Origin of the sequence: Sphingomonas immobilis, from assembly GCF_030580995.1 — a bacterium.
Taxonomy (GTDB): Bacteria; Pseudomonadota; Alphaproteobacteria; order Sphingomonadales; family Sphingomonadaceae; genus Sphingomonas; species Sphingomonas immobilis.
The window spans coordinates 1-56484 of the sequence record NZ_JAUQSZ010000015.1 but is presented as its reverse complement, the minus strand read 5'-3'; the positions used below and the strand labels follow the sequence as shown (position 1 = coordinate 56484).

General features: G+C 67.3%; 55 protein-coding genes and 1 tRNA gene (1 of these 56 only partly in view). 41 read left to right on the top strand and 15 right to left on the bottom strand.

Features of this window, described 5'->3' with window-relative positions:
• From edd to Q5H94_RS18510, 6 genes are all read right to left on the bottom strand, one after another.
• Positions 1-851: the start of a phosphogluconate dehydratase gene (gene edd / locus Q5H94_RS18535; protein ID WP_304562737.1), read on the bottom strand. The gene continues 964 nt to the left of window position 1, outside the view; the window shows 851 of its 1815 coding nt (coding positions 1-851); it begins with the start codon at positions 849-851; its stop codon lies beyond the left edge, outside the window.
• A 24-nt stretch (positions 852-875) separates the two neighbouring features.
• Positions 876-1586, bottom strand: coding sequence for a 6-phosphogluconolactonase (gene pgl / locus Q5H94_RS18530; RefSeq protein ID WP_304562736.1), 711 nt, complete (start codon positions 1584-1586; stop codon positions 876-878).
• A 179-nt stretch (positions 1587-1765) separates the two neighbouring features.
• Complete coding sequence (gene zwf, locus Q5H94_RS18525; protein WP_304562735.1) at positions 1766-3235, bottom strand: glucose-6-phosphate dehydrogenase; 1470 nt, start codon at positions 3233-3235, stop codon at positions 1766-1768.
• A 39-nt stretch (positions 3236-3274) separates the two neighbouring features.
• Positions 3275-4204, bottom strand: coding sequence for an N-acetyl-gamma-glutamyl-phosphate reductase (argC, locus tag Q5H94_RS18520; RefSeq protein WP_304562734.1), 930 nt, complete (start codon positions 4202-4204; stop codon positions 3275-3277).
• Positions 4201-4461, bottom strand: a complete 261-nt coding sequence (locus Q5H94_RS18515; protein ID WP_304562733.1) for an SH3 domain-containing protein — start codon at positions 4459-4461, stop codon at positions 4201-4203. The genes argC and Q5H94_RS18515 overlap by 4 nt, the downstream gene beginning before the upstream one ends.
• Positions 4462-4513: 52 nt before the next feature.
• Entirely contained in the window at positions 4514-4834 is a 321-nt protein-coding gene (locus Q5H94_RS18510) for a MarR family transcriptional regulator (RefSeq protein ID WP_304562732.1), read from the bottom strand.
• 240 nt (positions 4835-5074) lie between these two features.
• Here Q5H94_RS18510 and secG point away from each other — a divergent pair, with 240 nt between their 5' ends.
• Both secG and Q5H94_RS18500 read left to right on the top strand, forming a co-directional pair.
• Positions 5075-5482, top strand: a complete 408-nt coding sequence (secG, locus tag Q5H94_RS18505) for a preprotein translocase subunit SecG (RefSeq protein ID WP_304562731.1) — start codon at positions 5075-5077, stop codon at positions 5480-5482.
• Positions 5483-5569: 87 nt separating this feature from the next.
• A complete protein-coding gene (locus Q5H94_RS18500; protein WP_304562730.1) occupies positions 5570-7204 on the top strand; it encodes a CTP synthase in 1635 nt (544 codons plus the stop codon).
• A 369-nt stretch (positions 7205-7573) separates the two neighbouring features.
• Here Q5H94_RS18500 and Q5H94_RS18495 read toward each other — a convergent pair whose 3' ends face one another.
• Positions 7574-8959, bottom strand: coding sequence for an RNB domain-containing ribonuclease (locus tag Q5H94_RS18495; RefSeq protein WP_304562729.1), 1386 nt, complete (start codon positions 8957-8959; stop codon positions 7574-7576).
• A gap of 109 nt (positions 8960-9068) precedes the next feature.
• Between Q5H94_RS18495 and Q5H94_RS18490 the strand changes: the two genes are divergently transcribed.
• From Q5H94_RS18490 to Q5H94_RS18465, 6 genes are all read left to right on the top strand, one after another.
• Positions 9069-9809: a hypothetical protein gene (locus Q5H94_RS18490; protein ID WP_304562728.1), complete on the top strand. Its 741-nt coding sequence runs from the start codon at positions 9069-9071 to the stop codon at positions 9807-9809.
• Positions 9810-9957: 148 nt separating this feature from the next.
• Entirely contained in the window at positions 9958-12408 is a 2451-nt protein-coding gene (locus Q5H94_RS18485; RefSeq protein ID WP_304562727.1) for a TonB-dependent receptor, read from the top strand.
• Between the two features lie 430 nt (positions 12409-12838).
• The gene (locus tag Q5H94_RS18480) at positions 12839-14083 is read left to right on the top strand and encodes a lipoprotein-releasing ABC transporter permease subunit (RefSeq protein ID WP_304562726.1); all 1245 of its coding nucleotides are present in this window, start codon (positions 12839-12841) and stop codon (positions 14081-14083) included.
• Entirely contained in the window at positions 14076-14750 is a 675-nt protein-coding gene (locus Q5H94_RS18475; protein WP_304562725.1) for an ABC transporter ATP-binding protein, read from the top strand. The genes Q5H94_RS18480 and Q5H94_RS18475 overlap by 8 nt, the downstream gene beginning before the upstream one ends.
• Complete coding sequence (locus Q5H94_RS18470; RefSeq protein ID WP_304562724.1) at positions 14747-15337, top strand: GNAT family N-acetyltransferase; 591 nt, start codon at positions 14747-14749, stop codon at positions 15335-15337. Before Q5H94_RS18475 ends, Q5H94_RS18470 begins: the two co-directional genes overlap by 4 nt.
• Positions 15334-15813, top strand: coding sequence for a glutathione peroxidase (locus Q5H94_RS18465; protein ID WP_304562723.1), 480 nt, complete (start codon positions 15334-15336; stop codon positions 15811-15813). The genes Q5H94_RS18470 and Q5H94_RS18465 overlap by 4 nt, the downstream gene beginning before the upstream one ends.
• Here the strand turns inward: Q5H94_RS18465 and Q5H94_RS18460 are convergent.
• Complete coding sequence (locus tag Q5H94_RS18460) at positions 15810-17279, bottom strand: sensor domain-containing diguanylate cyclase (RefSeq protein WP_304562722.1); 1470 nt, start codon at positions 17277-17279, stop codon at positions 15810-15812. The genes Q5H94_RS18465 and Q5H94_RS18460 overlap by 4 nt on opposite strands.
• Positions 17280-17648: 369 nt before the next feature.
• Here Q5H94_RS18460 and dnaE point away from each other — a divergent pair, with 369 nt between their 5' ends.
• The 5 genes from dnaE to Q5H94_RS18435 all read left to right on the top strand — a co-directional run bounded on the left by dnaE (position 17649) and on the right by Q5H94_RS18435 (position 24684).
• Positions 17649-21254 (top strand): DNA polymerase III subunit alpha, encoded by a 3606-nt coding sequence (dnaE, locus tag Q5H94_RS18455; RefSeq protein WP_304562721.1) that lies wholly within the window; start codon positions 17649-17651, stop codon positions 21252-21254.
• Positions 21251-21796: a hypothetical protein gene (locus Q5H94_RS18450; RefSeq protein WP_304562720.1), complete on the top strand. Its 546-nt coding sequence runs from the start codon at positions 21251-21253 to the stop codon at positions 21794-21796. Before dnaE ends, Q5H94_RS18450 begins: the two co-directional genes overlap by 4 nt.
• Positions 21797-21882: 86 nt before the next feature.
• Positions 21883-22371, top strand: coding sequence for a PilZ domain-containing protein (locus tag Q5H94_RS18445; RefSeq protein ID WP_304562719.1), 489 nt, complete (start codon positions 21883-21885; stop codon positions 22369-22371).
• A 25-nt stretch (positions 22372-22396) separates the two neighbouring features.
• Entirely contained in the window at positions 22397-23374 is a 978-nt protein-coding gene (locus Q5H94_RS18440; protein ID WP_304562718.1) for a CHASE4 domain-containing protein, read from the top strand.
• A 95-nt stretch (positions 23375-23469) separates the two neighbouring features.
• Positions 23470-24684: a GGDEF domain-containing protein gene (locus Q5H94_RS18435; RefSeq protein WP_304562717.1), complete on the top strand. Its 1215-nt coding sequence runs from the start codon at positions 23470-23472 to the stop codon at positions 24682-24684.
• 4 nt (positions 24685-24688) lie between these two features.
• On the opposite strand, the gene Q5H94_RS18430 is transcribed toward Q5H94_RS18435, so the two are convergent.
• On the bottom strand, positions 24689-25765 hold the full coding sequence (locus Q5H94_RS18430; RefSeq protein ID WP_304562716.1) for a PA0069 family radical SAM protein: 1077 nt from the start codon (positions 25763-25765) through the stop codon (positions 24689-24691).
• Between the two features lie 52 nt (positions 25766-25817).
• On the opposite strand from Q5H94_RS18430, the gene Q5H94_RS18425 reads away from it, so the two are divergent.
• The 10 genes from Q5H94_RS18425 to Q5H94_RS18380 all read left to right on the top strand — a co-directional run bounded on the left by Q5H94_RS18425 (position 25818) and on the right by Q5H94_RS18380 (position 31947).
• Positions 25818-26162 (top strand): VOC family protein, encoded by a 345-nt coding sequence (locus Q5H94_RS18425; RefSeq protein WP_304562715.1) that lies wholly within the window; start codon positions 25818-25820, stop codon positions 26160-26162.
• A 99-nt stretch (positions 26163-26261) separates the two neighbouring features.
• The gene (locus Q5H94_RS18420) at positions 26262-26717 is read left to right on the top strand and encodes a hypothetical protein (RefSeq protein WP_304562714.1); all 456 of its coding nucleotides are present in this window, start codon (positions 26262-26264) and stop codon (positions 26715-26717) included.
• 43 nt (positions 26718-26760) lie between these two features.
• Positions 26761-27483, top strand: a complete 723-nt coding sequence (gene ccmC, locus Q5H94_RS18415) for a heme ABC transporter permease CcmC (protein ID WP_304562713.1) — start codon at positions 26761-26763, stop codon at positions 27481-27483.
• Positions 27480-27587: a heme exporter protein CcmD gene (gene ccmD / locus Q5H94_RS18410; protein ID WP_304562712.1), complete on the top strand. Its 108-nt coding sequence runs from the start codon at positions 27480-27482 to the stop codon at positions 27585-27587. The genes ccmC and ccmD overlap by 4 nt, the downstream gene beginning before the upstream one ends.
• Before the next feature lie 10 nt (positions 27588-27597).
• The gene (ccmE, locus tag Q5H94_RS18405) at positions 27598-28032 is read left to right on the top strand and encodes a cytochrome c maturation protein CcmE (RefSeq protein WP_304562711.1); all 435 of its coding nucleotides are present in this window, start codon (positions 27598-27600) and stop codon (positions 28030-28032) included.
• 136 nt (positions 28033-28168) lie between these two features.
• Positions 28169-30121 (top strand): heme lyase CcmF/NrfE family subunit, encoded by a 1953-nt coding sequence (locus Q5H94_RS18400; RefSeq protein WP_304562710.1) that lies wholly within the window; start codon positions 28169-28171, stop codon positions 30119-30121.
• Positions 30118-30630 carry a redoxin family protein gene (locus Q5H94_RS18395; RefSeq protein ID WP_304562709.1) on the top strand — a complete coding sequence of 171 codons (513 nt, stop codon included), beginning with the start codon at positions 30118-30120 and terminating at the stop codon, positions 30628-30630. Before Q5H94_RS18400 ends, Q5H94_RS18395 begins: the two co-directional genes overlap by 4 nt.
• Positions 30627-31034 carry a cytochrome c-type biogenesis protein gene (locus Q5H94_RS18390; protein ID WP_304562708.1) on the top strand — a complete coding sequence of 136 codons (408 nt, stop codon included), beginning with the start codon at positions 30627-30629 and terminating at the stop codon, positions 31032-31034. The genes Q5H94_RS18395 and Q5H94_RS18390 overlap by 4 nt, the downstream gene beginning before the upstream one ends.
• Positions 30992-31663, top strand: a complete 672-nt coding sequence (locus Q5H94_RS18385; RefSeq protein WP_304562707.1) for a tetratricopeptide repeat protein — start codon at positions 30992-30994, stop codon at positions 31661-31663. Before Q5H94_RS18390 ends, Q5H94_RS18385 begins: the two co-directional genes overlap by 43 nt.
• A 14-nt stretch (positions 31664-31677) precedes the next feature.
• Positions 31678-31947, top strand: coding sequence for a hypothetical protein (locus tag Q5H94_RS18380; protein WP_304562706.1), 270 nt, complete (start codon positions 31678-31680; stop codon positions 31945-31947).
• On the opposite strand, the gene ald is transcribed toward Q5H94_RS18380, so the two are convergent.
• A complete protein-coding gene (gene ald, locus Q5H94_RS18375) occupies positions 31944-33050 on the bottom strand; it encodes an alanine dehydrogenase (protein WP_304562705.1) in 1107 nt (368 codons plus the stop codon). The genes Q5H94_RS18380 and ald overlap by 4 nt on opposite strands.
• 182 nt (positions 33051-33232) lie before the next feature.
• Between ald and Q5H94_RS18370 the strand changes: the two genes are divergently transcribed.
• The 5 genes from Q5H94_RS18370 to trxB all read left to right on the top strand — a co-directional run bounded on the left by Q5H94_RS18370 (position 33233) and on the right by trxB (position 37318).
• Positions 33233-35155: a potassium transporter Kup gene (locus Q5H94_RS18370; RefSeq protein WP_431312195.1), complete on the top strand. Its 1923-nt coding sequence runs from the start codon at positions 33233-33235 to the stop codon at positions 35153-35155.
• Positions 35156-35221: 66 nt separating this feature from the next.
• Positions 35222-35728, top strand: a complete 507-nt coding sequence (locus Q5H94_RS18365; RefSeq protein ID WP_304562704.1) for a 2'-5' RNA ligase family protein — start codon at positions 35222-35224, stop codon at positions 35726-35728.
• 58 nt (positions 35729-35786) lie between these two features.
• Positions 35787-35863: transfer RNA gene (locus Q5H94_RS18360), tRNA-Met, on the top strand.
• A 173-nt stretch (positions 35864-36036) separates the two neighbouring features.
• Positions 36037-36204: a Flp family type IVb pilin gene (locus tag Q5H94_RS18355; protein WP_304562703.1), complete on the top strand. Its 168-nt coding sequence runs from the start codon at positions 36037-36039 to the stop codon at positions 36202-36204.
• Between the two features lie 148 nt (positions 36205-36352).
• Positions 36353-37318 carry a thioredoxin-disulfide reductase gene (gene trxB / locus Q5H94_RS18350; RefSeq protein WP_304562702.1) on the top strand — a complete coding sequence of 322 codons (966 nt, stop codon included), beginning with the start codon at positions 36353-36355 and terminating at the stop codon, positions 37316-37318.
• A 32-nt stretch (positions 37319-37350) separates the two neighbouring features.
• On the opposite strand, the gene Q5H94_RS18345 is transcribed toward trxB, so the two are convergent.
• Genes Q5H94_RS18345 through Q5H94_RS18335 form a run of 3 tightly spaced genes read right to left on the bottom strand, consistent with a single transcriptional unit; the run spans position 37351 to position 39060 of the window.
• The gene (locus Q5H94_RS18345) at positions 37351-38118 is read right to left on the bottom strand and encodes a hydrolase 1, exosortase A system-associated (protein ID WP_304562701.1); all 768 of its coding nucleotides are present in this window, start codon (positions 38116-38118) and stop codon (positions 37351-37353) included.
• A complete protein-coding gene (locus Q5H94_RS18340; protein ID WP_304562700.1) occupies positions 38106-38777 on the bottom strand; it encodes a hypothetical protein in 672 nt (223 codons plus the stop codon). Before Q5H94_RS18340 ends, Q5H94_RS18345 begins: the two co-directional genes overlap by 13 nt.
• A 10-nt stretch (positions 38778-38787) precedes the next feature.
• Complete coding sequence (locus Q5H94_RS18335; RefSeq protein WP_304562699.1) at positions 38788-39060, bottom strand: acyl carrier protein; 273 nt, start codon at positions 39058-39060, stop codon at positions 38788-38790.
• 100 nt (positions 39061-39160) lie between these two features.
• On the opposite strand from Q5H94_RS18335, the gene Q5H94_RS18330 reads away from it, so the two are divergent.
• From Q5H94_RS18330 to Q5H94_RS18275, 12 genes are all read left to right on the top strand, one after another.
• The gene (locus tag Q5H94_RS18330; protein ID WP_304562698.1) at positions 39161-40657 is read left to right on the top strand and encodes an acyl-CoA ligase (AMP-forming), exosortase A system-associated; all 1497 of its coding nucleotides are present in this window, start codon (positions 39161-39163) and stop codon (positions 40655-40657) included.
• Entirely contained in the window at positions 40654-41880 is a 1227-nt protein-coding gene (locus tag Q5H94_RS18325; RefSeq protein ID WP_304562697.1) for a pyridoxal-dependent decarboxylase, exosortase A system-associated, read from the top strand. The genes Q5H94_RS18330 and Q5H94_RS18325 overlap by 4 nt, the downstream gene beginning before the upstream one ends.
• Before the next feature lie 96 nt (positions 41881-41976).
• Positions 41977-42621: an XrtA/PEP-CTERM system exopolysaccharide export protein gene (locus Q5H94_RS18320; RefSeq protein WP_304562696.1), complete on the top strand. Its 645-nt coding sequence runs from the start codon at positions 41977-41979 to the stop codon at positions 42619-42621.
• 14 nt (positions 42622-42635) lie between these two features.
• Positions 42636-44147 carry an XrtA system polysaccharide chain length determinant gene (locus Q5H94_RS18315; RefSeq protein ID WP_304562695.1) on the top strand — a complete coding sequence of 504 codons (1512 nt, stop codon included), beginning with the start codon at positions 42636-42638 and terminating at the stop codon, positions 44145-44147.
• The gene (locus tag Q5H94_RS18310) at positions 44144-45100 is read left to right on the top strand and encodes a P-loop NTPase family protein (protein ID WP_304562694.1); all 957 of its coding nucleotides are present in this window, start codon (positions 44144-44146) and stop codon (positions 45098-45100) included. The genes Q5H94_RS18315 and Q5H94_RS18310 overlap by 4 nt, the downstream gene beginning before the upstream one ends.
• Positions 45097-46695 (top strand): hypothetical protein, encoded by a 1599-nt coding sequence (locus tag Q5H94_RS18305; RefSeq protein WP_304562693.1) that lies wholly within the window; start codon positions 45097-45099, stop codon positions 46693-46695. The genes Q5H94_RS18310 and Q5H94_RS18305 overlap by 4 nt, the downstream gene beginning before the upstream one ends.
• Positions 46696-46712: 17 nt before the next feature.
• The gene (locus tag Q5H94_RS18300) at positions 46713-48260 is read left to right on the top strand and encodes an ExeA family protein (RefSeq protein ID WP_304562692.1); all 1548 of its coding nucleotides are present in this window, start codon (positions 46713-46715) and stop codon (positions 48258-48260) included.
• 11 nt (positions 48261-48271) lie between these two features.
• Positions 48272-49099, top strand: coding sequence for an XrtA system polysaccharide deacetylase (locus Q5H94_RS18295; protein WP_304562691.1), 828 nt, complete (start codon positions 48272-48274; stop codon positions 49097-49099).
• A complete protein-coding gene (locus Q5H94_RS18290) occupies positions 49096-50160 on the top strand; it encodes a FemAB family XrtA/PEP-CTERM system-associated protein (protein WP_304562690.1) in 1065 nt (354 codons plus the stop codon). Before Q5H94_RS18295 ends, Q5H94_RS18290 begins: the two co-directional genes overlap by 4 nt.
• On the top strand, positions 50160-51359 hold the full coding sequence (locus Q5H94_RS18285; RefSeq protein WP_304562689.1) for a TIGR03087 family PEP-CTERM/XrtA system glycosyltransferase: 1200 nt from the start codon (positions 50160-50162) through the stop codon (positions 51357-51359). Before Q5H94_RS18290 ends, Q5H94_RS18285 begins: the two co-directional genes overlap by 1 nt.
• Positions 51360-51397: 38 nt before the next feature.
• Positions 51398-52891 (top strand): exosortase A, encoded by a 1494-nt coding sequence (gene xrtA, locus Q5H94_RS18280; RefSeq protein ID WP_304562797.1) that lies wholly within the window; start codon positions 51398-51400, stop codon positions 52889-52891.
• Positions 52891-54783 (top strand): XrtA/PEP-CTERM system amidotransferase, encoded by a 1893-nt coding sequence (locus tag Q5H94_RS18275; protein ID WP_304562688.1) that lies wholly within the window; start codon positions 52891-52893, stop codon positions 54781-54783. Before xrtA ends, Q5H94_RS18275 begins: the two co-directional genes overlap by 1 nt.
• Positions 54784-54785: 2 nt before the next feature.
• On the opposite strand, the gene Q5H94_RS18270 is transcribed toward Q5H94_RS18275, so the two are convergent.
• Entirely contained in the window at positions 54786-55184 is a 399-nt protein-coding gene (locus tag Q5H94_RS18270; RefSeq protein WP_304562687.1) for a hypothetical protein, read from the bottom strand.
• A 179-nt stretch (positions 55185-55363) separates the two neighbouring features.
• Positions 55364-55648, bottom strand: coding sequence for a glycine zipper 2TM domain-containing protein (locus Q5H94_RS18265; RefSeq protein WP_304562686.1), 285 nt, complete (start codon positions 55646-55648; stop codon positions 55364-55366).
• A gap of 161 nt (positions 55649-55809) precedes the next feature.
• Here Q5H94_RS18265 and Q5H94_RS18260 point away from each other — a divergent pair.
• A partial coding sequence (locus Q5H94_RS18260) for a CBS domain-containing protein (protein ID WP_304562685.1) occupies positions 55810-56484 on the top strand: 675 nt, incomplete at its 3' end.

Here is a 56484-nt window from a genome sequence, read left to right as displayed (position 1 = left end):
TCGACGCAATGCCCGATCGGCCGGTAATCGTTGCCATGCCATCCGATCGCGGCGAGCCGGTGCGTGGCGGCGCGCGTGAGTTCCTGCCGCAGCTTCGTGCCCGGATTGACGAAGGCCGCGCCGGGGATGTGAAGGCCCATCACCTCCATCATCATCTGGTTCGAATTCGCCGTGCCGTAGAAGGTGCAGGTGCCTTTCGAATGATAGGCCGCGACCTCGGCGTCGAGCAGTTCGGGGCGGCCGACCTTGCCTTCCGCAAAGGCCTCGCGCACCGCCGCCTTCTGCTTGTTGGGGATGCCCGACGGCATCGGCCCGCCGGGAATGAGGATCATCGGCAGATGGCCGAAGCGCAGCGCGCCCATCAACAGGCCGGGCACGATCTTGTCGCAGATGCCGAGCAGCGCCGCCCCTTCGAACATGCCGTGGCTGAGCGCGATCGCGGTCGAGAGCGCGATCGTGTCGCGACTGAACAGCGACAGCTCCATGCCGGCATAGCCCTGCGTCACGCCGTCGCACATCGCCGGCACGCCGCCCGCGACCTGCGCGGTCGCCCCCGCCTCGCGCGCCCACACCTTCATCAGCTCCGGGTAGCGATAGTAGACGGCGTGGGCGGAGAGCATGTCGTTATAGGCGGTGACGATGCCGATGTTCATCGCCTTGCCGCCGCGCATGACGTCGCGGTCCTCCTCGGTCCCCGCATAGCCGTGCGCGAGGTTGGCGCAGCCGAGCGACGGGCGCTCGATATGCTGCGCCCGCTCGCGCTCGATGAGCGCGAGATAGGCGTCGCGCGTCGGCTTCGACCGGGTGACGATCCGGTCGGTGACAGCGGCGATCGTGGGATGGAGGGTCATGCCCGGCCTTCTATCGCCGGGGCGTTACGGTGCCCAGTGAATATCCGCCGGAAGCTCGGCCTCCGCCAGCACGCGGCCGATCGGATATTTCGACGACGGGCCCTGCTTGATCGCGTCCTCGATCACCTTGCGCTTGTCCTTGCCGGTCACCGCGATCATCAGCGCGCGCGCGGTGGTGATGGCGGCGAGGCTGAGCGTGACGCGCGGCACCGGCGCGTCCTTCGGCATCGGCTCCGGCATCACGCCGAGCGCGCGGCGTTCCTTGGGACCGTTCAGCGCCTCGTCGAAATCGGGACCGGGGAAGATCGAGGCGGTGTGGCCGTCCGCACCGACGCCGAGCAGGCAGAGGTCGAGCGGCCAGTGCAGATCCTGCATCAGCGCGTCGGCGGAGCGGCCGGCTGCCTTGTAGTCGGGCGTCGCGGTCGGCACGATCGGCATCACGCGCGCGCCCTTGGGCAGGAACGCCTTGGCGAGCGCGGTCACGTTCGACAGCGGATCGCCGAGCGGGACGATACGCTCGTCGCCGGGGATGATCGTGACGCGCTTCCAGTCGATCTTGGCGGCGGCGAGCTTCTCGTAGATCGGCAACGGCGTCTTGCCGCCGGCGAGCGCGATGACGGCACCGCCGCGCGCGTCGATCGCGCTTTCGATGATGAAGCCGATATCGCCCGCGACCGCCGCCGCCATCTCGGCCGCGTCGTCATATTCCCACCATTCGACCGTTTCGTCGTCCATGTTCTCTCTTCCTTCTTACCCCCTCCCGCTTTCGCGGGAGGGGCAGGGGAGGGTTTTCTTCTTCTATGCGCGGACAGAAGAAAGAAGACCCTCACCGACTGCGACTAGGCCCGCCTGAAGAAGGCGGCCCGAGTCTCCGTAGCCTCTCCCGCGAAGGCGGGAGAGGGCAAATTCAGCCCCTAATCATCCTGCCACGTCACGCCGTCGCGCTCGGTCAGGGCGATTGCGGCGCTGGGGCCCCAACTGCCCGAGGCGTAGGTCTTCGGCTTCATGTCGTTGGCGGTCCAGCCTTCGCGGATCGCGTCGATCCAGCTCCACTGTGCCTCCACCTCGTCGCGGCGCACGAACAAGGTCTGGTCACCTTCGATCAGATCGAGCAGCAGGCGTTCGTAGGCGATGCGGCGCGGGCGGCCGGCGAAGGCCGCGTCGAGGCTGAGGTTCAGCGGAAGCTCGCGCAGGCGCACGCCGTCGCGGTCGAGCCCCGGCTCCTTCGCCATGACGAGGATCTGGATATATTCCTCGGGCTGCAGGCGGATCACCAGCACGTTGGGCTGGAGCAGTCCGCCGCGGTTCGAGAACATCGAATGCGGCACGGGCTTGAACTGGATCGCGATCTCGCTGCGGCGCACCGCCATGCGCTTGCCGGTGCGCAGGTAGAAGGGCACGCCCTGCCAGCGCCAGTTATCGACATGCGCCTTGATCGCGACGAACGTCTCGGTGGTGGAAGGCTTGCCGAGCTCGTCGGTGTAGCTCTTGACGATCTGCCCGCCGACCGCGCCCGCGCCGTACTGGCCGGTAACGGTGTCGCGGGAGGCGTCGGCGGGGGCGATCGGGCGCAGCGAGCGGAATACCTTGGACTTCTCGTCGCGGATCGCATTGCCGTCGAAGCGCGCGGGCGGCTCCATCGCGATCAGCGCGAGCAACTGGAGCATGTGATTGGCGACCATGTCGCGCAGCGCGCCTGCCGTCTCGTAATAGCCGGCGCGATCCTCCAGCCCGACCGTTTCGGAGATGGTGATCTGCACGTTGTCGATGCCGCGCGCGTTCCACACCGGCTCGAAGAACGAATTGCCGAAGCGCAGCGCGAGGATGTTCTGCACCGTCTCCTTGCCGAGATAATGGTCGATGCGGAACGTGCGGTCCTCGGTGAAGGCGGTCGCGACGGTGTCGTTGATCTCGCGGCTGGAGGCGAGATCGTAGCCGAGCGGCTTTTCTAGGCCGATCCGCACCGTATCGCCGGCGAGACCGGCCGATGCGAGGCCCTTGATGACGGGCTCGAACAGCGAGGGTGCCGTCGACAGGAAGATGGCGAGACCGCCCGAAACGTCGCCGACCTTTTCCGACAGCTGCTTGTAATGCGCCTGGTCGGTCGCATCCAGGCTCTGATACTGAACGCGCGCGAGGAATGTCTTGGTCTTTTCCTCGTCCTTGCGATCTTCCGGCAGGAACTCGTCGAGCGCCGCCTTCGCGAACTTGCGATAACTCGCGTCGCTATGCTCGGAACGCGCGGTGCCGGTGATGGTCAGCGCATCGGGCAGCAGGCCGTCGGCGTGCAGGCCGTAGAGCGAAGGCAGCAGCATACGCTGCGCCAGATCGCCGGTCGCGCCGAAGAGGAGGAGTTTCGCGACGGGACTGCGCGTGCCTGGCATTGAAAATCTCCTTCGCGCGTCCGGGCGGGCGCCGGTGCCTTAAAGCGTGAGACCGGCCGCCGGGTCCAGCCCCGCCATGATATTGAGGTTCTGGACGGCCGCGCCCGCCGCGCCCTTGCCGAGATTGTCCAACGTGGCGATCAGCCGCGCCTGCCCGCTCTCGGCATTGCCGCAGACGCGCAGCGTCAGGCGATCGGTGCCGGCATCATCCTCGATATGGACGGTGGCGACATCGCCGTCGGCGATGCGGACGATCTTCGAATCACGGTACGCATCGCGCAGCGCGGCCTCGCACGCGGCGAGCGTGGGGCGGCGCGGGAAGGCGTAAAGCGGCAGCGGCACCTCGACCAGCATACCGCGATAGGTGTTCACCACCGTGGGCATGAAGATCGGCACGTGTTCGATCCGGGCGTGTTTCTGCATCTCGCCGAGATGCTTGTGCGCGAGGCCGAGCGCGTAGGCCCGCGCGGCGGGAGCGGGCGTGCCGCCCTCATATTCGGCGATCATCGCCTTGCCGCCGCCGGAATAGCCCGACAGCGCGTTGACGGTGAGCGGCCAGTCGATCGGGATGAGCCCGGCACGCACGAGCGGGCGGACGAGTGCCAGGAAGCCGGTCGGGTAGCAGCCGGGGTTGCTGACGCGCGCGGCGGCGGCGATCGCCTCGCTCGCGCCGGGGTCGAGTTCCGGGAAGCCGTAGGTCCAGCCATCCGCGGTGCGGTGCGCGGTCGATGCGTCGATGACGCGCGTGTGGCTGTTGTCGATCAGCGCGACCGCCTCGCGCGCGGCATCGTCGGGCAGGCAGAGGATGACGAAATCGGCGCTGTTGAGCGCTTCGGCACGTGCCTGCGCGTCCTTGCGGCGGGATTCGTCGAGCGTGATCAGCGTGATGTCGCTGCGACCCGCGAGCCGGTCGCGGATTTCGAGGCCGGTGGTGCCGACCGCGCCGTCGATAAAGACAGTGTTGCTCATGACGTGGCCTTCGTCAGCGCGCTTTCGGCAATATAGCCGACCAAGCCGCAGCCGGGGGCTACGCCCCAGGCATGATCGCCCGCGAATTCGAGCACCTCGAACACGTCGCCGGGTGCCAGAGTCGCTAGAATCGCCGAGTCGGCCTCGCGCGCATGGCGCAGATCCTCCGCGATCCGCAAAGTTCTGGGGACGGGGGCTGCATAGTGCGGCGCGAAGACACGATCGGCGAGACGGACGTCGGCAAGATCGCGACGCACGGCATTATGTAACGGATCGATCGCGACCGAATGTCCCGAGAGCGCAAAGCTCCTACGCGGAGGCCCGCCTGGCGGCAGGTTGCTTTGTATCGCCGATAAACTGGCCGAACTCTTCAAGAAAAACCGCCCCTTCGGAAGTCTGCGCGACAAAGATGTTCCGCTTGTCGGTATCGTCGCGTTGCCGGCGCAGATAGCCGAGGGAACCGAGCCTGTTCAAGGCGCGCGTCACGACGGGCTTCGAAACATTGAGAACGCGGGCGAGGCCGCGCACCGTATGCGGCCCGGGCGTGAGGTATACGAACAGGAGCAGCGCCATCTGGCGGTTGGTGAGATCGGGTTCGCCCGAGCGGACGTAATCGACCAGAGCCGTCATCCAGTTGTCGAGCGATCGGTTGAATATTGAAGCCACAGCCATCTCTTCCGCAAAGAAAAAGAACGTTTCCCGAAAGACGGGAATATTGGGGGACTAACGTTCCGGGGCGCGTGTGGTTTCAGTGCGGGGCCGAAATGTTCGGCGCAGGGGCTGGGGCCGGGCGTGCTGCGCGGTTGATCGGCGGGCATCACGCGCCTATGTGCCGCGCTCAATCGTGTTTCGCTAAGGTCGCCCCGTTTCATGCTGTTCCAGTTCCTCCTCGTCGTCCACGCGATCATCGCCGCCATGCTGGTGGGGGTGATCCTGATGCAGAAATCGGAAGGCGGCGGGCTCGGCATGGGCGGCAGCCCGTCGGGGCTGATGTCGGCGCGCGGCGCGGCGGATTTCCTGACGCGGTCGACGTCGGTGCTGGCGGCGTTGTTCATCGGCCTGTCGATCGGCCTCGCGTTCCTGGCGGCGCAGGGCCACAGCACGAAGATCGACACGTCGCTGGCGCGTGGCGCGTCATCCGCTCCGGCCGCGCAGCCCGTGCCGCAGCAGGCTCCCGCAGATGGCGGGGCGCCGTTCTCGTCGGCGGCGCAGCAGGCGCTGAAGGGCGACAATGCCGCCGCCCCGGCCGACAACGGTGCGGTGCCGCTCGCCAAGTAAGCGGGCGCAACCTTCCGCAATTTTTATCGACTCGCCGGATTCGCGCGCTTGTCGCGCGGTGGCGTTTGACGTTAGGCCTTTTTTCCCATGGCGCGGTTTATCTTCATCACCGGCGGCGTGGTCTCCTCGCTCGGCAAGGGTCTCATGGCGGCGAGCCTCGCGGCTCTGCTGCAGGCGCGCGGCTACCGCGTGCGCATCCGCAAGTTCGATCCGTATCTGAACGTCGATCCGGGCACGATGTCGCCGTACCAGCACGGTGAGGTCTACGTCACCGACGACGGCGCGGAGACCGATCTCGATCTCGGCCATTACGAGCGCTTCACCGGCGTCTCCTCGCGCCAGAGCGACAACGTCACCTCGGGCCGCATCTACCAGCAGATCATCACGCGCGAGCGGCGCGGCGACTATCTCGGCGCGACGGTGCAGGTCATCCCGCACGTCACCGACGCGATCAAGGAATTCGCGCAGGCCGAGACCGACGATCTCGATTTCGTGCTGTGCGAGATCGGCGGGACGGTCGGCGATATCGAGTCGCTGCCGTTCATCGAGGCGATTCGGCAGATTCGTAACGATCTCGGCCGTGGCAATTCGGTCAGCATCCATGTCACCTTGGTGCCGTACATCGCCGCGGCGGGCGAGCTGAAGACCAAGCCGACGCAGCATTCCGTGCGCGAGCTGGCGGCGCTAGGCGTGCAGCCCGACGTGCTGGTCTGCCGCTGCGAGCAGCCGCTGCCGCCGAGCGAGCGCGCCAAGATCGCCTTGTTCTGCAACGTGCCCAAGGAAGCGGTCATCCCCGCGCTCGACGCGAAGAGCATCTACGCGGTGCCGGTGCAGTATCACGAGGAGGGCCTCGACGACGCCGTCCTCAACGCCTTCGGGATATTGCCGGGCCGCGCGCCGGACCTGTCGCGCTGGACCGACATCATGGACCGGCTCGCCAACCCGGAGGGTGAGGTCACGATCGGCGTGGTCGGCAAGTACGTCGGCCTGCCGGATGCCTACAAGTCGCTCAACGAGGCGCTGGTCCACGGCGGCATCGCCAACCGCGTGAAGGTCAACATCCAGTGGATCGACGCCGAGCTGTTCGAGCAGCCCGACAGCGATATCGCGGCACGGCTGGAGCCGATGCACGCGATCCTCGTCCCCGGCGCGTTCGGGGAGCGCGGCGCGGAGGGCAAGATCGCCTCGGTCCGCTTCGCGCGCGAGCGGCGGGTGCCGTATTTCGGCATCTGCTTCGGGATGCAGATGGCCTGCGTCGAAGGTGCGCGCGATCTCGCCGGGATTGCGGATGCGAGCTCGACCGAGTTCGGGCCGACCGACGAGCCGGTGATCGGCATGATCACCGAATGGATGACCGCGGACGGCATCGAGAAGCGCGAGGCCGGCGGCGACCTCGGCGGCACGATGCGGCTCGGGGCGTATGACGCCAAGCTCGATGGCAACAGCGTCGTCTCGACGATCTACGGCGGCGAGGCGATCTCCGAGCGGCATCGCCACCGCTACGAGGTGAACACCGCGTACCGCGACGTGCTGGAAAAGGGCGGGCTGGTATTCAGCGGCATGTCGCCCGACGGCATGCTGCCCGAGATCGTCGAGCGGCCCGACCATCCGTGGTTCGTCGGCGTGCAGTTCCACCCGGAATTGAAGTCGAAGCCGTTCGATCCACACCCGCTGTTCAAGAGCTTCATCGAAGCGGCGGTGAAGCAGAGCCGATTGGTTTAAGGGCGCTGCCGAACGATTCAGCGACGCTAAATCGCGGTCAAAGCGCGCCCGGCCGGCGGCGCTACAAGCGCCGTCCGACGACGCGGTTTTGCCGCGGCGCTTTCCCGCACACCTGCCGTCGTCTCCGGCTGTCCTACACGCGGCGAATCTGCGAATGTCCGGGTCGCTCTTTGAACCTGTCGGCCGCAGTCCTCGCCATCTCCTTCGGCAAGCCCATTGTCCTGCCTGTCTTCCGGCCCGGCGGAGAAGGCCCGACACGCACGGACGTAGCGTAAACTTTGTAAACTTCCGCCCGCGAATCGTCCAACACGGACGGGTCGGCTCCCCCCGATCAGTGTGACTTTAGTGTGACTTTCCGCGCCCGCCGGCTCAGCTCGTCCGCTCGAACGTCACGCTGCGCTTTTCCGCATCCGCCGCGACCAGCCGCACGTGGACCTCGTCGCCGGGCGTCACGCCTTGCGTGGCGACGCGCGCGACGACCGGCTGGTCGCGCAGCTGGATGCGCGCGCCGCGATCATCCACGTCGGTGACGATGGCGGCGAACGTCTTGCCCTCCTCGCCGTGCAGCATCACCGCTTCGGCGAGATCGATGACGGCGCGGTCGATCTGGCCGCCGATCGCCTCGGCCTTCGCCATCACCTTGGGCAGCTTCGCGAACGCGGCCGTCACCACCTCGGGCACCGGCTGGCCGTTGGCGACCGCGAGGGCCGCACGCACCACGTAGCGATCGGCAAGACGGCGCAGCGGCGCGGTGGCGTGCGCATAGGCCGCCGCCATTGCCGAATGCCACGGCACGACACCCTCCTGGAACGGCACGTAGCTCGCGCCGCGCCCGGCGCGCCGGATCGCGAGCATGAAGGCGGCCTGGTGCGGATCGTGCGCGTCGAGGCCGCGCTCATAATCCTTGAGCGGCACGTCGCCCGGCCATTTCAGGCCGTAGGCGCGGGCGGTGTGGCGCAGGCGCTGGATCGCGCCGTCGTCGGGCTCGGCCATCACGCGGAACAGGCCGGTGTGCGCGGCGCGGAGCGCGTCGGCGACCGCCATGTTGGTGGCGAGCGACAAGGCGGCGTTGCGATCCTCCGACGCCAGGCGGGGGCGGAAGGAGAGCTGGAAATCGTTCGCGGCGACCTGCGCCACCTCCTGCTCGGGCGGATCGACGCGCGCCGCGCCGCGCGCATCCTCCGCCGCCATGATGCGGCGTGAGAGCTCGGCGAAATCGGGCGGCAGGTCGGCGTCGGTGACGGTCTCGTAGGCGAGCTTGGCCTGGCTGCGGATCAGCGCGCGTTCGACGCCGTCGAGTTTGACCGCGCCGTCGCGCGCGACGCGCACCGTGAACACCACGGCGGGGCGGGGGCCGGTCGGCAGCAGGCTGGCGGCGTTCTGGCTGAGGATCGCCGGATAGAGCGGCGCCTTGCCGTCAGGCAGATAGATCGTCTCGCCGCGCTTCCACGCCTCCGTGTCGATCGCGTCGCCATCCTCCACGAACCACGCGACGTCGGCGATGGCGTAGTGGAGCAGCAGATCACCGCCGCTCGCCTCGATTGCGAAAGCCTGGTCGAGGTCGGTCGAGGGGGCGGGATCGAGCGTGACGAAGCGCGTCGCGGTGCGGTCGACATGGTCGGTCGGCGCGCGCTGTGCAGCAGCCTCGGCCGCCGCCGTCACCTCGGGCGGGAAGTCCGCCGGCACCTGATATTGGGCGCGGATTGCAGCAAGGCCGCGGGCGAGCGCGTTGGTGGGGTCGGCGAGCGTCTTCATGACGTCAGCGCTACTCGCTTTCACCGGGCCGCAAAAGCGCACGATCCGAGGGCAACATTTCCTCAACCCGCCCGCGCTAGGTTTTGCGCGGACAAGGAGTGATCGGACAATGCGGACCTTCGGACGAAAGGGGCTGACGCCGGTGGCGGCGCCTGTCGTCGCACCTGCGCCGCCGGTCGAGCTTCCGCCCGAGACTCCGGCGTTCGAAGTGGACGATCCCCCGCACGCCGGGCGCGCGCTGTTCGAGATCGTCGAGCGGGTCGTCTCGAACGATCGCGGCCGCGCCGAAGACGTGCTGGCGATGCTGGCCGCGGCGGCCGGCTTCTCCTGCATCCTTGCTGCCTTCGACGAGGTGCGCGAAGCGGGCGTGTCGCCGCAGGGGCTGGGCATGATTTTGGTCGAACCCAAGGACAAGCACCGCTACTGGTTCGGCGATCTGCCCAATCGCTACCTTGTCGACGGCGAGGATACGGTGATCGGCCACACGCTCGGCGCGGTGCGACGGCGTGGCGGCGATATGACGAGCGAGGTGATCGAGGGCATCCTGCGCCGCGTCGCGGGCAGCGTCGGCACGCCGCTGTTCGGCGTACCGGTCGTATCCGCGCTCCACATGCCGGGCGACGAACCGATCAACTACGTCAAGTTCCTCTGGCCGAAGCTCGCGGCAGCGCTCGACCAATATCAGGTGCCGATCCGGCAGCGCCCGTCCACTTTCGGCGTTGCGCTGGAGACGGCGATCGATGCGCTTGCCGGAGCCACGCCCTCAGTCGGGATGACGGTTGCCGCGCAGATCGTGATCGAATGCGCGGTGCCGATGGCGAAGCTCGATCCCGCGCGCTTCGGGTTCTGAAGGGCAGGCCTCGAACGGACTGTTGAGGATTTTTCATCGACCCATAGTGAAACTTTAGGGGGGTGAAGAACGAACCGGGATGAAATCATAGTGGAATGATGGGCATTAAGCTCCCGACTCGTCAAAAGACGGCTTCTAGGGGACCATGATGCTCGCTCACTTCACCTCGATCCTGCTCGCTTCCGCCGCTGCGGTGCCGGCACCCGATGCGCCCGCCGTGGACGCTGCTCAGGTGCAGGCCGATTCGGGCGACGTCGTCGTCACCGCCCGCCGCCGCGAGGAGCGGGCGCAGGACGTGCCGATCGCGATGTCGATCGTCGATGCGGGCACGATCGCGCAGACCGGCGCGTTCAACGTCAACCGTCTGCAGCAGCAGCAGCCGTCGCTGCAATTCTATTCGAGCAACCCGCGCAACTCCGCGATCAACATTCGCGGCCTGGGCGCGCCGTTCGGCCTCACCAACGACGGTATCGAACAGGGCGTCGGCTTCTACCTCGACGGCGTCTATGTCGGCCGCGTCGGAGCATCGACTTTCGATTTCGTCGATATCGACCGGATCGAGGTGCTGCGCGGGCCGCAGGGCACGCTGTACGGCAAGAACACGACGGCGGGCGCGGTCAACATCAGCACGCGCGCACCGAGTTTCAGCCCCGAGGCGAAGTTCGAGGCAAGCGCCGGCGACTATGCCTATTACCAGATCAAGGGATCGGTCTCCGGCCCGATCGTCGGCGATACGCTGGCGGCGCGGCTGTCGGGATCGCTCACGCGGCGCGGCGGCACGATCTATGACACGACCAGCAAGAAGTACCTGCAGAAGCTCGACAATTTCAGCCTGCGCGGGCAGTTGCTGTGGAAGCCGAGCGAGGATCTCAGCTTCCGCCTGACAGGCGACTTCAACGCCCAGAACCCGCTGTGCTGCGTGCAATATTACGCGCGCGTCGGTGCGACGCAGCGCCCGCTCAACCGCCAATACGCCTCGCTGGCGACGGCGCTGGGCTATGCACCGCCGAGCACCAATCCTTTCGACCGCGTGACCGATCTCGATGCGTCGATCAATTCGCGCCAGGAAATGGGCGGTGCGTCGCTGGTCGGCGATTGGGATATCGGCCCGGCCACGATCACCTCCGTGACGGCGTGGCGATACTGGGACTGGCAGCCTGCGAACGACCGTGACTTCATCGGCCTTCCGATCACGACCGTGTCGCAGAACCCGTCGCAGCAGCATCAGTTCAGCCAGGAACTGCGCATCGCATCGAATGGCAAGAACAAGCTCGATTACACGTTCGGCGTGTTCTTCTTCACGCAACGCATCGATACGCAGGGCTCGCAGGTGCAGGGGTCGGCGGCGAGCCGATGGCTGCTCAATCCTGGTAACGTCGCCGTTGGCGCGTCCGGCTGCGCCACGCCGACGACGGCGGCCTGTAACCCCCTGACTTTGCAGGGGTTGACGAGCAGCAACACCATCAACTTCGATAACCAGAGCTTTGCCGTGTATGGTCGGCTCAACTGGCAGCCGATCGAGGGGCTGCACATCCAGCCGGGCCTGCGCGTCAACTACGACAAGAAGAGCGGCTTCTACGAATCGGTCGTGAGCATCGCCAACGCGCGGTACAATTTCGTTGCGACCGCCGACAATGCCGCGACCCTGCTGGCGAGCGGTGCGGCGACCGCCGACCAGTTCAATACGCTCGCCCCGCAGCGCTACAGCCCGCGCTTCAGCGAGTGGAACGTGTCGGGCGACATCAACGTCTCGTACGATTTCACGCCGGACGTCCACGGCTACGCGACTTATGCGCGCACCTTCAAGTCGGGCGGCATCAACCTGTCGGGGCTGCCGCTCAACTCGACCAACACCGCCGTCGACCTGACCACGCAGACGGTGAAGCCCGAGAGCGTCAATCACTATGAGATCGGCCTGAAGACGCAGTTCCTCGACCGCAAGGTAACGCTCAACCTCGCCGCCTATTGGGACGTGATCGCCGATTACCAGGCGACGGTGAACAACAATGCGATCAACGTGATCCGCGGCTATCTCGCCAATGCCGGCGAGGTGCAGGTGAGGGGCTTCGAGTTCGACAGCTCGTTCCGGCCGAGCCAGCGCGTCAATTTCTACGTCAACGGCGCCTATACCGACGCGAAATACACGAAGTTCACCAACGCGCCGTGCCCGCCCGAGCTCGCCGGTGGCGGGACGGGTGCGGTGATCGCTGCCCCCGGTACGCCCGGCAACAGCCCTGCGTCATGCGACATCTCCGGCCAGGTACTGCCGGGCGTCTCGAAATGGGCGTTCTCGTTCGGCGGCGAGGTCAACCAGCCGGTTTCCGGCGGGCAGGTCTATCTCGGCTATGACGGCAACTACCGCTCGCGCTTCTCGTCCAACCCGAGCCCGTCTGCCTATACCTGGATCGAGGGCTATTCGCTGTCGAACTTTCGCCTGGGCTATCGCAAGGACAGCTTCAATGTGTTCGCCTGGGTGCGCAACGCCTTCGACCAGAACTATTTCGAGCTGCTGTCGACCCAGTCGGGCAGCACCGGCCTGATCGTCGGCCAGCCGGGCGATCCGCGGACGTTCGGGGCGACGATCAGCGCGTCGTTCTGAGGGTGGGTCTGGCCGACGGCTAAGCCGTCGGCCGGTTCGGGCGCGAGCCCGGCCCGCCGGCCGGATTGAGCGATGGCCGCGTTGCGGTCACCGGCGCGTAGCGCACGCGCCTTCGCTCAAACGACAAACGCCTGGACCGTTTCCAGCCCAGGCGCCTGCGTGACGATCGCTCGTCAGCCCCCTTGTCGTCCCTCCGCCCGCTCGCCTCGAAGGCGGGGCTGGAAGGTCTCCCCGAACCACGGCCATTGCCTGTGTCTCAGTCAGTGTTCTGCTAGGTCGCAGTGGGGCTTTTGTCATCGGGATTGTGACAGTCGGAAGGCGATTGCGGCAACCCTGTGGCGATTCCGCAACATAGCCCCGCGCGGTTGCCAGCGCCGCGCCGCGCACCTAGAGCGAGCGCACAACCTGCGGGGGCGGATAGACGAGCGCAATGATCCTTTCCCGATACGAACGCATGATCGCCCGGCGCTACCTTCTGCCCGGCAGGGGCGAGGCCTTCATCTTCCTGGTCGCGGGCATCAGCCTGGTCGCGGTGATGCTGGGCGTCGCGGCCCTCATCATCGTCATGAGCGTGATGAACGGCTTTCGCGCGGAGCTGTTCGACAAGATCGTCGGGCTCAACGGCCATGCCGTCATCCAGGGGATCGGCGGCGACATGCCCGACTGGCGCAACATCGCGAAGATCGCGCGAGAGACGCCCGGCGTGACGAGCGCGACGCCGCTGATCGAGCAGCCGCTGATGTCGAGCTACAATGGCCGCGTCGAGGCGGTATTGCTGCGCGGGATGCGGACTGCGGACATTCAGGGCAACGGCACCCTCAAGGTCGTGCAGGGCAGCCTGAAGAACGTGACGCCGGGCAGCAACCGCATCGCGATGGGCAACCGGCTGGCCGAGGCGCTGGGTGCGCAGGTCGGCAGTCAGGTCTCGCTCATCAGCCCACAGGGGCAGACGACGCCGTTCGGCACGGTGCCACGCATCGTCAGCTTCACGGTCGGCGCGATCATCGAGATCGGCGTCTACGATTACGACAAGGCCTATGTGCTGATGCCGATCGAGGATGCGCAATCGTTGCTGCTGATGGGCGATTCGGTCGGCATGATCGAGGTCAACACGACCGATGCTTTCAGCGTCCGCACGATTCTGGCGCCGATCGCCGACAAGGTCGCCGGGCGCGCGCAGATCACCGACTGGCAGCAGATGAATGCGCAATTGTTCGAGGCGCTGGCGGTCGAGCGGGTGGCGATGTTCACGGTGTTGTCGATCATCATCTTGGTGGCCGTGTTCAACATCCTGTCGTCGCTGATCATGCTGGTGCGCGCCAAGACGCGCGACATCGCCATCCTGCGCACGATGGGGGCGCGGCGGATCGGGTTGATGCGGATCTTCATGACGGTGGGCACCGTGATCGGCGCGCTGGGCGTGGTGGCGGGGCTGATGCTGGGCTTCGTGTTCCTTTATTTCCGGCAGGCGGTGGTCGATTTCGTGCAGCTCGTGACGGGCCAGAACCTCTGGGACCCGCAGATCCGTTTCCTGAGCGAGCTGCCGTCCAAGACCGATCCGGTCGAGGTGATCGGCATCGCGGTGATGGCACTGGTGTTCAGCTTCCTCGCGACGATCTACCCGGCGTGGAAGGCGGCGAGCACCGATCCCGTCCAGGTGCTGCGCTATGACTGAGCCCGTCCTCTCCGTCACTGGCCTCACGCGCAGCTTCGTGCAGGGCGGCGTGACGATCGAGGTGCTGCGCGGCGTCGATTTGAGCGTCGGGCCGGGCGAGATCGTCGCGCTGCTCGGCGCGTCGGGATCGGGCAAGTCGACGCTGCTGCAGGCGGTCGGGCTGCTCGAGGGCGGGTTCGGCGGGTCGATCCGCATCGCCGGCGAGGAGGCTGCGAAGCTCGGCGGCGACGGGCGGACGCGGGTGCGGCGCGATGCCCTCGGCTTCGTCTACCAGTTCCACCATCTGCTGCCCGATTTCAGCGCGAGCGAGAATGTCGTGCTGCCGCAGATGATCCGCGGCGGCACGCGCGCCGAGGCGGACGCGCGCGCCGGATCGCTGCTCACCGCGCTCGGGCTCGGCCACCGGCTGACGCACAAGCCGAGCCAGCTTTCTGGCGGCGAGCAGCAGCGCGTGGCGGTGGCGCGTGCGCTCGCCAACCGGCCGGCGCTGGTGCTGGCGGACGAGCCGACCGGCAACCTCGACGAGGCGACGGCGGACGTGGTGCTGGCCGAATTCCTGCGGCTGGTGCGCGGCGAGGGATCGGCGGCTTTGGTCGCCACGCACAACGAGCGGATGGCGCTGAAGATGGATCGCGTCGTGCGCCTGCATGAGGGCCGGCTGGCGTGAACGCATGGACCGACCCGCCGGTGCTGGTCGGCGAGCATGTGACGCTGCGCCCTCTGGTGCGCGAGGATCGCGACGCGTTGCAGGCGGCGAGCGACGGAGGCGCGGCGATTCCGTTCTTCGCATCGGTCTGGTCGGCGAGCGACCCGGACGCGTTCCTCGACAAGATCTTCGCGGCGAAGGAGGCCGGACGGATGATGCCGTTCGCGGCCCTGTCGCCCGGCGGCGAGATCGTCGGGCTGACACGCTTCGTGCGCATGAATGAAGGCAACCGGCGTGTGGAGATCGGCGGCACCTTCTACGCGCCCTCGGTGCGGCGGACGGGCCTGAATACCGAGGCCAAGCTGCTGCTGCTCGGCCACGCCTTCGAGGTGATGGACTGCGTCGTGGTCGAGATCCGCACCGATGCGTTCAACCGGCGTTCGCAGGCGGCGATCGAGCGGCTGGGGGCCAAGCGCGACGGCTTGCTGCGCAATCACAGCATCATACCCGACGGGCGGGTGCGCGACGTCGTTGTCTATTCGATCATCGCGAGTGAATGGCCGGGCGTGAAGCAGAACCTCCGCTACCTGCTGGCGACGCACGCATGAGCGCGATCACCGACTTTACCGTGACCGGCGCGGACGGGGCGGCGGTCGATCTGCGGCCTCACGCGGGCAAGGTGCTGCTGATCGTCAACACCGCCTCGCAATGCGGGTTCACGTCGCAATATGCGGGGCTGGAGGCGCTGCACCGCGATCTCGGCACGCGGGGCTTCGAGGTGCTGGGTTTCCCGTGCAACCAGTTCGGCGCGCAGGAGCCGGGGGATGCGGCGGAAATCGCGAGTTTCTGCTCGCTGACCTATGACGTGACCTTCCCGGTCTTCGCCAAGGTGGAGGTCAACGGCGACGGCGCGGACCCGCTGTTCGTGCGGCTGAAGGCGGATGCGCCGGGACTGTTGGGGACGAAATCGATCAAGTGGAATTTCACCAAATTCCTGGTCGACCGCGCTGGCAAGGTCGTGCGGCGCTATGCCCCGAACGCGAAGCCCGAGGCGATCCGGGCGGATATCGAGCGGTTGCTCTAGGCCGCGCGCGCGGCGCTGCGTTCGTCCAGCGGTTCGATGAAGCCGTCGATGCCGAACGCCTTGCCGATGTTCTTGCCGGCGCGCTTCGCCTCGTAGAGCGCGGTGTCGGCCTGGTGGACCAGCGCGCGCCGGTCCGTGCCGGCGCGGTGCCAGCTGATGCCGATGCTGCCCGATACCGCGACGCGCCCGCAGCCGATCTCGACCGAGCGGCGCAGCGACGACAGCAGCCGCCCGGCGACCAGATGGACCTGCGCCACGTTCATGTAGCGCGGCAGGATCAGCGCGAATTCGTCGCCGCCGAGCCGGGCCGGGATGCAATGTTTGAGGTACGGCATCTGCAGCCGTTTCGCGATGCCCTGCAACAGTTCGTCGCCGGACATATGGCCGTGCGTGTCGTTGATCGCCTTGAAGCCGTCGAGGTCGATCAGGATCAGCGCGAAGCTCTCCTCGGCCGCGTGTGCCTCGCTGATGCAGCGATCGAGCGCGGCGTTGAAGGCGGCGCGGTTGGCGATGCCGGTCAGGTCGTCCTCATGCGCGGAGCGGCGCAAACCCTGCTCCATCGCAAAACGCTCGGTAACGTCCTGAAAGACGCCGACCAGCGCGATCGGCATGCCGTCTTCGAGATCGACCTCGCCGATGCTGCGCACGCGCTTGGCAGTGCCGGTCGCGGTGATGAAGTCGGTCTCGACGTCCCAGCTTTCGCCCGTTTCGAGCGCGCGCGCGATCACGCCGGCGATCAACGCCTGCCCATGCGGGGGATAGAAGTCGAGCGCGCGTTCCAGCGAGGGCGGCGTCCCGATCGGCAGTTCGTGGATGGCGAACACCTGATCGGACCATTCGAGATGCTGATCCGCGACGGTAAGCCGCCACGATCCGATTTCAGCGAGTCGTTCGGCCTGGCGAAGCTGGCGATGCTGATGCCCGATCCGCACCGCCTTCACGCGCTGCCCCTCGGCGGTGAGCACCGCGTCGCGCACGTGCATCCGCCCGCGCACGATCGTCTCGACCAGGCTGGCGAGGTGGAGCAGCGCCTTGCGCTCGACCAGCGAGAGCTCGCGCGGCGTCATGTCGATGACGCAGAGCGTACCGATCGCGGCGGGCGGCTGGCCGGGGCCGGGGCTGACGCGCAGTGGAACGCCGGCGTAGAAGCGCACCATCGGCCCGCCGGTGACCATCGGATTTTCGGCGAAGCGCGGATCGCGCGTCGCATCGGGCACGACCATGATGTCCGGGTAATGGATGGCGTGCGAGCAGAACGCGATCTCGCGCGGGGTTTCATCCGCCGCGATGCCGCACTTCGCCTTGAACCACTGGCGATCGTCGTCAACCAGCGAGACCAGCGCGATCGGGCAGCCGGTGACGTGGCGGGCAAGTTCCACCAGCGCATCGAACTCGGCCTCCGGCGCGGTATCGAGCAACTCGAACGACCGCAGGACGCTCAGCCGGTAGGCTTCGTCTTCGGTCACGGTGATGCAGACTGGGAAAGCGGGTTCCATCACCGCTGACTAAACTGAGGCATGTTAAAAAAGGGCGTAACGAACGCGCTTTGGCCGGATAGGTAGTAGTACGGGTGCCGTCCAGATTGCTTCCCCTCCGTCTTCGCGGGAGGGAACCACTTTCCCCCTCCCGCCTTGGCGGGAGTGGCAGGGGAGGGTCTTCTTCTTCTCTAAGCGGGGAAAAAAGACCCTCACCGACTGCGACTAGGTTCGCGCAGAAGTGCGCGCACGAAGTCTCCGTTGCCTCTCCCGCGAAAGCGGGAGAGGATAAGCGGGGGCTGCCGCCTGTGGATAAGATGGCGGTTTCGCGAATCGTCCACGCACCCCATAATCGGAGCCATGCCTCATTCCGGCTTCGTGCCCCTCCGTATCTTTTCCTCGTACACGATGCTCGACGGGGCGATCGAGCCCAAGGCGATCGCCAAGCGCGCGCAGGAACTGGGCTTTCCCGCCGCCGCGCTAACCGATCGCAACGGGCTCTATGCGGCGATGGCGTTTTCCGAAGGTGCGCAGAAGGCCGGGGTGCAGCCGGTGATCGGCGCGATGCTGGGCGTCGCGCGGCCCGATCTGCCCGAAGGCGTGGAGCCGGTGTTCGACTGGCTGGCGCTCTACGCGCAGGACGCGGCGGGCTATCAGAACCTGTGCGAACTGGTGTCGGAGGCGCATCTCGACCGGCCGCTGGAGCATGTGCCGCATGTCTCGTTCGCGGCGCTGGAAAAGCGTAGCGGCGGGCTGATCGCGCTGACGGCGGGGCGCGAGGGGGGCCTCGCGCGACTGTTCGCGGAGGATCAGCCGGATCGTGCTCTGGCCTATGCCGATCGGCTGGAGGGGTTGTTTCCGGGGCGGCTGTTCATCGAGCTGACGCGGCGGCTCGATCCGATCGAGGGCAAGGCGGAAGGCCCGCTGCTCGATCTCGCCTATGCGCGCGGGCTGCCGCTGGTGGCGACCAATCCGTGTTGCTTCGCGGAAGCCGATTTCACTGAGGCGCATGACGCGATGCTGTGCATCGCCAACTCCACCTACGTCGCGAGCGAGGACCGCCCGCGCAGCTCGCCCGATGCGTGGATGAAGCCCGCGAAGGACATGCGCGAGCTGTTCGCCGACCTGCCCGAAGCGATCGCCAACACGCTCGTCGTGGCGCAGCGCTGCGCCGTCGCCGCGCCGAACCGCAAGCCGATCCTGCCGAGCCTCGCCGGCGACCGCGACGGCGAATCGGCGATGCTGCGCGCGCAGGCGCGGGAGGGGCTGGAGAAGCGGCTGCGGCGGATCGCGGAGTTGCAAGATCTCCCTCTCCCCGCTCGCGGGGAGAGGGGCAGTACAGTAGACGATGCTCTCGATGAGACTCGGCCCCTCTCCCACCCCTCTCCCCAGAGGGGAGAGGGCTTTGAAGAAGACTGGACGCAAGTCTACCGCGACCGCCTCGAGTTCGAGCTCGACGTCATCATCTCGATGGGCTTTCCCGGTTACTTCCTGATCGTCGCGGACTTCATCCGCTGGGCGAAGGAGCATGACATTCCGGTCGGGCCGGGGCGCGGATCGGGCGCGGGCAGCGTCGTCGCGTGGTCGCTGACGATCACCGATCTCGATCCGATCAAGCTCGGCCTGCTGTTCGAACGCTTCCTCAACCCGGAACGCGTGTCGATGCCCGACTTCGACATCGATTTCTGCGAAACCCGGCGCGGCGAGGTGATCCGCTACGTGCAGGAGAAATACGGCCGTGATCAGGTCGCGCAGATCATCACCTTCGGAAAGCTGAAGGCGCGCGCGGTGCTGAAGGATACCGGCCGCGTGCTGCAGATGAGCTACGGCCAGGTCGACCGGCTGGCGAAGCTGGTGCCGAACCTGCCCGCGGACCCCTGGACGCTCGACCGCGCGCTGAACGGCGTGTCGGAGCTGCTCGCCGAATATCGCGCCGATGCCGGGGTCAAGCATTTGCTCGATCTCGCGATGAAGCTGGAGGGGCTGCCGCGCCACTCCTCGACGCACGCCGCGGGCGTGGTGATCGGCGACCGGCCGCTCGCCGAGCTGGTGCCGCTGTACCGCGATCCGCGTTCCGACATGCCCGTCACGCAGTTCGACATGAAATATGTCGAGGGCGCGGGGCTGGTGAAGTTCGACTTCCTCGGCCTCAAGACGCTGTCGGTGTTGCAGAAGGCGGTGCAGTTGCTGGCGGATCGCGGCGTGCAGATCGATCTCGACGCGCTCGAATGGGAAGACGAGGGCGTCTACAAATTGCTGCAGAAGGGCGACACGGTTGGCGTGTTCCAGCTCGAATCGGAGGGGATGCGGCGCACGCTCTCCGCCGTGCGGCCGTCGAATTTCGGTGACATCATCGCGCTCGTCTCGCTGTACCGGCCGGGGCCGATGGACAATATCCCGAGCTTCGGCCGCCGCAAGAACGGCACCGAGCCGATCGAATATCCGCATCCTTTGCTCGAACAGATCCTGTCGGAGACCTACGGCATCTTCGTCTACCAGGAACAGGTGATGCAGGCCGCGCAGATCCTCGCGGGTTATTCGCTCGGCGGGGCCGATCTGCTGCGCCGCGCGATGGGCAAGAAGATCAAGGCGGAGATGGACAACCAGCGCGCGATCTTCGTGACCGGCTGCGCGGAGCACAACAAGATCCCGGCGGCCAAGGCCAACGAGCTGTTCGATTTGATCGACAAGTTCGCGGGCTACGGCTTCAACAAGTCGCACGCTGCCGCCTATGCGCTGCTGGCCTATCAGACGGCGTGGCTGAAGGCGCATCACCCGCACGAATTCTTCGCCGCATCGATGTGCTTCGACATGGCGCTGACCGACAAGCTCGGCGTGTTCGTCGACGACATGCGGCGGATGGGCGTCGCGATCCTGCCGCCCGACATCAACCGCAGCGAGGCGGAATTCTCGGTCGAGGACACCGGCAGCGAGGAGAGCGGCGGGCTCGCCGTGCGCTATGCGCTGGCCGCGCTGAAGTCGGTCGGCGAAGGCGCGATGGAGAAGCTCGTCGTCGAGCGTGAGGCGGGCGGCAAGTTCGCATCGCTCGACGATCTCGCGCGGCGGGTCGATCCGCGCCTGCTCAACAAGCGGCAATTGGAGACGCTGGCGGGGGCGGGGGCGTTCGATGCGCTCAACGCCAACCGCGCGGGTATCCACGCTTGCGCCGAGACGATTCTCGCGACCGCGCAGCGCGTGCAGGCGGCGCTGGTGAGCGGGCAGGGCGGGCTGTTCGGCAGCGCGGAAGCCGCCGAACCGCCGATCCGCCTGCCGGTCTCCGCGCACTGGAGCCTCGCCGAGCGGATGGAGGCGGAGAAGGAGGCGTATGGCTTCTATTTCTCGGCGCATCCGGTCGACCGCCACAGTCACCTCGCCAAGATGCACGGCGCGCGGCAGTTCGTGGCGCTGGGCGAGCTCGACATTCCCGACGACGGACGCACCCGCGCCGGCGCGACGATGGCGGTGCTGGTCGAGGATGCGCGCTGGCGCACCTCCGCCAAGGGGCGGCGCTATTTGATGGCGACGATGTCCGACCCCTCGGGCCAGTTCATCGCGACATGCTTCGACGATGCGGTCGCGGCCGATCTCGAGGAGGCCGCGCGCAACGGTGGCTGCGGGCTGCTGACCGTCGAGCTCGACCGGCGCCCGGGCGAAGAGACGCCGCGCGTATCCGTAAAGCGCATCCAGCCGTTCGAGGCGCTCGCCAACACGACGCGCTTCGTGATGGAGCTGTCGGTCGACAGCCCGGCGGCGATGGCGAGCCTCGCGGCTGTGCTGGGGCAGGCACGCGGCGCGCGCGGCGAGGTGTGGGCGGTCGTGCCGCTGCCGGGCGGCGGAACCGCGCGGGTGCTGCTCGGGCGCGATTTCCTGCTCGACGGTGAACTGGCGACGCGGATCGAGGGGCTAGACGGCATCCGTAACGTGGCGCTCAAGACGGCCGAGGCACGGCTGGCGCTCGTCGGGTGAGCGACGACAACCCGCCGCCGCCCGACGCGGCGCCGATCTTCCACCGCGACCGCATGGAATATTGGGCCTTCGTCGCGCAGATCATCAGCGCGGTCGCGGTGGTGATCTCGCTGGTGTTCGTCGGGCTGCAACTGCACGACAGCAATATCGTCGCGGTGCGCAGCGAGGCGAACGACCTGCAATCCGAATGGTCGAGCTTGCGTCGGTCGATCTACGGCAATCGCGATACGGCGGCGATGTTCCAGACCGGCATGGATGAGAGCAAGCCGCTCGACCCCGCCGATGCCCTGCGCTTCCGCTATCTGATGCGCGAGCATGGCTGGGCGACCTACCAGCTTTGGGAGCGGATGCGCGACGGATTGCAGCCGCCGGATCGTTTTTTCGCAAATGCCGGGCCGGAATTCATGGCTGTCGTCTGCACGCCCGGCGGCGTGAAGGCATGGGCCGCGATCCGGCGCGAATATCCCGCACCCTACGTCGCCGATCTCGACAGGCTCGCCGGGCAGTATGCGCGGGCACACCATGTCCGGTGCGTGCCCTGAACGCGGCGTACGACTTTCGTCTAACGTATTGATACGGAACGCTTCCGCAACGCTCCTTTCATCGCCGGTTTCTAGGCGGGAGGGCGATGAAACAGCGCGAACCCCGACAGCAGGTGCTGCTTCCCGCGCGGATGCGCTGGGACGGCCCGTGGGTCGAGGGGCAGGTGCGCAACGTCTCGACCCACGGGTTGATGGTGGCGGCGAATACGCTGCCGCCGCGGGGTACTTATGTCGAGGTGCTGGTCGGCAGCCTTTCGATCACCGCGCGGGCGATGTGGACCGGGCCTGACGGCTGCGGCCTCCGTTCGCGCAATGCGATCGAGTTCGACCGCCTGCGCGAACGTCGTGCGCCGCGCGGGCCCGCGACCGCGGAGTTCACCGGGCCCGACCGCCGCGCGCCGCGCCCGCCCGTCGCGCAGCAGGCCGAGGACAGTCGCCGGATCGCCAACATCATCCAGTATCTTACCGCCTTGTCGGTCGCCGTCATGGTGGCGGGCACGGTGAGCTGGGAAGTCTACAAGACGATGTCCGCGCCGCTGACGACGATCGAGAACGCCATGGCGGCGCCGAAATGACGCATTTCTATCCGGGATGGATCGCATGAACGTGATGACGGAGGCTTTCGTGCCGGCTGCGCGGCGGCAGGTGAGCGAGCGGGATTTCTTCCTGCCGCTGGCGATCATCGGCGGGCTGATCCTGCTCGTCTGCACGCTCGGCGCGCATTTCGCGGTCGGCGCGTTCGATCAAGCGAGCGCCGAGCGTGAGCGCGTGCTGGCGCGTAATGGCATCGCGCAGCGCATCGGCGAGGTCGCGCAGATGGTCGTGCCGCAGACGGTTTGGGACGATGCGACGCAGCATCTCGACGCGCATTTCGATCCCGCATGGGCGCAGGACAATATCGGGAAATATCTGAATGTTACGAGTGGCTTCGACGATGCCTTCGTGGTCGATGCCGACGATCGGCTGGTCTACGCCTCTCGTTTCGGCCGGCGGGCACCGATGACGTCATGGCGCCCGGTTGCGCCGCTCGCCGCGCCGCTGGTGAAGTCGGTGCGCGCGATGGAGGCGCGGCGCGGCCCGATCACGCGCACGACGCCCGGCCAGATGGTGAGCAAGGCGATCCAGTCGAGCGCGCTCAAGATCGTCGATGGCAAGGTCTCGGTCCTTACCGCGACGCTGGTACAGCCCGATTTCGGCACGGTGCTGCCCGCCGGGCCAAGATCGCCGATCGTCGTGACGACGATGTATATCGACCAGCCATTCCTCGATCTCTTCGCCAGCCGCTACATGCTGCACGATCTGCACGTGCATCCGCTCGGAAAGCCCGTCGCGGCGGGGGAGATCGCGATTCCCGCGATCGACGAGCACGGCCGCACGATCGCGACCTTCACCTGGCACCCGCTCGATCCCGGCTATCTGATGCTGCGCCGGATGGCGCTGCCGCTGTCGCTGGTATGCCTGGTACTGACGGGCCTCGCCTTCGTGCAACTGCGCAAGATTCACGCGGCGGCGCGGCAACTCCTCGATCTGCAGGCGTTCTATGAAGGTGACGAGGCGGTGGCGATGCGGGGATTCTAAAGCCTGCGGCGGCCGCACGTCGCCGGGGCACGGCCACATCGACTAAGGTATAGCGTTCACGCGATTTTTACGATCGCCTGCGCAATGGTTTCGTCATGATTCACCTCACGTCCGACGCGGCGATCATGTTCGGGCTGGCGCTTGTCAGCGCGATGCTGTCGTGCGGATTGCTGCTGTCGTGGAAGGTGCTGGGCGGGGTGCGCCACGCGCTGATCTGGGCGATCGCCTACGGCATCGGCGCGGTGCAGTGGTTCGTCATCGGCGCTTACAACAGCTTCTGGCCGTTCACCTCGGCCGCCTTCATCGGCGCGACCTGGGCCGGCGGGATCGTCGCGATCCTGCTGTGCGTCGGTTTTCGCGAGCGCGTCGGGATGCCGCGCCGTCCGCGCCTGATGATCGCGGCGGCGGCGATTTCCGGCCTGCTGATCGCGGTGCCCTATCTTATCAACGGCGCGGCGTTCACGCTGGCGATACCGCAGTTCATGCGGGTGATCTTCCTGCCCGTTGCCGCGCTTACTCTGGTCGGCTTCGGCCGCCGCGCGACGATGGTCGAGATCGTCACCGCCGCCATCCTGCTCGCCTTCGCCGGGTTCAGCGGGTTCGTGGGATGGATGCGGCTGATCGATTGCGGATGCGAGACGAACAGCGGGCGCGCGGTGCTGCTGATCGGCCTGCCGGTGCTGTTCACCGGCGCGGGACTGACCAACATCCTGCTGCTCGCCTCCGATCTCGCCCAGCAATTGCGGCGCACCGCGCGCGTCGATCCGCTGACAGAGGCGTTGAACCGCCGCGGATTCGACGAGACGGCCGAACGCGCGCTGGCGCAGGCCCGGCGGCGCGAGCGGCCGATGTCGGTGCTGCTGTTCGACCTCGATCATTTCAAGGCCATCAACGACGCCTTCAGCCATGCCGACGGCGACCGCGTGCTGCATGCGGTGGCGCAGTGCGTGCGCCGCGAGAGCCGCGCCGAGGATGCGTTCGGCCGGTTGGGCGGCGAGGAATTCGCGTTGCTGCTCGACAATATGGCACCGCTCGCCGCGGTCGCTATGGCCGAGCGGATACGCGCGGCGATCGGCATGCTTTCGGTTCTGCCCGACGGCTGCCGCGTCACCGCGAGCTTCGGCGTCGCGCCGGTTTTCTCGAATCAGACGCTGGCCGACAGCCTGCGCCATGCCGATCTCGCCTTGTACCGTGCGAAGGAAGCGGGACGCGATCGCACCATACTTTACGCTGAACCGGACGTTGCGCGGCCGGGCGAGGGTGCCGTATCGCGAACGAACCGGCGCCAGGGCGTGGCGGCCGACGCCTAGGCGCTCAGAACAATTCCCCCTGCGGCCCCGCCGGCGGACGGAAGAGGTCCGTTCGCAGCACGATGCGCTGCTTGTTGAGGCCATGCTTGCGGCACGCGATCTGGACGCGGGTGCGGAGCAGATCGGCCCACGGCCCTTGGCCGCGCATGCGGGTGTGGAAATTGGGGTCATTGTCCTTGCCGCCGCGCAGCGACCGGATCGTCGCCATCACTTTGGCCGCCCGATCGGGGAAATGCTCGTCCAGCCAGGCGCGGAACAAGGGCGCGACCTCATGCGGCAGGCGTACCGGCAGGTATGTGATCGAACGCGCGCCGCTTTCCGCCGCGCGTTCGATCAGATGCTCGATCTCGTGATCCGTGATCGCCGGGATGACCGGCGCGATCGACATCCAGACCGGCACGCCCGCCTCGCTCAGCTTGCGGATCGCGGCGATACGCCGTTCGGGCGCGGCCGCGCGCGGCTCGACCGTCATCGCGATCCGGCGGTCGAGCGACGTCACCGACATCATGACGGCGGCGAGGCCCCGTCTGGCCATCGGCCCGATCAGATCGAGATCGCGCAGCACCCGGTCGGACTTGGTGGTGATCGTAAAGGGATGGCTGCACTCGGCCAGCACCTCGATCAGTCCGCGCGTGATACGCCATTCGGCCTCGATCGGCTGATAGGGATCGGTGTTCGTCCCCATCGCGATCGGCGAGCAGACGTAGCCGCGCTTCGCCAATTCGGCACGCAGCAGCACGGGTGCGTCGGGCTTGGCGAACAGCCGGCTTTCGAAGTCGAGCCCCGGCGACAGATCGTGATAGGCGTGCGTCGGCCGCGCGAAGCAGTAGATGCAGCCATGCTCGCAGCCCCGGTAGGCGTTGATCGAGCGATCAAAGGCGATGTCGGGCGATTGGTTGCGCGTGAGGATGGTGCGCGGTCGCTCGATCGTGACGGTCGTGCGCAGGCGCGGCGGCGCGTCGTCCACCGTCTCGCGGTCGTCGAGCCAGTCGCCGTCGGCTTCGCGGGCGGGCAGGTTGAAGCGCGCACTCTCCCGGTTGATGGTGGCGCCGCGATGGGGTCGGGGAGGCGGATTCGGCATTGCATGACGCTACGCCCGGCTATAGAACATTTCAAGAACATGGAGGATCGAAATGGCGCGTTTCAACTATGTAGAGCTGCCCGTCGCGGATACCGGCCGGGCCAGGGCGTTCTACGGTTCGGCCTTCGGCTGGGACTTCGCAGAGTTCGGGCCGACCTATGCCGCGACGACGAGCGGCGACACCGATATCGGATTGCAGGCCGATCCGGCGGAGAAGACCGCCGCTCTGCTGCCGGTGATCGAGGTCGCTGACATCGATGCGGCGCTGGCGGCGGTGACGGCGGCGGGCGGAGTGATTACCGCGCCGGTGTTCGATTTTCCGGGTGGCAAGCGCTTTCACTTCCGCGACCTCGACGGACATGAACTGGCGGTGACGCGATCTTCGCCTCAGCACTAGACTTTGGTGGGAACATACGGGTGCGAGAGGCGGACGGCAACGCCGCGTTAAGCGAGATCCGCAAACGGTTCGCGGGCACATCTTGCCGGAAAGCCGCCTGTGGAAACGATACGCCACCTCAATCCCGACCGCCATACGAATGGCGAATTGTCGACTGTGTACGATCCGCAGAGCGGGGTCTTTCAGGCGCTCAGCTCCGGCTTCCTTTGCGTCGATCAGTCGACCGCGTTCTTCGCCGAGTGGAAGCGCGCCGTGCAGGACGTCCATTCTGCGGGCCTTGCGGTAACGGCGCTGGTCGATCTGAGCGATTCGACCGCACAAAGCCCTGAGGTCGTGGAGATCATCATCAACACGACGCGGGGGCTGTACCGGCCCGGTGACGCGATTGCGATGATGGTGCCGACGAGCATCGCCAAGATCCAGATGCGTCGTGCGCTCGATCCCGAATATCACGAATTCTTCGTATCGCGCTTCGCCGCCGAAAGCTGGCTGCGCGAGCGCGATGCCGATCGCGCCGTTCCGATGATGCGGCGCGCGGCCGGACTATACCACTGACCCGTTGAGTGTCGCGGCACAACCGCCTAGACGCTGGCGGATCGTGGCCACCCTTCATGCCTTTGCCAACCCTGCGCGCTTCCTGAAACTCGCGCGTCCGCTGACGCCGACGCTGTTCTGGGCGGGCGTCGCGCTGACTTTGATAGGCGCCTGGGCGGGGCTGACGCAGACGCCACGCGACTATCTGCAGGGTGAGACCGTGCGGATTCTCTACATCCACGTGCCGACCGCCTGGCTCGGCATGGGCGGCTGGAGCGGGATCGCGGTGTCGTCGGTGATGTTTCTCGTCTGGCGGCACCCGCTGGCGATGATCGCCGCGCGCGCGATCGCGCTGCCGGGCGCGATGTTCGCCGGCCTGTGCCTGATCACGGGCGCGATCTGGGGCCGGCCGACCTGGGGGACGTACTGGCAATGGGACGGGCGGCTGACGTCGATGCTGCTGCTGTTCTTCGTCTATCTCGGCTTCATGGCGCTCGACCGTGCGGACCGCGACCGCGGCGGCGACGGGCGGATTCCCGCGCTGTACGGCCTGGGCGGCACGGCGCTGCTGCCTGTCATCCGCTATTCGGTGGTGTGGTGGAACACGCTGCATCAGGGTGAGAGCATCGGCCTCACTAAATCGAGCATCGATCCGTCGATCCTGTGGCCGCTGTGGCTGACGCTGAGCGGCTTCACGCTGTTTTTCGCAGGGATTGTGCTGATGCGGATGCGCACGATCCTCGCCGTCACCAAGGCCGAGGCGCGGATGCGGAGGATGGCGGCATGAACCCGTGGCCGTTCGTGATCGCGGCTTACGGCGTGACCTTAGTCGCGGCGGTTACGCTTGCGCTGTGGAGCTGGCGCGCGATGCGGGCTGCCGAGAAGAAATGAAGGCCGAAAGGTGAAAGCCAAGCACCAGAGGCTTACGCTCGCGCTGCTCGGCGTGGCGGCGGTGATCGCGGCGGGCGTGCTGGCGCTGTCGGCGCTGAAGGATCAGGCGTCGTTCTTCTACGCGCCGGGCGACGTCAAGAAGGACGGGCTTCCACTGGGGCGCTTCGTTCGGCTCGGCGGAATGGTGGCGGACAAATCAATCGTGAAGCTGCCCGACGGCGTCTCGATTCGCTTCGTCGTCACTGACGGCGTCGCGACCGTGCCGGTGCTGTTCAAGGGCATCGCGCCGGATCTGTTCCGCGAGAAATCGGGCGTGGTGGCGGAAGGCGAGTTCCAGCGCGACGGCAGCTTCACCGCGAGCAACCTGCTGGCGAAGCACGACGAAAAGTACATGCCGCCCGAGATCGCCGGCAAGATGCACGAGACGAAGACGCTGAAGGAATGAGCGGTTTGCTTTCCTGCTGGCGCGACATTGCGTCCTTTCCTGGAAGGGAGGGGCTGGGGGTGGGTTGTGAGTCCCACCGCCGTGCCTCAAAGCACCTACCCACCCCCGACCCCTCCCTTCCAGGGAGGGGAGAGAAGTGATCGCCGAAGCTGGCCTCGCCGCCCTCTGGCTCGCCGCCGCGCTGGCGCTGATGCAGCTTGCCATCGCGGCGATCGGCGTGCGGCGGGTGATGGCCGAGCCCGATTTCCAGACCGAGCTTTCCGGGCATCTGCTGGCCGCGGTGCGGCCGGTGGCGATCGTGCAAGGCGTGCTGGCGTTGCTGGCGATGGTGCTGCTGATCACTGTATTCGTGCGAACCGACATGTCGGTTCTGCTGGTCGCGGAGAACAGCCATTCCGAGAAGCCGCTGCTCTACAAGTTCGCGGGCGCGTGGGGGAACCATGAGGGCTCGATGCTGCTGTGGGTCACGATCCTCGGCGTGGCGGGCGCGGCGGTGGCGATCTTCGAGCGAAGCCTCGCGCGCGCCACGCTGATCGCGACGCTCGGCGCGCAGGCGATGATTGCGCTGGGTTTCTATGCATTTCTGTTGTTTTCTTCGAACCCGTTCACAAGGCTGGATCCGGCCCCGGTGGACGGGCAGGGGCTGAACCCGCTGCTGCAAGACCCCGGTTTGGCCTTCCATCCGCCGACGCTCTACATCGGCTATGTCGGCATCTCGGTGGCCTTCTCCTTCGCGGTCGGCGCGCTGGTGACGCGCGATGTCGGCCCAGCCTTCGCGCGGGCGATGCGGCCGTGGGTGCTGGGCGCGTGGATCTTCCTGACGCTCGGCATCACGGCGGGCAGCTACTGGGCCTATTACGAGCTCGGCTGGGGCGGCTGGTGGTTCTGGGATCCGGTCGAAAATGCCAGCCTCATGCCGTGGCTGGCGGCGACCGCGCTGCTTCATTCGGTGACGGTGCTGGCGACGCGCGACGGGCTGCGTGCCTGGACGATCATGCTGGCGGTGGTGGCCTTCTCGATGTCGATGATCGGCACGTTCCTGGTGCGGTCTGGCATCCTGACGAGCGTGCATGCCTTCGCGGTTGATCCTGAGCGCGGGAGCTTCATCCTCGCGCTGCTGGCGATCTATATCGGCGGCGCGCTGCTGCTGTTCGCCGCGCGCGTGGGCACCGTGCGCGCGGGCAACACCTTCGATCTCGTCAGCCGCGAGGGCGCGCTGGTCGCCAACAACCTGTTGCTGAGCGTGATCCTCGGCATCGTGCTGATCGGCACGCTGTACCCGATCATCGCGGCGGGCTTCGGTACGCAGCTTTCGGTCGGGCCGCCGTTCTTCAACAAGGCGGCCGGGCCGGTCGCGCTGCTGCTGGTGGCGATCATGGCGGCGGGCCCCTTGCTGCGCTGGCGGCGCGACGAGGCCAAGGCGCTGGTGGCGCGGATGGCGATCCCCATCGCGGCGACGGTGGTGGCGCTGGCGGGGTTCCTGATCTTCGCGCCGGGCATTGACCTGTTGCCGCTCCTCGGGCTCGCGCTGGCCGCCGGGCTGGCGGCGGCGAGCGTCGCGCCACTTTGGGGGCGCAACCTGCGCCGCACGCCGCTGTTCACCTACGGCATGGTGATCTCGCACCTCGGCATCGCGGTGAGCCTTGCCGGCATGGCGTCGGACAGCGCCTTCACGCAGGCGACCCTCGTGGCGGCGCGCGTCGGCGAGCCGCAGCGGGTGGGGCCGTACAGCGTGACGCTCGACGGCATCGCGCCGGTGATCGGGCCGAACTGGTCGGCGCTGGAGGCGCATCTCTCGGCGAGGCGCGGGAGCGGGGCCGCGATTCAGCTCAGGCCGCAGGCGCGCTTCTTTTCGAACCCGGTGACGTCGACCAGCGAATCCGCCATCGCGACAATGCTCGACGGCCAGCTCTACACCGTCATCGGCCAGCCCGACGGCGCGGGGCGCTGGCAGTTGCGGCTGTGGTGGAAACCGTTCGTGACGCTCATCTGGGCGGGCGGCGCGCTGATCGCGCTGGGTGGCGTCCTTTCGCTGCTCGGGCGCTGGCTGCGCGAACGGCGCGCGCGCGGGCGGGAGGCCGAGGCGTGAGGCTGTGGCTGCCCCTGCTGGCGTTCGCGGCGCTGCTCGCGGTGGTCGCGACCGCGCTCTACAAGCCCGCCGACCGCGCGGTGCATTCGGCGCTCGTCGGCCAGCCGCTGCCGGCGTTCAGGACCGAGCCCTTGCTGGCCGGCCGCCCCGGCGTCGCCAGCGCCGCGGACGGCAAGCCGCGCCTGATCAACGTCTACGCGAGCTGGTGCCTGCCCTGCATCGCCGAGGCGCCGCAGCTCATGCGCCTGAAGGCGGCGGGCGTGCGGATCGACGGCATCGCGGTGCGCGACACGCCCGAGGCGATGCGCCAGTTCCTCGCCCGCAACGGCGATCCCTATGCCGCGATCGGCGCGGACAAGGACGGCGCGGTGCAGCTCGCGCTCGGCTCGTCGGGCGTGCCCGAGACCTTCCTCGTCGACGGGCGGGGCCACATCCTCGACCAGCATATCGGCGACATCCGCGCGGATGAGGTCGACGGCATCCTCAAGACCTTGGGGCAGGCGCGGTGAAGCGGCTCGCGCTCATCCTCGCGATCATCGCCGCGCCGGTCCTTGCCGACAGCAAGTTGCCGCCCGCACCGCTCGCCAACACGCAATTGCGCGATCCCGCTAGGGAGGCGCAGGCGCAGGCGCTGATGGTGACGCTGCGCTGCCTCGTCTGCCAGGGCCAGTCGATCGCCGACAGCGATGCCGAGATGGCGGGCGACATGCGCTCGCTGGTGCGCACGCGCATCCAGGCGGGGGAGTCTCCCGCGTCTATCCGCAAGTGGCTTGTGACGCGCTACGGCGACTACGTGACTTATGACCCGCCGATGAGCGCGCTCACCGCGCCGCTGTGGATCGCGCCGCTCGCCTTGCTGGCATTCGGCCTGTGGCTGGCACGGGCGAGCTTCCGCAAGAGAAGGCGGGGCTGATGGGCTGGGTCGCGCTCGGACTGGTCGCGCTGCTCGCGGTCGTGCTGCTGTGGTGGCTTGGCGTTGCGCGGCCTTTGTGGTCGTTCGTCGGCGCGGGGCTGATGCTCGGCGCGACCGGCTATGCGATCCAGGGCAAGCCGGGGCTGCCGGGCCATCCCGTCACCGCCTTTACCCGCCCGATCGCGCTCGACGACGGCATGGTGAAGCTGCGCGACGACATGTTCGGGCGCTTTTCGGGCGAGAACCAGTATATCGTCGCGTCGGACGCGATGATTCGGTCGGGCGATCCGAAAGCGGCGGTGCAGGTGCTGCTGATCGGCATCCGCCGCGTGCCGAACAGCATCGCGCTGTGGACCGATCTCGGCCTCGCCTTCCAGACGCACGATCGCGGCGTCGTCTCGCCCGCCTCCAAGCTCGCGTTCGAACAGGCGATGCGGATCAACCCCGATCACCCCGCGCCGCCGTTCTTCTACGGCCTCGCGCTGATCCAGGCGGAGGATTTCGCGGGCGCGAGCCGATACTGGCACCGTGCGCTCGCGCTGACGCCGCAGAAGGTCGGCTATCGCGCGATCATCGCCGAGCGTGTAGCTTTGCTCGACCGCTATCTGGCGGAGACGCGGGAGCGGTAACGGGGGCGCGGCCGATGGCGAGGATGCACAAGTGCCGCAAGTGCGGGGCGCTGCTCGAACGATCGAAGCAGATCGTCTTCAGCCACTTCGAGGATGTGCTCCGGATCGACAAGGACGGCGACCGCAGGATCGTGCCGGAGCCCACCTACAAGCACCTTCCCTGCCCGAAATGCGGCGACCCCAAACCCCTCGCGACGATCGCGGCGAATTGGGGGACGCTGGCGTTCCTCGCCTTCGTCATCGCCGCGATCATGGGCGGGGGCTATTTCATCCTGTTTCTTTAGCCCGCCCACGCCTCGTATGGCAGACCCAGATCGTCGGCGACGGCCTTGTAGGTGATCTTGCCCTTGTAGACGTTGAGGCCGTTGGCGAGATGCGGATCGGCCTTCATCGCCGCTTCCGCGCCGAGGTTCGCGAGCTTCAGCGCAAATGGCAAAGTCGCGTTGTTGAGCGCGAAGGCCGATGTGCGCGCGACCGCGCCCGGCATGTTGGCGACGCAATAGTGGATCACGCCGTCGACCTCGAACACCGGGTCCTGATGCGTCGTCGCGTGGCTGGTCTCGAAGCAGCCGCCCTGATCGATGGCGATATCGACGAGCACCGCGCCGCGTTTCATCGTCTTGACCATCTCGCGCGTGACGAGCTTGGGCGCGGCCGCACCGGGCACCAGCACCGCGCCGATGACGAGGTGGGCGTTCTTCACCGCCGCCGCGATCGCCGCCTTGGAGGCATAGGCGGTCTTGATTTGCGAGGAGAAGAACATGTCGAGCTCGGCCAGCCGCGCGTTCGAGATGTCGTAGATCGTCACGTCGGCGCGCATGCCGACCGCCATCTGCGCGGCGTTGACGCCCGAGACGCCGCCGCCAAGGATCGCGACCTTGGCCGGCGCGACGCCCGGCACGCCGCCGAGCAGGATACCGCGGCCGCCCTGTTCCTTTTCGAGATAATGCGCGCCGACCTGCACCGACATCCGGCCCGCGACCTCGCTCATTGGCTTGAGCAGCGGCAGCGAACGGTCGTTGGCGGTGACGGTCTCATAGGCGATGCAGGTCGCGCCCGATGCCATCAGCCCCTCCGCCTGCGGCTTGTCGGCGGCGAGGTGGAGATAGGTGAAGAGCAGGTGGCGCGGCTCCAGCATGGCGATCTCGACCGGCTGCGGCTCCTTCACCTTCACGATCATGTCGGCGGCGGCGAACACCGATTTCGCATCGGACAGGATCGTCGCGCCGGCCTCGGTATAGTCGCTGTCCTCGAAATCGATGCCGAGCCCGGCACCCGTCTCGACGACGACCTCATGCCCCGCCAGCACCAGCTCCGCGACCGAAGGCGGCGTCAGGCCGACGCGATATTCGTGATTCTTGATTTCCTTGGGCACGCCGACGCGCATGGCTTGTCTCCGGTTTCGTTCGTTACGATATGGGCAACGCGCTGCCACAGGCAACATTGCTAGGGCAAGGGCCTCATGCTACGGCCCTTCGCCTGTGGGCACAGGGGCGCGAAATTCGGTCTGCATATGATCCATGTATCTGAAATCCGGGCAAGAATAGCCTTCCTGTGAGCGAAAACGCCATCAGCGCGGACGAGTCCGCGCACGTCGTGGGTTTCGAAGAGGGCTCCACGGGCCACGGTCATTCGAAGGACGGCCTCGTCAAATTGTCGCTCGGCGCGATCGGCGTCGTGTTCGGCGACATCGGCACGAGCCCGCTCTATGCCATCCGCGAGACCTTTGCCGGGCATCACAAGCTCGCCGCCGACCACTTCAACGTGATGGGCGTCGTCAGCCTGATGTTCTGGTCGATGATCCTCGTCGTGACGTTCCAGTATGTCGCGATCATCATGCGCGCCGACAACAAGGGCGAGGGCGGTTCGCTCGCGCTGCTGGCGCTGATCAACAGCCGTACGAAGCAGGCGCGCTGGTCGCGCGGGATCGTGCTGCTCGGTGTGTTCGCGTGTGCGCTGTTCTACGGCGACAGTATGATCACCCCCGCTGTGACCGTGCTCGGCGCGGTCGAGGGCCTTGCGGTCGCGCAGCCAAGCCTCGCGCCACTGGTGTTGCCGATCGCGGTCGCCATCATCATCGGCCTGTTCACGATCCAGAAGAAGGGCACCGGCAAGATCGGCCTGTTCTTTGCGCCCGTCATGCTGTTGTATTTCGCGGTAATTGCGGTGCTGGGCGTGCTCAGCATCGTGCAGACGCCCGAAATCCTGTGGTGCCTGTCGCCGCACAACGCCATCGCCTTCCTCGTTCACGATCCGACGCGCGCCTTTCTGGCACTCGGTTCGGTCGTGCTGGCTGTGACGGGCGCGGAAGCGCTCTATGCCGACATGGGGCATTTCGGCCGCAACCCGATCCGCGTGTCATGGCTGGTGTTCGTGCTGCCGGCACTGATGCTCAACTACATGGGGCAGGGCGCTCTGCTGTTCCGCATGGGAGAGGCGGGGCTGGAGAGCCCGTTCTACATGCTCGCGCCCGACAGTCTGCAGTTGCCGCTCGTCATCATCGCCACCGCCGCCGCGACGATCGCGAGCCAGGCGGTGATTTCCGGCGCATTTTCGGTGACGCAGCAGGCGATCCAGCTCGGCTTCATGCCGCGCCTGCGGATCGAGCATACCAGCGCGTCGACCGCGGGGCAGATCTACATTCCGCTGATCAACTGGCTGCTGCTTTCCGCGGTGCTGGTGCTGGTCGCGTTCTTCCACAGCTCCTCGAACCTGACCGCCGCCTACGGCATCGCGGTTACGGGGGCGATGCTGATCGACACCTGCCTGCTGGCGGTGGTGCTGTTCCGGCTGTGGAACTGGCCGGCATGGATGGCGGTGCCGCTGCTGGCGCTGTTCTTCGTGGTCGACGGCGCGTATTTCACCGCGAACCTGACCAAAGTGACATCGGGCGGTTGGTTCCCGCTGCTGGCGGGGCTCATCATCTTCACGATCCTGACGACCTGGGCAAAGGGCCGTCAGTTGATGATGGCGCGGATGCGCGAGGGCGCGATGCCGATCAAGGTGTTCATACAGTCCGCCGCGAGCGCCGCGACGCGCGTGCCGGGCACTGCCGTGTTCATGACCTCGACGCCCGAGGGCGTGCCGCACGCGCTGCTTCACAACCTTAAGCACAACAAGGTGCTGCACGAGCGCATCATCCTGCTGACGATCAAGATCGCCGACGAACCCTATGTAATGGAGGGCAAGCGCTGCCACCTCGAGGATCTCGGCCACGGATTCCACCGGATGGTGCTGAAATACGGCTTTATCGAGGAGCCCGACGTGCCGCTTGCGCTCGCGAATGTGCATCGCTGCGGCGCGGATTTCCGCATGATGGACACCAGCTTCTTCCTGTCGCGGCAAACGCTGCTGCCGTCTGCGCGGCCGGGCATGATGATCTGGCGTGAAAAGCTTTTCGCATGGATGATGCGCAACGCCGAAAGCGCGATGGAATTCTTCCGCCTGCCGACCAACCGCGTCGTCGAACTCGGCAGCCAGCTGGAAATTTGATAGCATCGCCGTAACGATTCTCTGCAGGGGGGTGCCGATGCGCCATCAGGTTCCGGGACGTTTCTTGTGAGCGCCGCGCCGATCATCGTCACGGCGCTGTTCGGGCCGGTCGATCAGGCATGGTTCGATGGCCTGCGGAAGAAATATTTCCCGCCCGAGCGCAATTATCTCGATGCGCATCTCACCATGTTTCACCATCTCGCGCCTTCGCTGGAAGCGGAGCTGAAGCAGCGGCTGAGCGCGGCGACGCGCGGCGTGAAGGCGCCGGTCGCACACGCCGCCGGCCTGCTGTCTTTGGGCGAGGGCACCGCCTACCGGATCGAGAGCGAAGGGCTGGAGCAGATTCGCGCCGAACTGGCTGAGGCGTTCGCGCCGATGCTGCTGCCGCAGGACCGCGCAGGGTGGCGCCCGCACGTGACGATCCAGAACAAGGTCAAGCCGACTGAGGCGAAGGCCCTGCTCAAGCGGCTGGAGGGCAGTTTCCAACGCAAGCCAGTCGCTGTCGCCGGGCTGGCGAGCTGGTATTATCGCGGTGGCCCGTGGGAGCCGCTGTCGCAACACGCCTTCGGCTAGAACTGCCCGCTTGACCGCAGCCGCCCGAGGCTCTTATAGGCCGCCCTCCGCTTGGTATGGCGAAGTAGCTCAGCTGGTTAGAGCACGGGAATCATAATCCTGGGGTCGGGGGTTCAAGTCCCTCCTTCGCTACCATCCTCGATATCACGAAACCGTCCAAAACGGCGGATTTCTGCGCCTTCGATGCGCGTGACGGTGCCGTGCCGACTGGCGTTTCTCAAAAGCGAATCAGCAATATATCGCCTAATCAGCGACTTAACGGATTTTCAAGAGAGCAAAGGTAAATGCTTCCCTCAGGGAGACTACCTATGCGCTCGATCAAGATTTTTCTTCGCAACAACCGTGCGGCGACGGCCATCGAATATGGCCTGATCGCGGCGCTGATCGCGGTCGCCGCCATCGCCGCGATGCAGGGCCTCGGCAACCAGTTGAAAAAGACCTTCGGCAATGTCCAGTCGAACATGAAGGCGAGCTGATCTCTCGTTGATAGCTTGCCATCGTCTGCGCGAAGCAAATCTCGCGAGGCGGTGATATTGAGCGGTACGGGGGCGTGCGCCATGTTGCGCGCACGCCCGCTTCGCCCCTAATGGCGCGAAGCCAGACCGTACGGAATCATATTTCGCCATGACGACCCACACGACCCGCATGCTCATTCTCGGCTCCGGTCCCGCCGGGCTGACCGCCGCCATCTATGGCGCGCGCGCCGGGATGAAGCCGATTCTCGTCCAGGGCATTCAGCCCGGCGGCCAGTTGATGACGACCACCGATGTCGAGAATTATCCCGGCTTCGCCGACGTCATCCAGGGCCCGTGGCTGATGGAGCAGATGCAGAAGCAGGCCGAGCACGTCGGCACGCAATTGATGTACGACACGATCGTCGAGGTCGATCTGTCGAAGCGGCCGTTCCGGCTGATCGGCGACGGCGGCGACGTGTATGAAGGCGATACGCTCGTCATCGCGACGGGCGCGCAGGCCAAGTGGCTCGGCCTCGACAGCGAGGAGTCGCTGAAGGGCAAGGGCGTCAGCGCCTGCGCGACATGCGATGGCTTCTTCTATCGCGGCAAGAAGGTCGCGGTGATCGGCGGCGGCAACACCGCGGTCGAAGAAGCGCTCTATCTCACCAACCATTCGAAGGATGTGACGATCATCCATCGTCGCGACCATTTCCGCGCCGAGAAGATCCTGCAGGACCGGCTATTCGCGCATGAGAGCGTGAACGTGCTGTGGAACAAGGAGGTCTCCACCTTCGTCGATGGCGGCGGCACCGCGGGCCTCGTCGCGCTGGAGCTGAAGGACACACAGACCGGCGAGATCTCGCGGCTCGACGTCGATGGCGGTTTCGTCGCGATCGGCCATCATCCGGCGACCGAGCTGTTCCGCGGCCATGTCGAGCTCGACAGCGATCATTACATCAAGGTGCAGACCGGCACGACCAAGACCAGCGTCCCCGGCGTGTTCGCCTGTGGTGACGTGATGGACAAGCATTACCGGCAGGCGGTGACGGCGGCGGGCACCGGCTGCATGGCCGCGCTTGATGCTGAGCGCTTCCTGGCGGAGGTGGAGTTCAAGGTGGCCGAGGCGGCGGAGTAATCCGGCGTCACCCGGCTTTTGCCGGGGTGACGTTATTGGCGGAGCGCCGCCAATACCCGCTCGAACAGCCAGTCGGCATCGCCCGTCCGTGCGAAGCTGTGCGAGGCGGTGTCGAGTGTTTCGGCCGGTAGGCCCTTGATCGCGTCGCGGAAAGCGATCGCGGTGGCGTCGCCCTCGGCGAGTAGGATCGTCAGCCGATCCTCCCAAGTCGCGAGTGCTTCCATCAGGCGTGTGGCGAGCATGTGGGTCTCCTGCGACGGTTTCTGTGAAACCTTGCGCAATCCTCCGATAATCTTGTTGAAGTTTACGCCACCACGCGCTGCGCGGAGCCACTCCGCCGGATCGCGCAGCTTCTCTTTATAGCGCGCACGGATCGCGGCGGAGGGGGGGAGATCGTCGGTGTCCTCGATCGTCCAGGGATTGGCGAGGATCAGCCGGTCGATCCCGGCGACATGACCGAACAACGCGAGCGCTGTCGCCGCGTCGCAATTGCCGAAGGCGGCGAGGTGCTTCACCCCCGTCTCGGCGGTGAAGGTCGCGGCCGCAGCGGCGATGTCGGGCGCGGACGACAGAAAACCGCCGTTCGGCCCTTCCGAATCGCCCACGCCGCGCCGGTCGAAGCGGAACACCGGCACTCCGGCCGCCGCCAATCGCTGCGCGAGCAGGGCCATGCCGCGATGCGCGCCGACACGGATCTCGTTGCCGCCCGAGACGATCAGCAGGCCGGTGTCACCCGCAGCCTCGTCGAGCGTGCCGAGCAGGCGGACGCCCGCGCAGGGAAATTCGATTAGCCTTCGCAAGCGGCGATCCAGTCGGCGATATCGTCGGCGAGGATTTTCGCAAGTTCGGGATCGTTCCCCGGCTCCGCGCGCCGCCACAGCGGCATGCCGGGCACGCGGTGATCGGCAGGTTTCGCGTCGGTGTTGAGACGGACGGTACGGACGGGCCCGCCATCGGCCTCGGTCCAGGCAACACAATCGATAAGATCATCTAGCAGCGCCGTAGAAATCGCGTTGCCGGCGATCGTGTCGTCGGCAGCGGTCGCGAATTGCTTTACGCGCGTCAGATCGCGAACCAGATCGGCGCCGTCCTGCGGCGCGAAATGCCAACGGCCGTTGAGAATCGTGAGCCGGTCGAGCAGGGTGCCGCTGCGAATGCCGACCGCGTATAGCGATCGGTCATGGCCGAGGGCGCGCGCGGCGAACTCGATCCCCTCGGAGAATTGTTCCAACCCGCATTCGGCGAGCGGCACGAGGCTCTCGCCCTGACCCGGCAGATCGGGCAGCACACTCGTCACACCGCACGCCGCAAGCGCTCGGCAGATACTCACCGCGAACGCCCGAACCCGGTTGGCTTCCTCGAATAGCGGAAGCGCGACCACCACGACCGGGCCCGTCTCCGGCCCGAAGCGGAGCATCGCCTCGCGCCCGCCGCCGGGGAGATCGTAGTGGTCGATCAACAGGCCACGCTCATTGTGGCTGCTTGCTCGCGGCGTAGCGGACGAGGCTGCCGAAATTCTCGAGCATCTCGCCGTCGACTTCATCGTCCTCGATGAGGATGCCGAGCCGCTCCTCAAGCTCGGTCAGCACGCCCGCCACCGCCATCGAATCGAGTTCGGGCAGCGCGCCGAACAGCGCGGTATCGCTGCGAAAGGCGTCGGCACGCGCCGCGCTCAGGCCAAGCACATCGCGCAGCACCGCGCGTACGGTCGTCTCGATTTCGGAAATGTCGTCTGGCAGCACTGCGAGCCCCTAGCGTCTTTGTGCGGCGCACTAAAGAAATGCGCGGCCTCTGCCAAGGGCGGGGCCTTCACAGCGCGCGTGGGGGCAGTATCAGGGTGGGATGGTTCCGCTCGACCCAGTACCGCGCCCGATCGACCACGTCCTGCGCGGATGCGCGGAGGACATCGCGCTGGCGTTCCGCGATGGCGACGTCAGCTATGCCGCGCTGGAGGCGCGCGTGGGGCAGGTTGCGGCTTGGCTCGCGCGCGCGGTGCCCGATGCGGGTGCGCGGGTGGCGAGCTGGCTCCCCAAGACCGCGACCGCCTGCGTGTTGCCGCTCGCCGCGCCGCGCGGAGGGCTGGTGCATGTGCCGGTCAACCCGGTGCTGAAGCGTGCGCAGGTCGCGCATATCCTCGCCGACAGCGGAGCGCGACTGCTGGTGACGCAGGCGGCGCGGGCCGCCGCGCTCGAGCCGGGCGACGTGCCCGAGGGGTGTCGGATCGTGCTGGAGGAGGAGATCGCAGGCGACGACGCGCTAGCGCCCTCCGCCGCCGACCCAAATACGTTGGCGGCGATCCTCTATACCTCCGGGTCTACGGGGCGGCCAAAGGGGGTGATGCTCAGCCACGCGAACCTGTGGCTCGGCGCGGTCAGCGTCGCGCACTACCTAAAGATCGCGCCCGAGGATCGCGTGCTCGGTGTGCTGCCGCTGAGCTTCGATTACGGGCAGAACCAGTTGCTTTCGAGCTGGGCGGCAGGGGCGAGCGTCGCGCCAATCGACTATCTGACCGCGCGCGACGTCATCAAGGCGGTGGAACGGTTCGGAGCAACGACGCTCGCCGGCGTGCCGCCGCTGTGGGTACAGTTGCTGGAGGCGCAGTGGCCGGAGGAGGTCGCGGCGCGGCTCCGGCGCCTCACCAATTCGGGCGGCGCGCTGACGCCGCGCATGGTGCGCGACCTGCGCGCGCGGTTTCCGGCGGCCGATCTCTATCCGATGTACGGGCTGACCGAGGCGTTCCGCTCGACCTATCTCGCGCCCGATCTGGTCGATGCGCATCCCGACGCGATCGGCACGGCGATCCCGTTCGCGGAGGTGATGGCGGTGCGGGCGGACGGGTCGCAAGCAGCGCCGGGCGAGGCGGGCGAGCTCGTCCATGCCGGGCCGCTCGTCGCGCAGGGCTATTGGCAGGACGCGGATCGTAGCGCCGCACGCTTCAAGCCCGCGCCGGAATGGGCGGAGAGCGATGGCATGGCGGTATGGTCGGGCGATACCGTTACGCTGGGCAAGGACGGGCTGTTCCGCTTCGTCGCGCGCGACGACGAGATGATCAAGAGCGCCGGCAATCGCATCAGCCCGACCGAGATTGAGGAAGCTGTGCTGCGCGGCGGCGAGGCGGGCGAGGCGGTGGCGATCGGCGTGCCCGATGCACGACTGGGGCAGGCGATCGTTGTGGTGGTGCGCGGCGACCCGGCGCGCGAGGCGGACCTGCGCCACCGCCTGCGCGCCGAATTGCCGAGCTTCATGCAACCGATGCGCTACGACTGGCGCGTGGCGATGCCGGTCAACGCGAACGGCAAGCTGGACCGAGCGGCGCTGAAGGCTGAGGTGACGTCATGAAGGCGATGGGGACGATTCCTGCCGAGTTCGCGGGCGCACGCTTACGCATCGCCGGGCGCAGTGCGGAGGAGTGGGTCGCCAAGGCCGGGGATACGCCGTTGTTCGTGTACGATCTCGGCGTGGTCGAAAGCCGAATAGCGCGGTTCCGTGCGGCATTTCCAAACGTGGACTTGCACTACGCGATCAAGGCCAACCCGTTTGCGCCGTTGGTGGCGGCGATCGAACCGCTTGTCGATGGTCTGGACGTAGCGTCGAGCGGTGAACTGGAAATCGCCTGGCAGACTGACCCAGCCGCGAAGGTAAGTTTCGCAGGACCGGGCAAGCGCGACGACGAACTGGAATTCGCGATCAGGCTAAACGCGACGATCAACCTCGAGTCCGCGAACGAAGCGGTGCGCGCGCTTCGCATCGGCAAGCAACTGAAGAACAGGCCGCGCCTCGCCGTGCGGGTGAATCCCGAGATCGAACTGCGCGGCTCCGGTATGCGGATGGGCGGCCGCGCTTCACCATTCGGGATCGACGCCGACCGCGCCGCCGCTGTCGCGCGGACGGTGATCGACGCGGGCGCGGACTGGCGCGGCTGGCACATCTTCGCGGGGTCGCAGGCGCTCGATGCGGGTGCGATCATCGAGACGCAGGCCGCGACGCTCGATCTTGCCGAGCGCCTGACCGAGGACGTTGGCGTCATGCCGCCGCTCGTTAATCTCGGCGGCGGCTTCGGCATTCCCTATTTCCCCGGTGAGGTGCAGGTCGATGTCGAAAGCGTCGGGGCCGCGCTGGCCGGGCGGCTGACGTCATCGCCGCTCACCAGCCGCTTCGCGATCGAGCTCGGGCGTTGGCTGGTCGGCGAGGCAGGGGTGTATCTGACGCGCGTGGTGGACCGGAAGGTCAGCCGGGGCGAGACGTTCATCGTCACCGATGGCGGAATGAACCATCAGCTTGCCGCGTCGGGCAATCTCGGCACGGTGGTGCGGCGGAACTACCCCGTCGCAGTCGCCACCGCAGACGCCGACGCCGACGCGCCGACGGAGACGGTCAGCGTCGTCGGGCCGCTGTGTACGCCGCTCGACCGGCTGGCCGATCAGGTCGCGCTGCCGGAGGCGCATCCGGGCGACATTATCGCCGTGTTCATGGCCGGCGCCTATGGCCTCTCGGCGAGCCCCGCGGGCTTCCTAGGGCACGTGAAACCGGCGGAAATCCTTGGCGCGGCGGAGCGTTCCTAACGCAATCTTCACCTCTTCCGCCGCATAGCCTCCCCATAGCCACGAGCATGCCCGCGAGACGTCGCGCGCACGTTACCGTCGCCGGAGGTGTGAGAGATGCGCGTTTCGAACGTTTTCAAGGGCTTTCTGCTGGCGGGCGCCTCGGCGGCCGCGCTCAACGGATGCGCCAGCGGCAGTAGCGGCGGCCAGCTTCCGCCCGCAGCCTTCGTCGCGACGCAGGAACAGCCGGGCGAGGAATATGTCATCGGCCCGCTCGATCAGCTCAACATCTTCGTGTGGCGCAACCCCGAACTGTCGGCGAAGGTGCAGGTGCGCCCCGACGGCCGCATCACCACCCCGCTGATCAGCGACATGCCCGCGGTCGGCAAGACCCCGGCGATGCTTGCGGACGATATGAAGATCGCGCTCGGCGAATATATCAAGGATCCGATCGTCTCGGTGATCGTGGAGAATTTCTCTGGCACGTTCAGCCAGCAGGTCCGCATCGTCGGCGCGACGGCGAAGCCGGCGTCGATCCCGTACCGCGCCAACATGACCCTGCTCGACGCGATGATCTCGGTCGGCGGCCTGGGGGAATATGCGGCGGGCAACCGCGCGAAGCTGGTCCGCTACGACCGCAACACCGGCAAGCAGGTGGAATATAACATCAAGCTCGGCAAGCTGCTGAAGGATGGCGACAGCAGCGCCAACGTCCGCCTCGAACCGGGCGACGTCATCATCATCCCCGAGAGCATGTTCTAAGGGGTGATGGCGGCGTGAACGGACTTTACGACGAACTGAGGATCGCGCTGCACGCGATCTGGACACGGCGCTGGATCGCGCTCGGCGTCGCGTGGGCGATCGCCGTGATCGGCTGGTTCGCGGTCGCGCAGATCCCGAGCAGCTACGAATCGACCGCGCGCGTGTTCGCGCAGGTGCAGACGATACTGCCCGAGAAGGTCGGCATCACCGCCGCCGATCAGCAGAAGAGCATTGACACGATGCGCCAGACGCTGACCTCCGCCGCCAATCTCGAGAAGGTCGTGCGCGGCACCGATCTCGCCGCCACCGTCGCAAACGACAAGGACGTCGCAGACCGGGTCGCGGGCTTGCAGAAGGTGGTCAAGATTACCGCGCAGCAGGACAATATCTTCCAGCTCTCGGTCACGCAGGGCAACCCGAAGGTCGCACGCCAGATCGTCCAGAAGCTGATCGACCTGTTCGTCGAGCAGAACCTGACGGGCGACAAGGCCGAGACCAGCCAGACGCTCGACTTCCTCGATGCGCAGCTCGCGCAGCGGCAGAAGGCGCTGTCCGACGCCGAGGCGAAGCGCGCCGATTTCCAGAATCGCTTCCTCGGCTCGCTGCCCGGCACCGGCACGGTCACCGACCGGATCGGCGCGGCGCGCGCGCAGATGGCGCAGGTCGACAGCGATCTCGCCGCCGCGCAGTCGAGCCTCGCGGTGCTCAACGGCCAGATGGCCGGCACGCCGCTCACCACGCCCGGTTCGGGCGGCGGCACGGCAGGACCGGCGCGCGCACGGCTCGCGGCGATCCAGGGCCAGCTCGCCGATGCGCGGGCGCGCGGCTATACCGACAATCACCCCGACGTCATCGCGCTGAACAACCAGCTCGCGGCGGCGCAGGCGGCGGCGCGAAACGAGCCGCTGTCGGCGGGTGCGGCCGGTGCGTCGAACCCGCTCTACCTCTCGCTCAAGTCGATGCAGGCCGACAAGCAGGCGACCGTCGCCGCGCTGTCGATCCGCAAGCGCCAGCTCCAGTCCGATATCGACACGATCAACGCCAAGCTCTCCGGCGATCCCGCCGTGATGGCGCAGCAGTCGCAGATCGAGCGCGATTATCAGGTGCTCAAGGACGGCTATGACAAGATGCTGGCCGACCGCGAAGACGTGAAGCTGCGCGGGCAGGCACAGTCGCAGACCGACGGCGTGAAGTTCCAGGTGCTCGACCAGCCGACTGCGCCGCGCGTGCCCACCTCGCCCAACCGTCCGCTGCTGTTGACGGGCGTGCTGTTCGCCGCGATCTTCGCCGGTGTCGGTGCGGCCTTCGGTATCGGCCAGGTGCGCACGACCTTCCCGACCGCCAGCCGCCTCGAAGCGGCGACCGGCATGACCGTGATCGGTTCGATCGGCGAGATGGTGACCCGCGCGCAGACCGCGGAGCGAATGCGCCGCACCAGCTATTTCGGCGGGGCCTTCGCGGCGCTCGTCGTGTCGTGGATCGCGCTGCTCGGCGTCGAGATGCTCCAGCGGGGGTTCGCCGCATGACCGAGATGCCCACCCGCAAGCTGACCGGATCGCTGATCGAGCGTGCCGACGAACTCTACGGCTTCGGCGCGCTGTTCGGCGCCGCTCCGATCGTTGCCGAACCTGAGCCAGAGCCCGTTGCTGTCCGAGTCGTGCCCGTCCATGTCGAGGCGGAGACGCCGCTCGATCTCGCCGTCGCACCCGATGTCGAAGAACTGCCGCCGCGCATCGAACGCCGTTCGAAGGCGCGGATCGACCGCAAGATGCTGTCGGCCAAGGGCCTGCTCGTCCCCGATGCGCCGGTCGGTGCGCTGGCGGAGGAATTCCGGCTGGTGAAGCGCCAGCTGCTCGGCACCGCGCGGAAAGTCGCCGCGACCGATCCGGCAAAGGCGCGGGCGATGCTGGTCTGCTCGGCCAAGCCCAACGACGGCAAGACCTTCTGCGCGATCAACCTCGCCATCTCGATCGCCGCCGAGCGCGACGTCGAGGTGCTGCTGATCGACGCCGATTTCGCCAAGCCCGACGTGATGGAAGAGCTTGGCCTGCGCGAGGGGCGGGGGCTGCTCGACATGCTGGGCGATCCGTCGATCGACCCGGAGACGTGCGTCGTGCCGACCGACATCCCGCAGCTCAGCCTGCTGCCGGTCGGTGCCAAGACCAACAGCGATACCGAGCTGCTCGCCAGCAAGCGCACCGGCGAGGTGATCGCCACGCTGCTCGCGGCGAAGCCGAACCGGCTTTTGATCTTCGATTCGCCGCCCGCGCTTGCCGCGTCGCCGGCTGCCGTGCTCGCCAGCCATGCCGGGCAGGTGATGCTCGTCGTCCGCGCCGATCGCACCGCCGAGAGCGACCTGCGCGAAGCGGTCGCGCTGCTCGACGGCTGCGACGAGATCCAACTCGTTCTGAATGCAGTGACCTACGCACCGGGGGGGCGCCGCTACGGCGGCTATTATGGACAGGAGAACCCGAAATGAAGCGGGTACTGATGCTGGGGACCGCCATCGCAGCGGTCGCGGCCACGCCGGCCTATGCCGGGGACCATCGCAAGTCGATCGATCCCTATATCGAGGTCGGCCAGGTCGTGACGGCGGATCTGACCAATGACGACGTGCTGACTTATTCCACGGTCGCGGCGGGCGTCGATGCGTCGATCCAGAGCAACCGCGCCGAAGCGCAGATCAGCGCGCGCTACGAGCGGCGGATTTCTTACCAGAAGCAGGTCGGCGACAGCGACGTGATCAGCGGCCTCGCGCGCGGCAGCGTGAAGATCGCGCAGGGCCTGAGCCTCGACGCAGGCGTGCTCGCCACGCGCGCGCGCTCGGACATTCGCGGTGCGGCGCCGGTCAACCTTGCCGGTAACGTCGACAACATCAGCCAGGTCTATTCGGCCTATGTCGGCCCTACCGTATCGACGCACGCCGGCCCGGTGCAGATCGGCGGCGCGTATCGCTTCGGTTACACCAAAGTTGAATCGCCCGGTGCCACCGGCATCGCCCCCGGCGAGACGCCGCTCGATGTGTTCGATCACGCGACCAGCCATGTCGCGATGGCTTCCGCCAGCGTGAAGCCCGGCGCGGTCCTGCCGGTCGGCGTGGCGGTCAGCGGTGCCTATGAGCGCGACAATGCCAGCCAGCTCGACCAGCGCTACGAGGGCAAGTACGTCCGCGGCGACGTCACGCTGCCGGTCTCCGCGACGCTCGCGGTGCGGGCGGGTGCTGGCTACGAGAAGATCACCGTCAGCGAGCGCGATGCGCTGGTCGACGCGGCGGGCGACCCCGTCGTCGATCGCAACGGCCGCTACGTCACCGATCCGGCCTCGCCGCGCCGCATCGCCTATGAGACCGATGGCCTCATCTACGACGCCGGCGTCATCTGGCGTCCGAGCCCGCGCACCGAGCTGCAGGCCAATGTCGGCTGGCGCTATGGCGGCATGAGCTACACCGGCTCGCTCACCTGGGCCGCCTCGCGCTCGGTGGCGGTGCAGGTCGGCGTCTATGACGACGTCACGACGTTCGGCCGCCAGCTCCGCGACGGCATCGCCAAGCTGCCGACCAGCTTCATCGACCAGCGTGACGCGTTCAGCCAGCAGTTCAGCGGCTGCACCTTCGGCAATGGCCAGGCCGGCGCGGGCGGATGCCTGAACGGCGTGTTCCAGTCGATCTCGACCTCCGCTTACCGCGCGCGCGGTGTCGATGCAGTACTGTCGGCCAATCGCGGCCCGCTCAGCTTCGGCGTCGGCGCTGGCTATGCCAACCGCCATTTCGAAACGCCGGCTGGCGGTCCGCTCGACGTCGACGGGCTGGAAGACAACAGCTATTACGCGCAGGCCTTCGTCAACGCCGCGCTCGACAGCCGGTCGAGCATCAGCGGCGACGTGATCGCGAATTACTACAAGAGCGGCCTCGCAGGCTCTCGCGGCATCTTCAGCACGGGTGCCACGGCGAGCTATTTCCGCACCTTCGGCCGCCTCGGCGCGACCGCATCGGCGGGCATCTACAGCTTCAGCCAGCAGGGCACGCGCGACCAGGTTTCGGCGCAGGGCCAGGTCGGCATGCGGTATCAATTCTGATCGGACGGGCAGACGAGATGTACGAAGATCATTACGGATTGAGCGGCCGGCCCTTCCAGCTGACCCCCGATCCGCGCTTCTGGTTCGATACGGCGACGCACCGCAAGGCGATGTCGTACCTCGGCTATGGCCTGAGCCAGGGTGAGGGCTTCATCGTCATCACCGGCGACGTCGGCGCGGGCAAGACCACGCTTGTCGGTCATCTGATGGCGAAGATCGATCGCGACCGGCTGAACGTCATCAAGATCGTCTCGACGCAGATCGAAGCGGACGACCTGCTGCGCATGGTCGCGACCGGGCTGGAGATCGCCTCGGACGGCATGACCAAGTCGCAGCTCCTCACCGCGATCGAGCGCGGCCTGCACGCCACCGCGCGCGGCGGGCGTCGCACGCTCCTCATCGTCGACGAGGCGCAGGCGCTGCCGGTGTCCTCGCTCGAAGAGCTGCGCATGCTCTCCAACTTCCAGGCGGGCGGCCATGCGCTGCTGCAGATCTTCCTGCTCGGCCAGCCCGAGTTCCGCGAGCGGCTGCACGGCTCCGAGCGGCTCGAACAGCTTCGCCAGCGCGTCATCGCGGTGCATCACCTCGACCCGATGGGCCCCGAGGAAGTCGCGCCGTACATGCAGCACCGCCTGTCGGTGGTGGGCTGGACCGGGCGTCCGGGCTTCACCGAGGATGCCTATGCCGCGATTCATGCTGGATCGGACGGTATCCCGCGCCGCCTCAACCAGCTTGCCGGCCGCGTGCTGCTCTACGGCGCGATCGAACAGCTCGACACGATCGACGCGGGCACGGTCGAAGCGGTGATCGCCGATATCGCCGGGGATGCGCCCGAGCGTGTCGCGGCCCCCGCGCCGCTGCGCATCGTCCAGAGCGAGGACGCGCCGCTGCCGATGACGCCTGCGCCGCTCGCGGTAGAACTGCCGCACGAGGCTGCCCCCGAATTGCTGGCGCGCATCGAATCGCTGGAAGAAAGTGTGGCGGAAACCCCGACCGGCCTGATGGAGGCGATCGCCTCGATCGAGGCACGGCTGGAGAATGTCTCGGCCGGTCCGCGCGTCGATCGTGGGCTGCTCGCTCGGCTGACTTCGCTGGAGAAGGCGGCGGCCAATCCGCCGCGCACCGATCCGGCGGTCGAGGCGCGCCTCGCCGCATACGAATCGCGCGCCGAACAGATCGCGCTCGCCGCCTTCGACATCGACGAGGGCCTTCGCCTGCAGATGGCGATGCTGGAAGAGCGGATCGAGCGCGCCGCCACCGTCCAGCCGTCGATCGATCCCGACTTCGTCGCGCACGTCGCCACGCTCCACGCGCGCGTCGCCGAATTGGAAGCGCGCCCGAGCGATCTCAGCCCGCAGCTCAAGGCGCGTATCGCCTCCATCGAGGAGCGGATCGACGACGCCGTGATCGGCGCGTCGAACGGCGACATGGATGCCCGCGCCCGCATCGCCTCGCTCGAAGCGCGGGTCGAGGAGCAGGAGGCGGCGCTGCGCCGCGTGCTGACCTTGCTGGTCGACTGGGTCGAGGGCGATCAGAGTGGCGACCGCGCTCGTCACTTGCGCTAACGGTGTCGGCCATGCGCCACGCCCTATCCGTCGACGTCGAGGAATATTTCCAGGTCGGCGCTTTCGAACGCGTGATCGACAAGCGCGATTGGGATGCGATCCCGTCGCGCGTCGAATATAACACCGATGCCGTGCTGGCGCTGTTCGCGGAGAGCGGCGTCAAGGCGACCTTCTTCACGCTTGGCTGGGTGGCGGAGCGGCATCCGGCGCTGATCCGCCGGATCGTCGAGGGCGGGCACGAACTGGCGAGCCACGGCTGGGATCACCAGCGCGTGTTCACGATGGACGCCGAGACGTTCCGCGCCGATCTTGGCCGCGCGCGGAAGGCTCTGGAGAATGCCGGCGGCGTGCCCGTCAGCGGCTACCGCGCGCCGAGCTTCTCGATCGATACGCGCACGCCCTGGGCGCATCCGATTCTGGCGGAAGAAGGCTATACCTATTCCTCCAGCGTCGCGCCGCTGAAGCACGATCACTACGGCTGGCCCGATGCGCCGCGCTATGCCTTCAACCCGGTGCCCGGATCGCCGCTGGTCGAGGTGCCGGTGACGGTCGCCGAGTTCGGCAGTCGCCGGATGGCGACGGGCGGAGGCTTCTTCCGGCTGTTTCCGGCGATGCTGACCAACCACGCGGTGCGTCAGGTCGCGGCGGACGGCCAGCCCGCCGTCTTCTACTTCCATCCGTGGGAGATCGACCCCGGCCAGCCGCGCATCGCGGGCGCGCCCGCCAAATCGAGGCTCCGCCACTACAGCCGCCTCGGCGCGATGGCGGGCAAGTTGCGTGGGTTGATCGCGCGGCACGACTGGACGCGAATGGACGCCGTCGTGGCGGGACTCGCATGACGGTGCCGATCGTCTCGCCCCTGCTCGGCCTGCGCGCGGCGGTCTTCGAGGACCGCCCGGCGATCGACGCTTTTGTGCGCGCGCATCCCGAGAGCACGCCGTTCCATCTGTCGGCCTGGGGCAAGGCGGTCGCCGACGGGTGCGGCCAGCGCGGCCATATCCTGCTCGCCGAGCGAGCGGATGGCGCGATCGAAGGCATGTTGCCGCTCACCGAGATGCGCCATGTCCTGTTCGGCAAGGCTTTGGTCTCGAACGGTTTCGCGGTCGGCGGTGGGGTGCTGGTGAACAGCGACGCTGCGGCCGGGATGCTCGCCGAAGCGGGCTGGGCGCTTGCGCAGAAGCTCGGCTGCCCGAGCCTGGAACTGCGCGGCGGCGTCCGTCCGGCAGGTGACTGGATTCTGGAAGAGGGGGCCTATCTCGGCTTCGTCCGCCCGCTCGCCGCATCCGACGAGGAAGAACTCACCGCCATCCCTCGCAAGCAACGCGCCGAGGTGCGCAAGGCGCTGGCGCTCGATCTCAAGGTGACGGTCGGTCGTTCGGCGGCGGACCTGAAGGCGCATTACGCCGTCTATTCGGAGAGCGTCCGCAACCTCGGTACGCCCGTTTTCCCGGCGACACTGTTCCGCAGCGTGCTGCGCGAATTCGGCAACGATGCCGATATTCTCACGGTTCGCCATGCCGGCACGCCTATCGCCAGCGTGTTGAGCCTGTATCATGGCGGCATGGTATATCCATATTGGGGGGGCGGAACCCACGCGGCGCGTGCGCTGCGGGGCAATGACCGCATGTATTTCGCGCTGATGGCCCATGCCCGCGCGCGCGGCTGCACGCGCTTCGACTTCGGCCGCTCGAAGGTCGGCACCGGACCGGCGGCGTTCAAGAAGAACTGGGGGTTCGAAGGCGTCCCGCTCAGCTACGCCAAGCGCGTCGCGGATGGGCAGGAAGCGCGCGAGATCAATCCGCTGAGCCCCAAATACCAGGCCAAGATCGCGCTCTGGAAGAAGCTCCCGCTCCCCGTCGCCAATCTGATCGGACCGCTGCTCGCGCGCGGCCTCGGTTGATGGGGGACATCCTGTTCCTGGCGCACAGGGTTCCCTATCCGCCCGATCGGGGGGACAAGATTCGTGGCTTCCACATTCTCAATTTCCTTGCCACTCGGAAGCGCGTTCATCTGGTCGCTTTTGCCGACGATACGCGTGACCTGACGCACAAGGGCGTGCTGCCCAAGCTGACCGGCAGCCGGTCGATCATCTGGCGCCGCAAGCCGCGCTGGATCGCCGCGATCGAGGCGCTGGCGGGCAGGAAGCCGGTCTCGCTCACCGCCTTTTCCAGCCAGCCGGTGCGCGATGCGGTGCGCGATGTGCTGCTGCGCCGCTCGATCGACGAGATCTACGTTTTCTCGGGCCAGATGGCGCAGTATCTGCCGGCCAAGCCGCGGCAGCGCGTCATCATGGATTTCGTCGACATGGATTCGGCCAAGTTCGCCGCTTATGCCGAGAAGTCGGGGCCGCTGTCGAAATGGCTGATGCGGCGCGAGGCCAATCTGCTCGCACAGTTCGAGCGCGGCGTCGCCAACCGGGTTCACGCCAGCCTGCTCGTCAGCGAGGCCGAAGCAAGCCTGTTCCGCGCGGAAACCGGCGCGCCGCGCGTCCATGTGATCGAAAACGGCATCGACACCACGTTCTACGATCCCGACGCGCGCTTCAAACGCATCGAGAGCATGGGCGACCTGATCGTCTTTACCGGCCAGATGGATTACCGCCCCAATATCGAGGCGGTGACGTGGTTCGTGGAAAGCATCCTGCCGCACGTCCGCCTTCGCCATCCGCAGGCGCAGTTCGCCATCGTCGGCCGCAACCCGACGGAGGCGGTGAAGGCGCTGGCGAAGCATGACGGCGTGCGCGTGACGGGCGAGGTCGCCGACGTGCGCGGCTGGATCGATGCGGCCTCCGCCGTCGTCGCGCCGCTCAAGATGGCGCGCGGCATCCAGAACAAGGTGCTGGAGGCGATGGCGATGGCGCGCCCCGTGGTCGTCTCGACCGCCGCGGCCGAGGGCATCGACCATGCCGGCACGATCCGCGTTGGCGAAAGCGTCGGCGAGATCGCCGATCACCTCGCCGCGATCCTCGACGACCGCGCCGCCGCGACCGCGCTCGGCGCGGCTGCCCGCGCACAGGTGCAGCGCCGCTATAGCTGGGAAGCGTGCCTCGCCCCGCTCGACGAGATCATGGGGCTGAGCCCCAAGCGGGCGCGGACGTGACCTACGCCTTTCCCTCGACCGGCTTTTCAGCCGCGCCGATGCGCTCGGCATGGGGTCGCCACGGCGCGATCCTCGCCGCCGTCGCGCTCGTCATCCTCGCGACCTTCCACGGCGACGTGGAGGATCTCGCGCATCTGTGGTGGACGAGTACGACCTTTGGGCACTGCCTGTTCATCGGCCCGGTCATCGCCTGGCTGGTATGGCAGCGCCGCGCACCGCTCGCCGCGCTGACGCCGGTCGCGTGGGCACCGGGGCTGGCGATCGTCGCATGCGGCGGTTTCGGCTGGCTGCTAGGCGATGTCGGCGGGGTGGCGCTCGCGCGGCAGCTCGGGCTGGTGATGATGCTGCAAGGGTCGGTGGTGACGCTGCTCGGGCCGAACGTGGCGCGGGGGCTGCTGTTTCCGCTGGCCTATGCCTTCTTCCTCGTGCCGTTTGGCGAGGGGCTGGAGGGGCCGCTCCAGACTGTCACGGTCGCGATGACGATGCCGATGCTGCATCTGGCGGGCGTGCCCGCGCAGGTCGACGGCGTGCTGATCACGATCCCCAACGGCTATTTCGAGGTCGCCGAGGCGTGTTCGGGCGCGAAGTTCGTGCTGGCGATGATCGCATATGGCGCGCTGGTGGCGAACGTCTGCTTCGTGTCGTGGAGCAGGCGCGCGGCGTTTTTCGTGATGGCGCTGATCGTGCCCGTCATCGCCAACGGCATCCGCGCGTTCGGGACGATCTATGCCGCGTATCTCACCTCGGTCGAGCGGGCGACGGGGTTCGACCATATCGTCTATGGCTGGGTGTTCTTCGGCCTCGTCATGGCGGCGGTGATCGCGATCGGGTGGCGCTGGTTCGATCGCGCGCCCGATGCGCCGGCGTTCGATCCGGCGCGATTGCAGACGAGCCCGCGCCTCCGCCTCGAAGCGTTCGTGGGGGCGGCGCTGGTGCTGACGACGGCAGCGGTGTTCCCGGCCTGGGCGAGCGTGGTCGATGCCCGCGCCGATACGTTGCCCACGCATATCACCATGCCCGACGTGCCCGGCTGGCACCGTGTCGCGATGAGCAGGCGCGCGCCGTGGGGGCCGAATTACCCCGGTGCCGACCACTACCTCATCGGCCGCTATGAGGACGGGCAGGGCGATCCGGTCGATCTCGCCATCGCCGTCTACGGCACGCAGCACGAGGGCAAGGAACTGGTCGCGTTCGGCGTTGGCGCGCTGCGCGAGGACGATGTGTGGGTCCGCGTCAGCGACCTGCCCGATCTCGACGGCGGATCGGTGATCCGCGTCACCGCGCCCGGCCCGGTCGAACGCCAGATCGCGACCTGGTATCGCGTCGGCGACATCGTGACGCACGGCGGCGCGGCGGTGAAGATCGCGACGGTGGAGGCGAAGCTGCTCGGCGGGCCGCAGCGCGCTGTCGCGATCCACATCTCGGCGGAAGTGCAGCCCGGCCGCGATCCGCGCGCGGCGATGGACCGCTTCCTGAAGGCGCTGGGCCCAATCGACTTGCTGGCGGACAGAAGCGCTGGCATGTCGCGCTGATGTGCGGGATCGCCGGACTCTATTACCCCGCCACGCCCAAGCCCGTCGATCCGGCGCGCGTGCGCGCGATGGCCGACGCGCAGTTCCACCGCGGCCCCGACGGCGGTGACGTGTGGACGGGCCCCGGCGTCGGGCTCGGCCACCGCCGCCTTTCGATCATCGACATCGCCGGCTCGCCGCAGCCGATGCGCAGCCAGGACGGCGCGCTGACCGTCACCTACAACGGCGAGATCTACAATTTCGCGGAGCTGCGCGCCGAATTGCAGGCGAAGGGCGCGCGCTTCGTCACGTCGGGCGATACCGAGGTGCTGTTGCACGGCTGGGAAGCGTGGGGCCCGGCCATGCTCGACCGGCTCAACGGCATGTTCGCCTTCGCGCTGCACGATGCGGCGCGCCAGTGCCTGTTCGTGGCGCGCGACCGGATGGGGGTGAAGCCGCTCCACTATGCCGAGCTTTCGGACGGCGCGGTCGCCTTCGCGTCGGAACTCAAGGGCCTGCTCGCGCACCCGCTGCTGCGCCGCGAGCCCGACGTGCGCGCGGTCGAGGATTATCTCGCGTTCGGTTACGTGCCCGACGACACCTGCCTCGTCGCGGGCGTGAAGAAACTGCCCGCCGGGCATTTCCTGCTGCTCGAACGCGGCAAGCCGGTGCCCGCGCCGACGCGGTGGTGGGATATCGACTTTTCGCGCCGCTCGACCCGCAAGGCGAAGGCACTCGAGGAGGAGCTGGTCGAGCATCTGCGCGCCGCCGTCGCGCTGCGGATGGTGGCGGACGTGCCGCTGGGCGCGTTCCTGTCGGGCGGAGTCGACAGCTCGGCGGTGGTCGCGCTGATGGCCGAGGCGAGCCCGCGTGCCGTCAAGACCTGCACTATCGGCTTCGACGAGGCGGGTCTCGACGAGCGCGCCTATGCCGACCAGATCGCCAGGCGCTTCGCCACCGAACATCGCGAGCGGATCGTCTCGCCCGACGATTTCGCGCTGATCGATACGCTCGCCGCCGCCTTCGACGAGCCCTTCGCCGATGCCTCCGCGCTCGCCACCTACCGCGTGTGCGAGCTGGCGCGCGAGACGGTGACGGTGGCGCTCTCCGGGGACGGCGCGGACGAGGCGTTCGCGGGATACCGCCGCTACAAATTCCAGGCGGCGGAGGAGCGCGTCCGCGGCCTGCTGCCGGCGTCGATCCGCTCCGGCGTGTTCGGCACGCTCGGGCGATATTATCCCAAGGCCGATTGGGCGCCGCAGCGCTTCCGCGCCAAGACCACCTTGCTCGCGCTGGCCGAGGATGGCGGGGAGGCCTATGCGCATTCGGTCGGCGTGACGTCGCCCGCCTTGCGCGCGCAACTGCTCAGCGATGACGCGCGCCGCGCGCTGCAGGGCCACCGCGCCGAAGATCGCTACGTCCGCGCGATGCGCCACGCCCCGGCGCGCGACGCGCTCGACCGCGCGCAATACGCCGATTTCCAGCACTGGCTACCCGGCGACATTCTCACCAAAGCCGACCGCACCAGCATGGCGGTGAGCCTCGAAGCGCGCGAGCCGCTGCTGGACTACAAGCTCGTCGAATTCGCCGCGACCTTGCCCGCCAACATGCGGCTACGCGGCGGGCAGGGCAAATGGCTGATGAAGAAGGCGATGGAGCGCTATCTGCCCGAGGACATCCTCTATCGGCGCAAGATGGGCTTCGTCACGCCGATCAGCGCGTGGTTTAATGGGCCGCTTGCGGCGCAGGCGGCGGCGCTGTCACGCTCGCGCGTGCTGGTCGGGACGGGCTGGTTCGATCCGCGCGCCATCGAGCGCATCGCCGCCGATCATGCGGCGGGCAGGGCGGATCACGGGCGGACGCTCTGGCAGCTCGTCATGCTCGAGAAGAGCATGTCGCGGCTGTTCGGCTGATCTCAGGAAAGCGAGAGGCCGACTTCCTCCGTCAGGAAATCGTGGATCGCGGCGACGATCTGCTCGCGGTCGCTGGCGGTGTCGGCCTGCACCCAGCCGCTGATGCGGGGCCTGTCGATGGCGGGCTCGACGCGCCAGCGCGTGCGGCCGTCGCGCACCGTCAGCGTGCCGAGGAAACTGTGCGTGATCTCCAGCCGCGCGATCTCGGCGGCGATCAGGCGCACCACCTCGAACTGGTCACGGCCTTGCGCATCGCTGAAGCGGATCGAGAAGCGCTCGAAATTGGTCGGGCTCAGGTCGATGATGCGCTTTTCCGGCGCCACGTCGACCGGCAGCGCCGCGCCGAGCAGATTGCTCAACCACCCGGTCGCACGGCCCGCGAAGGAAAGTGTAGTGTTCATGGCTCAACCGCCCCCATCGTTACGCTGGCGTATCGCATGGGGCGGTTGAAAACTTCGTTAACCACGTTGGGACCGCGTCACCGGCGAAGCCGGTGACGTCGGACGCGGGCAAAGCCCGCGCCGGCCGGACCTGCCGGGGGTGCGCCTGAACCCGGTTCAGGCGTCTCCCCGGCTAGGGCTCAGCACCCGTTGCGGCGGTTCTGCGCGGCGTCGTGCTTGCGGTCGAGGTGACGGCCGAGCAGGCCGCCGCCGACACCGCCCGCGATCGCGCCGAGCGCGTCGCCGCCGATCGCGCCGCCGATCAGCGCGCCGCCGGCCGCACCGGCGATCGTGCCGGTCGTGCCCTTCGAGCGCTTGCACTTGTAATAGGTGCGCTTGTGCTTGCGCGCGTCGGCAGCGGTTGGAACCGCAACGGTGCCGGCCACGAGCGAAAGGGCGCCGAGCGAAAGGAACAGTTTACGCATTAGGATACTCCCAACCTTTGATGTCGGCTGCGTAACGTCCGGCCGGTGCAAAGGTTTCCGTTGTGACGGCGCCGGATACACGTTGATTTAAATCGACTCTGTCATCGCCTTGTCATCAAAGGATAACTTCCGGTTTACCACCGCACCCCTACGGCAAGGCCATGCCCGTCGCGATCGCAGCACCCCGGAACCCGGCCGCACCGGCCATCCGTTCCGCACATGCGCCGATCTGCGTGGCCGATGATGCGGGGCCGCTGGCGGTGATCGAGATTTTCGAGAGCCGCCCGGAGTTGCGGCTGCTCGCCGTCGTCGATGCCGGCGGGCGTCCGGTCGGCGTGATCACCGAGCGCGACGTGCGCAAATTGCTGTTCAGCCCGTTCGGCCATGCGCTGCTGCGCAATCCCGGCTTCAACACCAACCTCCGCCATTTCCTGCGGCCATGCCCGGCGGCGGACGTCGACAGCCCGTTCGAGGAGTTGCTCGAGCTCCACGCCTCGACCGATATCGAGGGGCTCGTGCTGACCAGGGATGGGCGCTTCCACATCACGCTCGACAACCGCGATTTCGTGCGGCTGACGGCGGAGCGCGAAGTGGCGCTCGCCCGCGCGCGGGCGGAGCGCGCCGAACGGGTCGATGCCGCCAGCCGCAACTTCACCACCGATGTCGGCGCGATGTCCTCCGCGCTGGCGCAGACCGCCGGGCGGGTGCGGGCGCTCGGCGACGATCTTACCCGTCACGCCGCGCGCGCGCGCGCCGACGCGGCATCGGTCGCGGGGGCGGGCGGGCAGACGCTCGATGCCCTGCGCGACGTGGCGACGCGCGGGCAGGGGCTGACC

What these genes read in the sequence shown, in the direction of transcription:
- pgl (WP_304562736.1), bottom strand. Translation starts at nt 1,586, where the DNA reads ATGGACGACGAAACGGTCGAATGGTGGGAATATGACGACGCGGCCGAG.
- zwf (WP_304562735.1), bottom strand. Translation starts at nt 3,235, where the DNA reads ATGCCAGGCACGCGCAGTCCCGTCGCGAAACTCCTCCTCTTCGGCGCG.
- argC (WP_304562734.1), bottom strand. Translation starts at nt 4,204, where the DNA reads ATGAGCAACACTGTCTTTATCGACGGCGCGGTCGGCACCACCGGCCTC.
- Q5H94_RS18510 (WP_304562732.1), bottom strand. Translation starts at nt 4,834, where the DNA reads ATGACGGCTCTGGTCGATTACGTCCGCTCGGGCGAACCCGATCTCACC.
- secG (WP_304562731.1), top strand. Translation starts at nt 5,075, where the DNA reads ATGCTGTTCCAGTTCCTCCTCGTCGTCCACGCGATCATCGCCGCCATG.
- Q5H94_RS18500 (WP_304562730.1), top strand. Translation starts at nt 5,570, where the DNA reads ATGGCGCGGTTTATCTTCATCACCGGCGGCGTGGTCTCCTCGCTCGGC.
- Q5H94_RS18495 (WP_304562729.1), bottom strand. Translation starts at nt 8,959, where the DNA reads ATGAAGACGCTCGCCGACCCCACCAACGCGCTCGCCCGCGGCCTTGCT.
- Q5H94_RS18490 (WP_304562728.1), top strand. Translation starts at nt 9,069, where the DNA reads ATGCGGACCTTCGGACGAAAGGGGCTGACGCCGGTGGCGGCGCCTGTC.
- Q5H94_RS18485 (WP_304562727.1), top strand. Translation starts at nt 9,958, where the DNA reads ATGCTCGCTCACTTCACCTCGATCCTGCTCGCTTCCGCCGCTGCGGTG.
- Q5H94_RS18480 (WP_304562726.1), top strand. Translation starts at nt 12,839, where the DNA reads ATGATCCTTTCCCGATACGAACGCATGATCGCCCGGCGCTACCTTCTG.
- Q5H94_RS18475 (WP_304562725.1), top strand. Translation starts at nt 14,076, where the DNA reads ATGACTGAGCCCGTCCTCTCCGTCACTGGCCTCACGCGCAGCTTCGTG.
- Q5H94_RS18465 (WP_304562723.1), top strand. Translation starts at nt 15,334, where the DNA reads ATGAGCGCGATCACCGACTTTACCGTGACCGGCGCGGACGGGGCGGCG.
- dnaE (WP_304562721.1), top strand. Translation starts at nt 17,649, where the DNA reads ATGCCTCATTCCGGCTTCGTGCCCCTCCGTATCTTTTCCTCGTACACG.
- Q5H94_RS18445 (WP_304562719.1), top strand. Translation starts at nt 21,883, where the DNA reads ATGAAACAGCGCGAACCCCGACAGCAGGTGCTGCTTCCCGCGCGGATG.
- Q5H94_RS18440 (WP_304562718.1), top strand. Translation starts at nt 22,397, where the DNA reads ATGAACGTGATGACGGAGGCTTTCGTGCCGGCTGCGCGGCGGCAGGTG.
- Q5H94_RS18435 (WP_304562717.1), top strand. Translation starts at nt 23,470, where the DNA reads ATGATTCACCTCACGTCCGACGCGGCGATCATGTTCGGGCTGGCGCTT.
- Q5H94_RS18430 (WP_304562716.1), bottom strand. Translation starts at nt 25,765, where the DNA reads ATGCCGAATCCGCCTCCCCGACCCCATCGCGGCGCCACCATCAACCGG.
- Q5H94_RS18425 (WP_304562715.1), top strand. Translation starts at nt 25,818, where the DNA reads ATGGCGCGTTTCAACTATGTAGAGCTGCCCGTCGCGGATACCGGCCGG.
- ccmD (WP_304562712.1), top strand. Translation starts at nt 27,480, where the DNA reads ATGAACCCGTGGCCGTTCGTGATCGCGGCTTACGGCGTGACCTTAGTC.
- Q5H94_RS18380 (WP_304562706.1), top strand. Translation starts at nt 31,678, where the DNA reads ATGGCGAGGATGCACAAGTGCCGCAAGTGCGGGGCGCTGCTCGAACGA.
- ald (WP_304562705.1), bottom strand. Translation starts at nt 33,050, where the DNA reads ATGCGCGTCGGCGTGCCCAAGGAAATCAAGAATCACGAATATCGCGTC.
- Q5H94_RS18355 (WP_304562703.1), top strand. Translation starts at nt 36,037, where the DNA reads ATGCGCTCGATCAAGATTTTTCTTCGCAACAACCGTGCGGCGACGGCC.
- trxB (WP_304562702.1), top strand. Translation starts at nt 36,353, where the DNA reads ATGACGACCCACACGACCCGCATGCTCATTCTCGGCTCCGGTCCCGCC.
- Q5H94_RS18330 (WP_304562698.1), top strand. Translation starts at nt 39,161, where the DNA reads ATGGTTCCGCTCGACCCAGTACCGCGCCCGATCGACCACGTCCTGCGC.
- Q5H94_RS18325 (WP_304562697.1), top strand. Translation starts at nt 40,654, where the DNA reads ATGAAGGCGATGGGGACGATTCCTGCCGAGTTCGCGGGCGCACGCTTA.
- Q5H94_RS18320 (WP_304562696.1), top strand. Translation starts at nt 41,977, where the DNA reads ATGCGCGTTTCGAACGTTTTCAAGGGCTTTCTGCTGGCGGGCGCCTCG.
- Q5H94_RS18310 (WP_304562694.1), top strand. Translation starts at nt 44,144, where the DNA reads ATGACCGAGATGCCCACCCGCAAGCTGACCGGATCGCTGATCGAGCGT.
- Q5H94_RS18305 (WP_304562693.1), top strand. Translation starts at nt 45,097, where the DNA reads ATGAAGCGGGTACTGATGCTGGGGACCGCCATCGCAGCGGTCGCGGCC.
- Q5H94_RS18300 (WP_304562692.1), top strand. Translation starts at nt 46,713, where the DNA reads ATGTACGAAGATCATTACGGATTGAGCGGCCGGCCCTTCCAGCTGACC.
- Q5H94_RS18295 (WP_304562691.1), top strand. Translation starts at nt 48,272, where the DNA reads ATGCGCCACGCCCTATCCGTCGACGTCGAGGAATATTTCCAGGTCGGC.
- Q5H94_RS18290 (WP_304562690.1), top strand. Translation starts at nt 49,096, where the DNA reads ATGACGGTGCCGATCGTCTCGCCCCTGCTCGGCCTGCGCGCGGCGGTC.
- Q5H94_RS18285 (WP_304562689.1), top strand. Translation starts at nt 50,160, where the DNA reads ATGGGGGACATCCTGTTCCTGGCGCACAGGGTTCCCTATCCGCCCGAT.
- xrtA (WP_304562797.1), top strand. Translation starts at nt 51,398, where the DNA reads ATGCGCTCGGCATGGGGTCGCCACGGCGCGATCCTCGCCGCCGTCGCG.
- Q5H94_RS18275 (WP_304562688.1), top strand. Translation starts at nt 52,891, where the DNA reads ATGTGCGGGATCGCCGGACTCTATTACCCCGCCACGCCCAAGCCCGTC.
- Q5H94_RS18270 (WP_304562687.1), bottom strand. Translation starts at nt 55,184, where the DNA reads ATGAACACTACACTTTCCTTCGCGGGCCGTGCGACCGGGTGGTTGAGC.
- Q5H94_RS18265 (WP_304562686.1), bottom strand. Translation starts at nt 55,648, where the DNA reads ATGCGTAAACTGTTCCTTTCGCTCGGCGCCCTTTCGCTCGTGGCCGGC.